Origin of the sequence: Chromobacterium sp. Rain0013 (assembly GCF_015291765.1) — a bacterium.
Classification (GTDB): domain Bacteria; phylum Pseudomonadota; class Gammaproteobacteria; order Burkholderiales; family Chromobacteriaceae; genus Chromobacterium; species Chromobacterium haemolyticum.
In genome coordinates, this window is sequence record NZ_CP031514.1 from 1,069,603 (window position 1) to 1,124,610 (window position 55,008).

Annotated in this window: 55 protein-coding genes (1 of these 55 only partly in view); 21 read left to right on the plus strand and 34 right to left on the minus strand. The window is 65.4% G+C overall.

The genetic code is table 11. The features are described from left to right. Positions 1-203 precede the first annotated feature (203 nt). The 13 genes from DXT74_RS05080 to DXT74_RS05140 form a co-directional block, all read right to left on the minus strand. Positions 204-1,277: a bifunctional transcriptional activator/DNA repair enzyme AdaA gene (locus DXT74_RS05080; RefSeq protein ID WP_194427443.1), complete on the minus strand. Its 1,074-nt coding sequence runs from the start codon at positions 1,275-1,277 to the stop codon at positions 204-206. Next, positions 1,264-2,037, minus strand: a complete 774-nt coding sequence (locus DXT74_RS05085) for an isocitrate lyase/phosphoenolpyruvate mutase family protein (protein ID WP_194427444.1) — start codon at positions 2,035-2,037, stop codon at positions 1,264-1,266. Before DXT74_RS05085 ends, DXT74_RS05080 begins: the two co-directional genes overlap by 14 nt. A gap of 104 nt (positions 2,038-2,141) precedes the next feature. Then, the gene (locus DXT74_RS05090) at positions 2,142-3,023 is read right to left on the minus strand and encodes an oxaloacetate decarboxylase (RefSeq protein WP_194427445.1); all 882 of its coding nucleotides are present in this window, start codon (positions 3,021-3,023) and stop codon (positions 2,142-2,144) included. A 19-nt stretch (positions 3,024-3,042) separates the two neighbouring features. Next, positions 3,043-3,237, minus strand: a complete 195-nt coding sequence (locus tag DXT74_RS05095; protein WP_194427446.1) for a hypothetical protein — start codon at positions 3,235-3,237, stop codon at positions 3,043-3,045. Beyond that, positions 3,234-3,623 carry a tautomerase family protein gene (locus tag DXT74_RS05100; RefSeq protein WP_194427447.1) on the minus strand — a complete coding sequence of 130 codons (390 nt, stop codon included), beginning with the start codon at positions 3,621-3,623 and terminating at the stop codon, positions 3,234-3,236. The genes DXT74_RS05095 and DXT74_RS05100 overlap by 4 nt, the downstream gene beginning before the upstream one ends. Then, positions 3,614-4,690 (minus strand): cell division protein ZapE, encoded by a 1,077-nt coding sequence (zapE, locus tag DXT74_RS05105; protein WP_194427448.1) that lies wholly within the window; start codon positions 4,688-4,690, stop codon positions 3,614-3,616. Before zapE ends, DXT74_RS05100 begins: the two co-directional genes overlap by 10 nt. Beyond that, positions 4,683-5,315: an FMN-binding negative transcriptional regulator gene (locus DXT74_RS05110; protein WP_194427449.1), complete on the minus strand. Its 633-nt coding sequence runs from the start codon at positions 5,313-5,315 to the stop codon at positions 4,683-4,685. The genes zapE and DXT74_RS05110 overlap by 8 nt, the downstream gene beginning before the upstream one ends. Then, positions 5,312-6,613 (minus strand): FAD-binding oxidoreductase, encoded by a 1,302-nt coding sequence (locus DXT74_RS05115; RefSeq protein ID WP_194427450.1) that lies wholly within the window; start codon positions 6,611-6,613, stop codon positions 5,312-5,314. Before DXT74_RS05115 ends, DXT74_RS05110 begins: the two co-directional genes overlap by 4 nt. Continuing rightward, positions 6,594-7,910 carry a lysine N(6)-hydroxylase/L-ornithine N(5)-oxygenase family protein gene (locus DXT74_RS05120; RefSeq protein ID WP_114152437.1) on the minus strand — a complete coding sequence of 439 codons (1,317 nt, stop codon included), beginning with the start codon at positions 7,908-7,910 and terminating at the stop codon, positions 6,594-6,596. Before DXT74_RS05120 ends, DXT74_RS05115 begins: the two co-directional genes overlap by 20 nt. A 15-nt stretch (positions 7,911-7,925) precedes the next feature. Then, positions 7,926-9,299: a diaminobutyrate--2-oxoglutarate transaminase family protein gene (locus tag DXT74_RS05125; RefSeq protein ID WP_194427451.1), complete on the minus strand. Its 1,374-nt coding sequence runs from the start codon at positions 9,297-9,299 to the stop codon at positions 7,926-7,928. 13 nt (positions 9,300-9,312) lie between these two features. Next, entirely contained in the window at positions 9,313-10,359 is a 1,047-nt protein-coding gene (locus DXT74_RS05130) for an aromatic ring-hydroxylating dioxygenase subunit alpha (protein ID WP_194427452.1), read from the minus strand. Between the two features lie 23 nt (positions 10,360-10,382). Further along, the gene (locus DXT74_RS05135; protein WP_196783826.1) at positions 10,383-11,909 is read right to left on the minus strand and encodes a 4-hydroxyphenylacetate 3-hydroxylase family protein; all 1,527 of its coding nucleotides are present in this window, start codon (positions 11,907-11,909) and stop codon (positions 10,383-10,385) included. A 300-nt stretch (positions 11,910-12,209) separates the two neighbouring features. Then, on the minus strand, positions 12,210-12,959 hold the full coding sequence (locus DXT74_RS05140) for a sulfite exporter TauE/SafE family protein (RefSeq protein ID WP_043589632.1): 750 nt from the start codon (positions 12,957-12,959) through the stop codon (positions 12,210-12,212). A 302-nt stretch (positions 12,960-13,261) separates the two neighbouring features. On the opposite strand from DXT74_RS05140, the gene DXT74_RS05145 reads away from it, so the two are divergent. Next, positions 13,262-13,603, plus strand: a complete 342-nt coding sequence (locus tag DXT74_RS05145) for an FKBP-type peptidyl-prolyl cis-trans isomerase (RefSeq protein ID WP_043634959.1) — start codon at positions 13,262-13,264, stop codon at positions 13,601-13,603. A gap of 56 nt (positions 13,604-13,659) precedes the next feature. On the opposite strand, the gene pyrC is transcribed toward DXT74_RS05145, so the two are convergent. Both pyrC and DXT74_RS05155 read right to left on the minus strand, forming a co-directional pair. After that, the gene (gene pyrC, locus DXT74_RS05150; RefSeq protein WP_043634962.1) at positions 13,660-14,697 is read right to left on the minus strand and encodes a dihydroorotase; all 1,038 of its coding nucleotides are present in this window, start codon (positions 14,695-14,697) and stop codon (positions 13,660-13,662) included. 199 nt (positions 14,698-14,896) lie between these two features. Beyond that, entirely contained in the window at positions 14,897-15,127 is a 231-nt protein-coding gene (locus tag DXT74_RS05155) for a sulfurtransferase TusA family protein (RefSeq protein ID WP_043589636.1), read from the minus strand. A gap of 189 nt (positions 15,128-15,316) precedes the next feature. Between DXT74_RS05155 and DXT74_RS05160 the strand changes: the two genes are divergently transcribed. After that, positions 15,317-16,096, plus strand: coding sequence for an NRDE family protein (locus tag DXT74_RS05160; protein ID WP_043634964.1), 780 nt, complete (start codon positions 15,317-15,319; stop codon positions 16,094-16,096). 15 nt (positions 16,097-16,111) lie between these two features. Beyond that, the gene (locus tag DXT74_RS05165; RefSeq protein WP_052370411.1) at positions 16,112-16,609 is read left to right on the plus strand and encodes a CNP1-like family protein; all 498 of its coding nucleotides are present in this window, start codon (positions 16,112-16,114) and stop codon (positions 16,607-16,609) included. A gap of 54 nt (positions 16,610-16,663) precedes the next feature. Here the strand turns inward: DXT74_RS05165 and DXT74_RS05170 are convergent, their stop codons facing one another. Both DXT74_RS05170 and DXT74_RS05175 read right to left on the minus strand, forming a co-directional pair. Continuing rightward, positions 16,664-19,753, minus strand: a complete 3,090-nt coding sequence (locus DXT74_RS05170) for an efflux RND transporter permease subunit (protein WP_231138276.1) — start codon at positions 19,751-19,753, stop codon at positions 16,664-16,666. Next, positions 19,750-20,883: an efflux RND transporter periplasmic adaptor subunit gene (locus DXT74_RS05175; protein WP_194427453.1), complete on the minus strand. Its 1,134-nt coding sequence runs from the start codon at positions 20,881-20,883 to the stop codon at positions 19,750-19,752. The genes DXT74_RS05170 and DXT74_RS05175 overlap by 4 nt, the downstream gene beginning before the upstream one ends. Before the next feature lie 720 nt (positions 20,884-21,603). Between DXT74_RS05175 and DXT74_RS05180 the strand changes: the two genes are divergently transcribed. From DXT74_RS05180 to DXT74_RS05210, 7 genes are all read left to right on the plus strand, one after another. Then, positions 21,604-23,220: a peptide ABC transporter substrate-binding protein gene (locus tag DXT74_RS05180; protein WP_043634975.1), complete on the plus strand. Its 1,617-nt coding sequence runs from the start codon at positions 21,604-21,606 to the stop codon at positions 23,218-23,220. Positions 23,221-23,455: 235 nt separating this feature from the next. Then, positions 23,456-24,376 (plus strand): oligopeptide ABC transporter permease OppB, encoded by a 921-nt coding sequence (oppB, locus tag DXT74_RS05185; protein WP_194427454.1) that lies wholly within the window; start codon positions 23,456-23,458, stop codon positions 24,374-24,376. 25 nt (positions 24,377-24,401) lie between these two features. Then, positions 24,402-25,316 (plus strand): ABC transporter permease subunit, encoded by a 915-nt coding sequence (locus DXT74_RS05190; RefSeq protein WP_043634982.1) that lies wholly within the window; start codon positions 24,402-24,404, stop codon positions 25,314-25,316. Positions 25,317-25,334: 18 nt separating this feature from the next. Continuing rightward, complete coding sequence (locus DXT74_RS05195) at positions 25,335-26,336, plus strand: oligopeptide/dipeptide ABC transporter ATP-binding protein (protein WP_194427455.1); 1,002 nt, start codon at positions 25,335-25,337, stop codon at positions 26,334-26,336. Further along, on the plus strand, positions 26,329-27,321 hold the full coding sequence (oppF, locus tag DXT74_RS05200) for a murein tripeptide/oligopeptide ABC transporter ATP binding protein OppF (protein WP_081554480.1): 993 nt from the start codon (positions 26,329-26,331) through the stop codon (positions 27,319-27,321). The genes DXT74_RS05195 and oppF overlap by 8 nt, the downstream gene beginning before the upstream one ends. A 248-nt stretch (positions 27,322-27,569) precedes the next feature. Beyond that, on the plus strand, positions 27,570-28,352 hold the full coding sequence (locus DXT74_RS05205) for a CDP-diacylglycerol diphosphatase (RefSeq protein WP_043634993.1): 783 nt from the start codon (positions 27,570-27,572) through the stop codon (positions 28,350-28,352). Between the two features lie 252 nt (positions 28,353-28,604). Then, the gene (locus DXT74_RS05210; RefSeq protein WP_081554482.1) at positions 28,605-29,348 is read left to right on the plus strand and encodes a M48 family metallopeptidase; all 744 of its coding nucleotides are present in this window, start codon (positions 28,605-28,607) and stop codon (positions 29,346-29,348) included. A gap of 113 nt (positions 29,349-29,461) precedes the next feature. Here the strand turns inward: DXT74_RS05210 and tcdA are convergent, their stop codons facing one another. Continuing rightward, positions 29,462-30,265 (minus strand): tRNA cyclic N6-threonylcarbamoyladenosine(37) synthase TcdA, encoded by an 804-nt coding sequence (tcdA, locus tag DXT74_RS05215; RefSeq protein ID WP_043634996.1) that lies wholly within the window; start codon positions 30,263-30,265, stop codon positions 29,462-29,464. A 230-nt stretch (positions 30,266-30,495) separates the two neighbouring features. On the opposite strand from tcdA, the gene DXT74_RS05220 reads away from it, so the two are divergent. Then, positions 30,496-30,720 carry a hypothetical protein gene (locus DXT74_RS05220; protein ID WP_194427456.1) on the plus strand — a complete coding sequence of 75 codons (225 nt, stop codon included), beginning with the start codon at positions 30,496-30,498 and terminating at the stop codon, positions 30,718-30,720. Between the two features lie 137 nt (positions 30,721-30,857). Here the strand turns inward: DXT74_RS05220 and DXT74_RS05225 are convergent, their stop codons facing one another. Then, positions 30,858-31,196 (minus strand): darcynin family protein, encoded by a 339-nt coding sequence (locus DXT74_RS05225; protein WP_019101728.1) that lies wholly within the window; start codon positions 31,194-31,196, stop codon positions 30,858-30,860. Positions 31,197-31,346: 150 nt separating this feature from the next. On the opposite strand from DXT74_RS05225, the gene DXT74_RS05230 reads away from it, so the two are divergent. From DXT74_RS05230 to DXT74_RS05245, 4 genes are all read left to right on the plus strand, one after another. Next, positions 31,347-31,961, plus strand: a complete 615-nt coding sequence (locus DXT74_RS05230; protein WP_081554483.1) for a TetR/AcrR family transcriptional regulator — start codon at positions 31,347-31,349, stop codon at positions 31,959-31,961. 14 nt (positions 31,962-31,975) lie between these two features. Continuing rightward, a complete protein-coding gene (gene ltaE / locus DXT74_RS05235) occupies positions 31,976-33,004 on the plus strand; it encodes a low-specificity L-threonine aldolase (protein WP_081554484.1) in 1,029 nt (342 codons plus the stop codon). Between the two features lie 55 nt (positions 33,005-33,059). Continuing rightward, positions 33,060-33,764 (plus strand): ABC transporter substrate-binding protein, encoded by a 705-nt coding sequence (locus DXT74_RS05240; RefSeq protein ID WP_194427457.1) that lies wholly within the window; start codon positions 33,060-33,062, stop codon positions 33,762-33,764. A 70-nt stretch (positions 33,765-33,834) separates the two neighbouring features. After that, positions 33,835-35,874 (plus strand): prolyl oligopeptidase family protein, encoded by a 2,040-nt coding sequence (locus DXT74_RS05245; RefSeq protein ID WP_194427458.1) that lies wholly within the window; start codon positions 33,835-33,837, stop codon positions 35,872-35,874. Here the strand turns inward: DXT74_RS05245 and blaOXA are convergent. Both blaOXA and DXT74_RS05255 read right to left on the minus strand, forming a co-directional pair. Next, entirely contained in the window at positions 35,856-36,689 is an 834-nt protein-coding gene (gene blaOXA, locus DXT74_RS05250; RefSeq protein ID WP_052370413.1) for a class D beta-lactamase, read from the minus strand. The two genes, DXT74_RS05245 and blaOXA, sit on opposite strands and share 19 nt — an antisense overlap. Positions 36,690-36,790: 101 nt before the next feature. Continuing rightward, the gene (locus DXT74_RS05255) at positions 36,791-37,657 is read right to left on the minus strand and encodes an AraC family transcriptional regulator (RefSeq protein WP_196783827.1); all 867 of its coding nucleotides are present in this window, start codon (positions 37,655-37,657) and stop codon (positions 36,791-36,793) included. A 68-nt stretch (positions 37,658-37,725) separates the two neighbouring features. On the opposite strand from DXT74_RS05255, the gene DXT74_RS05260 reads away from it, so the two are divergent. Further along, a complete protein-coding gene (locus tag DXT74_RS05260) occupies positions 37,726-38,259 on the plus strand; it encodes a carboxymuconolactone decarboxylase family protein (RefSeq protein ID WP_194427459.1) in 534 nt (177 codons plus the stop codon). 95 nt (positions 38,260-38,354) lie between these two features. On the opposite strand, the gene DXT74_RS05265 is transcribed toward DXT74_RS05260, so the two are convergent. From DXT74_RS05265 to soxR, 3 genes are all read right to left on the minus strand, one after another. After that, the gene (locus tag DXT74_RS05265; RefSeq protein WP_176219596.1) at positions 38,355-38,789 is read right to left on the minus strand and encodes a CesT family type III secretion system chaperone; all 435 of its coding nucleotides are present in this window, start codon (positions 38,787-38,789) and stop codon (positions 38,355-38,357) included. Between the two features lie 62 nt (positions 38,790-38,851). Beyond that, positions 38,852-39,808 (minus strand): hypothetical protein, encoded by a 957-nt coding sequence (locus DXT74_RS05270; protein WP_194427460.1) that lies wholly within the window; start codon positions 39,806-39,808, stop codon positions 38,852-38,854. A gap of 72 nt (positions 39,809-39,880) precedes the next feature. Further along, positions 39,881-40,375 carry a redox-sensitive transcriptional activator SoxR gene (gene soxR, locus DXT74_RS05275; RefSeq protein WP_194427461.1) on the minus strand — a complete coding sequence of 165 codons (495 nt, stop codon included), beginning with the start codon at positions 40,373-40,375 and terminating at the stop codon, positions 39,881-39,883. Between the two features lie 72 nt (positions 40,376-40,447). Between soxR and DXT74_RS05280 the strand changes: the two genes are divergently transcribed. Next, positions 40,448-41,458, plus strand: coding sequence for a questin oxidase family protein (locus DXT74_RS05280; protein ID WP_043635016.1), 1,011 nt, complete (start codon positions 40,448-40,450; stop codon positions 41,456-41,458). Position 41,459: 1 nt separating this feature from the next. Here the strand turns inward: DXT74_RS05280 and DXT74_RS05285 are convergent, their stop codons facing one another. The 10 genes from DXT74_RS05285 to DXT74_RS05330 all read right to left on the minus strand — a co-directional run bounded on the left by DXT74_RS05285 (position 41,460) and on the right by DXT74_RS05330 (position 48,893). Then, positions 41,460-41,984, minus strand: a complete 525-nt coding sequence (locus DXT74_RS05285) for a hypothetical protein (protein WP_052370416.1) — start codon at positions 41,982-41,984, stop codon at positions 41,460-41,462. After that, a complete protein-coding gene (locus DXT74_RS05290) occupies positions 41,981-42,676 on the minus strand; it encodes an oxygen-regulated invasion protein OrgB (protein WP_162787872.1) in 696 nt (231 codons plus the stop codon). Before DXT74_RS05290 ends, DXT74_RS05285 begins: the two co-directional genes overlap by 4 nt. After that, positions 42,633-43,220, minus strand: coding sequence for a type III secretion apparatus protein OrgA/MxiK (locus DXT74_RS05295; protein WP_043635018.1), 588 nt, complete (start codon positions 43,218-43,220; stop codon positions 42,633-42,635). Before DXT74_RS05295 ends, DXT74_RS05290 begins: the two co-directional genes overlap by 44 nt. After that, positions 43,213-43,968 carry an EscJ/YscJ/HrcJ family type III secretion inner membrane ring protein gene (locus tag DXT74_RS05300; RefSeq protein ID WP_052370417.1) on the minus strand — a complete coding sequence of 252 codons (756 nt, stop codon included), beginning with the start codon at positions 43,966-43,968 and terminating at the stop codon, positions 43,213-43,215. Before DXT74_RS05300 ends, DXT74_RS05295 begins: the two co-directional genes overlap by 8 nt. After that, on the minus strand, positions 43,965-44,270 hold the full coding sequence (sctI, locus tag DXT74_RS05305; protein WP_179140697.1) for a type III secretion system inner rod subunit SctI: 306 nt from the start codon (positions 44,268-44,270) through the stop codon (positions 43,965-43,967). Before sctI ends, DXT74_RS05300 begins: the two co-directional genes overlap by 4 nt. Before the next feature lie 43 nt (positions 44,271-44,313). Then, on the minus strand, positions 44,314-44,565 hold the full coding sequence (locus DXT74_RS05310) for a type III secretion system needle complex protein (protein ID WP_043635026.1): 252 nt from the start codon (positions 44,563-44,565) through the stop codon (positions 44,314-44,316). Positions 44,566-44,584: 19 nt separating this feature from the next. Beyond that, positions 44,585-45,766: a PrgH/EprH family type III secretion inner membrane ring protein gene (locus DXT74_RS05315; RefSeq protein ID WP_194427462.1), complete on the minus strand. Its 1,182-nt coding sequence runs from the start codon at positions 45,764-45,766 to the stop codon at positions 44,585-44,587. Between the two features lie 192 nt (positions 45,767-45,958). After that, the gene (locus tag DXT74_RS05320) at positions 45,959-46,429 is read right to left on the minus strand and encodes a hypothetical protein (RefSeq protein ID WP_194427463.1); all 471 of its coding nucleotides are present in this window, start codon (positions 46,427-46,429) and stop codon (positions 45,959-45,961) included. Between the two features lie 308 nt (positions 46,430-46,737). Then, a complete protein-coding gene (gene iagB / locus DXT74_RS05325) occupies positions 46,738-47,202 on the minus strand; it encodes a type III secretion system invasion protein IagB (protein ID WP_196783828.1) in 465 nt (154 codons plus the stop codon). Beyond that, positions 47,199-48,893 carry a HilA/EilA family virulence transcriptional regulator gene (locus DXT74_RS05330; RefSeq protein ID WP_052370418.1) on the minus strand — a complete coding sequence of 565 codons (1,695 nt, stop codon included), beginning with the start codon at positions 48,891-48,893 and terminating at the stop codon, positions 47,199-47,201. Before DXT74_RS05330 ends, iagB begins: the two co-directional genes overlap by 4 nt. Before the next feature lie 615 nt (positions 48,894-49,508). Between DXT74_RS05330 and DXT74_RS05335 the strand changes: the two genes are divergently transcribed. The 4 genes from DXT74_RS05335 to DXT74_RS05350 form a co-directional block, all read left to right on the plus strand. Beyond that, positions 49,509-49,910 (plus strand): hypothetical protein, encoded by a 402-nt coding sequence (locus DXT74_RS05335; protein WP_194427464.1) that lies wholly within the window; start codon positions 49,509-49,511, stop codon positions 49,908-49,910. Between the two features lie 57 nt (positions 49,911-49,967). After that, a complete protein-coding gene (locus tag DXT74_RS05340; protein WP_194427465.1) occupies positions 49,968-52,571 on the plus strand; it encodes a hypothetical protein in 2,604 nt (867 codons plus the stop codon). 34 nt (positions 52,572-52,605) lie between these two features. Then, positions 52,606-53,445, plus strand: coding sequence for a hypothetical protein (locus DXT74_RS05345; RefSeq protein ID WP_194427466.1), 840 nt, complete (start codon positions 52,606-52,608; stop codon positions 53,443-53,445). A gap of 317 nt (positions 53,446-53,762) precedes the next feature. Beyond that, positions 53,763-55,008, plus strand: the 5' portion of a protein-coding gene (locus tag DXT74_RS05350; RefSeq protein WP_194427467.1) for a hypothetical protein. The gene runs 284 nt beyond the window's last position; only the first 1,246 of its 1,530 coding nucleotides appear in the window; the start codon lies at positions 53,763-53,765; its stop codon lies beyond the right edge, outside the window.

The window sequence follows — 55,008 nt, forward strand, 5'->3', positions numbered from 1 at the left end:
GGCTGCCGGGAAAAAACCAATTAAGGGCCGCTAACAATGCCTTGCCGGAGCTTGGACCAAGGCGAGCCGACGCAGGCAGTTGTTCGACAAGGAGGCTGAGCAGGGTCAGGGGTTTTGTTAAATGCTCATGTACCTCTTGTGTACTCCGTTTCTCTGCTGTTTTAGCTTTGTCTCGCCCGCGCTTTGGAGACTTTGGACAGGCTCTAAGCTTCCAGTCTGGACGTCGAGTTCGCGTCCGGCCCGCGTTCGTGTTCCAGCAGCCATTGCTTGCGCGCCAGGCCGCCGCCATAGCCGGTCAGCGCGCCGTTCTTGCCCAGCACGCGGTGGCAGGGAACGATGATGGCGATGCGGTTGGCTCCATTGGCGGCGGCCACCGCGCGCACCGCGCTGGGGTGGCCTATCCGTTCCGCCAGGCTCTGGTAGCTGTGGGTGCTTCCGTAGTCCAGCACCCTCAGGCTTTGCCAAACTTCTTGCTGGAATTCACTGCCTGGCGTTTCCAGTTCCACGTCGAAGTGTCTGCGACGGCCAGCGAAGTATTCGCCAATTTCCCTCTCGGCCTGCTGGGTGTGCGCGTTCTCCCCGGCGATGATCCGCGCCTTGAGCAGGCGTTGCAGGTCTTTGAATTCGGTTTCCAGCATGCGTCGGTCGGTGAATTCCAGCAGGCACAGGCCGCGCTCCGTCGCGCAGGCCAGCATCGGGCCCAGCGGGGTGGTGAAGCGGTGCAACAGGATGACGCGCGCGCTGTCGCTGGGGGCGCTGCCGGTCAGTTTCTTGTAGGCGTGGGCAAAACCGCTGAGCGAGTCGTAGCCGCTGTCGAGCGCGACCTCGGTGGCGCTGCGGCCGCCCTTGAGTTCGCGCAGCGCGGTATTGATGCGCAGCATGCGTTGGAAGGCGTGGAAGGTGATGCCGTGGTGCTGGAGAAACCAGCGGCGCAGCGCTTCCGGGCTGATGCCGCGCTGTCTGAGCTGGCCATCGCTGAGCCGGTCCTTGGGGCTGGCCCGCAGCCAGGTCATGACCTGGGCCACCGCCGGCGGCGCGGCGTGGGCGTTCTCGGTGGGGCGGCAGATCTTGCAGGGGCGGAAGCCCGCGTCCAGCGCGGATTTGAAGCTGGAGTGAAACTCTACGTTTTCCCGTTTCGGCTTGCGCGCGCGGCAACTGGCGATGCAGAACACGCCGGTGGTGCGGACGGCGACGAAGAAAATGCCGTTGTATGCCTCGGCGCGTTCCAGCAGCGCCCGGTAATAGCCATCGGCCTGTTCGGTGTCAGTGATCAGCATGGGTGAAGACGGCCTGAAAGGATTGTTGGGCGCGAATATTGTGCAGCATGTTCAGCAAGCTGCGCTGCAATTGTTCGTGGACGGCATTGCCCATGGAGAGGCGTTTGACGCCCAGCCGCGCCAGCGCGGCGAAGTCCGGCAAGGCCGGCATGCACATCACATTCAAGGGCAGCGGCACCGCTTCGACGATGGCGCGAATGTCCGTTTCTTGCACAACGCAAGGCACGAACAGGCCGTCGGCGCCGTGGGCGGCGTATAGGCGGCCCCGGGCGATAGTCTGCGCTTGCGCGTCGGATAGGCCCAGCAGGAAGGGATCGGTGCGAACATTGAGGAATAGCGCGTGGCCGGCTTGGCGCAGCGCTGTCCGCACCGCCGTCAACATGGCGGCGAATGCCGCCGCGTCCTGCAGGCTGCGCCGGCCTTGGCGCACCACGCTGTCTTCCAGGTTGACGCCGACGACGCCGAGCGCGGCCAGTTCGCTCAGATTGGCGGCGATGCGCTCGGGGCTGTCGCCGTAGCCGGCTTCCATGTCCACGCTCAAGGGCAGGCGGCTGGCGGTGCGCAGGCGGGCGACAAGCTGGCGCAATTCGGCAAAGCCGAGTTCTTCGCCATCCTCGTGGCCCAGCATGGCGGCCATCGCCGCGCTGGAGGTGCCGATGGCGGCATAGCCGGCCTGTTCGGCGAGGCGGGCGCTGACGGCGTCCCAGACATTGGCGATCAACAGCGGTTCGGCTTGGTGGTGCAGGGCGGCGAAGTCCATGTGTGTGCTCCGGTTGGAATGCGCACAGCTTAGGGGGCGTCCAAGACCGTCACAACCGAAAATCGGACGAGTATTTTGCGGGCGGCTTGCCGCCCGCAAGTGGCTCAGTCCCGCCCGGCCGCGCCGTAGCGCGCGTCTAGTTCGTCGTAGAGCGGCTTGTTGACCAGGCGCTGACGTTCGGTGAACGGGGTCACCAGTTGCGGGTCTTCCTGCAGGATGCCGTCGCGTGCCAGCGTGCCCAGCGCCCGCTGCATGCCCAGCACGGCGCCTTGCAGCGCGGCGTTGGCGTATAGCACCAAGCCGTAGCCCAGTGCCTTCAGATCGGCGGCGCTCAGCGCCGGGGTTTTGCCGCCGATGACGATATTCATTAGCAGGGGTTGGTCGAACAGCGCCGGCAGGCGGCGGATGTCGTCCAGTTCCCGTACCGCTTCGATAAACAGCACATCGGCGCCGGCCTCGGCGTAGCGGCCGGCGCGTTCAATGGCGGCGTCTATGCCGTCCACCGCGCAGGCGTCGGTGCGGGCGATGATCATCAGGTTTTCGTCCTGGCGCGCGTCCGCCGCCGCCTGCAGTTTGCCGCACATCTCGGCGGCGTTGATCAGGTTTTGGCCGGTGAAATGGCCGCATTTCTTGGGGAGTACCTGATCTTCCAACTGGATGGCGTCGGCGCCGGCGCGTTCCAGCACGCGCACGGTGCGGCGCACATTGAGCGCGTTGCCAAAGCCGGTGTCGGCATCGACGATGAGGGGAATCGACACCGCGTCGCGGATGGCGGAAACCTGGTCCGCCACTTCTTTCAGGCCGACGAAGCCCAGGTCGGGGAGGCCCAGCTGCATATTGGTCAGGCCGGCGCCGGTCAGGTAAAGCGCGCCGAAGCCGAGGTCTTCGACGATGCGAGCGCTCAGCGCGTTGTAGGCGCCGGGCACCAGCAGGCCGGAGCGGCTTGCTATCAGGCTGCGCAGGACGTGTTTGCTGTTTTGCGTCATGTTTGCGGTTCCAGAGTGGCTAGGGGATGGGTTGGATGGTACTGGCCGTGTCGATCAGCGGCGCGCCGTGGCGTTCCTGCGTGAACGGTGCGCGCTTGCGCGCGTTTTCGCCTTGTCTCGCATTTGCTTGAGGCTCTAGTCCCGAGGCGTCGGCGACGCCGGTGGCGAAGCTGCCCAGCTTTTGGCGCAGGGCCTGCGGGCGCTGGCTCATCATACGGAGATGGCGTAGCCGAAATCGATTTCGCTGGCGGGCAGGCCGCCGCGCATGCCCCAGTTGTCCGCGGCTTCCTCGCGCAGCAGAATCAGCACCGAGGCGGGCGAGATGTCCAGCAGCGCGGCCAGGTCGGCGGCCAGCTTGGCGTAGAGTTTTTTCTTGGTCTCCGGCTTGCGGCCGGCGAAGACGGTGATCTCGATGTGCAGGTAGTCCGGGTCTCCGCCCGGCGGCAGCAGGTCTTCCTGCGCGAAGCGCTGGTAGCGCGCCTGCAGCTCTTCGTCGCTGACGCCGAACGCGGCGCGCAGCGCGTCGTAGACGCAGTGAACGATGGCTTGGCGTTGGGTCGGCGTGCGAGCGGCGGCGTCTTCGATTCTGACTATTGGCATAGCGGGCTCATTTCGATGGCGGTGGCGGCGGCGAAGGAGGCGGATTGCATTTCGGCGAGCCGGCTCAGCGTGCGATGGGTATCCGCCGACAGCGTGGCGTCGCGCAGCATGGTTTCGATTGGGCGTTCGGAAATCAGCAATAAACACTGGCGGCGGTCGTAGAGCACGTCCACCAGCCAGATGAAGCGGCGCAGGCCGTCGGCCTTGTTCAACTGCGTTTGGGCGATGTCGGAGACGACGACGGTGTGCCAGCGTTCCGACATCTCCAGGTAATCCAGGTGCGAGCGCGGGCCCAGGCAGATGGTTTCGAAGTCGAACCAGACGCAGTCCGGGCTTTGCGCCCGCGCGGACAGCGGCCGGCCGGACAGCGAGACGGCGGCGGCGGGGCCGATGGTTCGGCCCTGTTCTTGCAGCAGCCGGCGCAGGGCTTGCTCGGCTTCCGCGCCGCAAGGGTGCAGATAGTGTTCGCCGGCGGCGGCTTCGCGATAGCGGTAGTCGCGCTCGCCGTCCAGGTGCAGCACCTGCATGTGGCGCTGGATCAGCGCGATGACGCGCAGCGCGTAGCGGTGCAGTTGCGGGTCCGGCAGCAGTTGTTCCGGCGCGTAATTGGAGGTCAGGATCACCAGCACCCGTTCTTCCAACAGCACGGTCAGGAAGCGCTCCATCAGGATGGCGTCGGCGATGTCGTGCAGATGGAATTCGTCCAGGCAGAACAAGCGGCTTTGCGCGGCCACGCGCCGCGCCAGCGCGGGCAGGTAGTTGGCTTGCTCGCCGCCGGACTGGGCCAGGCCGCGGTGCAGGTCGCGCAGGAACTGGTGGTAATGGATGCGTTGCGCCGGCGCGGTGGACAAGGCGAACAGTCCGTCCATCAGCATGGTCTTGCCGCGGCCGGGCTCGCCCCACAGATAGGCGCCGGTTTGCGGCGACGGCCGGCGCAGCGGCCAGGCGGGGGCGGTCCGCGTTTGGAGGCGCAGCGCGTCCAGCGCGTCGGCGGCGCGGCGCTGGCCGGGGTCCAGCGTGACGCCTTGATCGATGAAGCGCCGGGCCAGCTCGGAGGGGTCAGCCATGTGCGTGCTCCGCGGTTGCGGCAAATTGCAGCAGCTCCTCCAGCAGCGCGCACTCCCCGGCCTCGTCGCGGCGCAGCAGATGATCCAGCGCCGCTTGCTGGTCCTCCGGCTTTTTGTCCTGCGAGAGTTTAAAGCGGCCTTCCTCGCGCAGCACATGAACGCGCAGGCCGAGGATGTGCGGCGCGTTGGCGATGACTCGGGGATCGGCGGCCTCGTACTGGAACGGCGCCTGGGGCGGCTGCAGCCGCTCGCAAGTGTCGCGCAGCGCGCGGCGGGCCGATTCCAGGTCGTCGAGGATTTCGATCTCGGCGTCCATGTGCACCGCAATGTAATTCCAGGTGGGCAGCAAGCGGCTGCGGTAGGCCTCCGGCGGGATATAGCTTTGCGGGCCCATGAAAACCAAGCGCGCGGGAAAGCGGCCGCGGCCCTGGAATTGGGGGTTGCGGCGGTCTACGTGGCCGAACAGGCTGCGGTCGGCGACGCGGAACAGCGGGATATGGCTGGCGTGCTGACGGCCCTGGTATTCACTGCTGATCAGCGCCAGCGGGTAGCGGGCGATCATCCGGTCGATCAGCTCGGGGCGGGTACAGCAGTATTCCTGATAATGGAAAGCGCATGAACTCACGTGGTAGCTTCCTTTGGCGAGCGAGGTTCTGCCGGCGTGAGCCGGGCGCGCCGGCGCCGGTCGTGGGCGATGACCGCTTCGGTCATCCACTTTAGCAGCGCGCGGCCGCGCAGCGGACGCGGATTGAACGGCAATAGGGCCGGGCCGGCGCCGATCAGTTGGCGCGCCAGGGTTCGGCCCAGCATGAAGGACAGCGCCAGGCCGCGGCCGTTGCAGCCGGTCCAGGCCAGGACGCCGTCGCCGACGCGTTGCAAGCTGGGCAGGCCGGACGGAGTAAGGCCGACTTGTCCGGCCCATAGCCGTGGAGCGGCGTCGAGCTCCATGCCGAAGACGGTGCGGACGCGCTGGCGCAAGGCGGCGGCGTATTGCTCCGTTTCGGCGTCTGGCCTCAGCGCGAACAGGCCGGTCAGCAATTGGCCTTCCGGCATTTTGCGGAAAAACCACATATCGCGGCGATTGTCGGAGAAGGGGATGTCGGCGGGCAGCACCCGCGCCTGTTGTTCCGCGCTCAGTTCGAATTGCCCGAGCGCCAGCGTCAGCGGCACGCTGTGTCGGGCGACCGCGGCTATGCCGTCGCGGCTGTAGGCGTTGCCGGCCATGAGCACGCGGCCCGCGCGCAGGCTGCCGCGCGGGGTGCGGATCACGTGCATGCCGTCCCGGCTTTCCCGTTCCACCAGCTTGGCCGGACAGCGTTCCAGCAGGATCACGCCGCGTTGGCGGCAGCGTTCGGCCAGGCCGCGCGCCAGCGCCAGCGGGTCGATCTGGCCGCCGTCCTCGAACAGCAGGCCGCCGTGGTAGCCGGCGGCGGCGGTCAGGGTTTGCGCCTGTTCGGCGTCCAGCGCGCGGGCGCGCACGCCCAGCCGGCGCCAGGCCAGGGCGGAGGCCTGCGCGGAGCCGGGGGCGGAGAACAATTGCATCCAGCCTTTGCGGACCGGGCTGGCTTCCGGCAGCGCCAGCAGTTCGGCCGCGGCTTCGCTTAGGCCGGCCAGATAGCCCTCGGCCTGCGGGCCCAGCCAGGCGCGCAGCTCCGGCGGGCCGCAGCGCGCCGGCACCGGCACCACGAAACCGGAGTTGCGGCCGGTGGCGCCGCCGCCGACGGCGTCGGCCTCCAGCACCACCACCGAGCAGCCGGCTTCGGCGGCGGTCAGCGCCGCCGACAGTCCGGTGAGGCCGGCGCCTATCACCGCCAGTTCGCAACTGACCGGCAGCGCGTCGGCCTTGGCCGCCAGCAGCCGCGGAGCGCGCGCCTGCCAGCCGGTGGCGGCGCTCAGCAGAGCGTCAAGCGCGGATGCCGTCATGTCGCGATCCTTGTTCCAGCCGCGCCGCCAGGGATTGCACGATGGCTTGAGAACGCAGCGCCAGCAGGCTGAAGGAGCCGGCATCGCCCATGCCGTGAGAGGATTCGCACAGGCCGTTCAGGTACAGCGGCGCGCCGCGGTCGGCCGCGCCTTGCAGCCGCACGCGGTAGTCCAGCGTGATGTCCACGGTGTCGCGCTCGGCGCACAGCTGCGGCGACAGCGTTTCCAGCACGCGAGGCCAGGGCTCGCGCTTGGGGCCGCGGCCCAGGTCTAGGAAGCCGGTGGCCAGCACCACCAAGTCCACGGTTTCGCTGACCGCGTCGCCGCCCAGGAAGTGGCGCAGCCGCAGGGTGACACCGTCGGCGCCGGGTTCGCAGGCCTCGGTTTCCATGCAGGTGAGCAGGGCCAGGCTGTCCTTGTCCTGTAACCGGTTGGCGTATTGTTTGACGTAGAGCTGGTTGAGCACGTCGATGTCGGCGGCCGAATAATTGGTGAATACCAGCTCCTGACGCAGCCTGTCCTTGTGTTCCGGGCTGGCGGCGAAGAAGGCGTCGACGAAGGCGGGGAAATAGACCTCGTCGGAGAAGGGGCTGGTGTCTTTCTGGCGGTAGCCGAAGTTGCGGGTAACGCCGACCACGCGCGTCAGCGCCGGCTCGGAACTGGCGTGCAGCAGGATTTCCACCGCGCTCTGGCTGCCGCCTATCACCGCCACCCTGCCGCCGCCTTTGGCTTTCAATTGTTCCAGCGCCGGCAGGTAGTGGTTGAGGTGGACCACGCGCGGGTCCGGCGCGCGCTGGAACGGTTCCGGGATGTTGGGGGTGCGGCCCGGCGCCAGCACCACGCTGAGCGCCAGGTACTCGCGGCCGTCGGCGCACAGCACGCGGTAATGGCTGAGCTCGCCGTCGCTGTCGTTGACCGGCAGGATGTCGATGACTTCACGCTGGTATTCCACTTGGTGCTGGAAGCAGCCGGCGACCCAACCGACGTATTGCGCGTACTCCAGCCGCAGCGGGTAGTGCAGCGGCAGGTTCAGGTGCTGATAGAGCCGGTTGTGCTCGTGCAGGAAGTTGGTGAAGGTGTAGCGGCTGCGCGGGTTGCGCGGAGTGACCAGGTCGCGCAGCGGGTGGTTTTGGATGTCCGAGCCTTCCAGCAGCATGCCCGGCTGCCAGACGGCGGAGGGCCGCCGTTCCAGGAAGCGCACGGACAGCTGCGGCGCCAGTTCTTCCAGCGCGATGGCCAGTGCGATGTTGGCGGGGCCGAAGCCGATGCCGATGATGTCGTGTACGGTGTGCGTCATGCTGTCGCTCCAGGTTCAGAAGGCCATGGCGGCCGGTGCGTGCGCGGCGGCCGGGGCGGCGGGCCACAGGCGGGTCAGCGCGGTTTCAAAACGACGGACGATTTCTTCTGCGTCGTCGGCGCTGATGATCAGCGGCGGCAGCAGGCGCATCACCGCGCCGTGACGGCCGCCGCTCTCCAGGATCAGGCCGTGTTCCAGGCAGGCGCGCTTGAGCGCCTTGGCCAGCAAGCCGTTGGCCGGCGGGTGGCCCAGCGCGTCCGGCGCGCCGTTGGGGTCTATCAGCTCCACGCCCAGCATCAGGCCGCGGCCGCGCACGTCGCCAATGCAGGAAAAGCGCGTTTGCAGCGCTTGCAGCTTCTGGCGCAGGAGTTGGCCCACCTCCCGCACTTGCTCCAGCACGCCGGGTTGGCGCAGGTATTCCAGCGTGGCCGCGCCGCTGACCAGGGCTATCTGGTTGCCGCGGAAGGTGCCGGCGTGGGCGCCGGGCGCCCAGCGGTCGTATTTTTGGTGGTAGGCCACCAGGGCTAGCGGGTAACCGCCGCCCACCGCCTTGGACAGGATGACGGCGTCCGGCACGATGTCGGCCCATTCATGGGCGAACATATCGCCGCTGCGGCCGAAGCCGGTTTGCACCTCGTCCATTACCAGCGGCACGTCGTGGCGCGCGGTGATTTCGCGCAAGCCGCGCAGCCAGCCGGCGCTGGCCGGGATACAGCCGCCTTCGCCCTGGATGGGTTCCACCAGTAGCATGGCCGGTTTGCCGACGCCGCTTTCCGGATCGGACAGCAGGTTTTCCAAATAGGCCAGGGACAGCCGCTCGGTCTCGGCGGCGTCTGCGCCGAAGGGGCTGCGGTAGGCGTAGGGAAACGGCAGGAACTGGATTTCCGCCGGGTAGCCGCTGACCGCCTGTTTCGGCCCCAGATTGCCCATCATGCCCAGCGCGCCCATGGTCATGCCGTGGTAAGCGCCCTGGAAGGCCAGCACCGGGCGGCGGCCGGTGGCTGTCTTGAACAGCTTGAGCGCGGCTTCCACCGCGTCGGAGCCGGACGGGCCGCAGAACTGCACCTTGGCGTGTTCGGCGAAGCCGGCGGGCAGCGCCTGATATAGCTGTTCGACAAAGGCGAGCTTGGCCGGGGTGGCGATGTCCAGCGCCTGCTGCAGCTGGCCGGATTGCAGAAAAGCAGCCACCCGCTGTTGGACGAAGGGATGGTTGTGGCCCAGCGGCAGCGCGCCGGCGCAGGCCAGGCAGTCCAGGTATTCGCGGCCTTCGCTGTCGTAGACTCGGGCCAGTTCGCCGCGGCTGATCACGCGGTCTATGCCGCGCGCGTAGGTGCGCGCGTTCGATTCGCGCTCGGCCAGCTGGAGGCGGCGGGGTTCAAATGCATCCATCGCTTGCTCCCTGTCAGTTCAGCAAGGCCGCGGCGCGCGGCTCGGCGTGGTTTGGCGCGTCGGCGCGCAGGCCCAGTTCCTTGATCCAGCGCCGGTATTCGATGCCCAGCCGGTCGCTGCGAACGTGCATTTCCTGCTGGATGTCCAGCGGCAGCCGCGCCGGTCGCTGCGATTCCACGATCAGCCGGTCCTGTTCGAACACCATGTCCTGGCGGTAGAGGATTTTTTCTTCGCTCAAGTCGGCGCCGAAGTTGATGGCCACGATCAGCCAGATCACGCACTCGGCCTCGTCCACCGGGGTGGCGTTGAGGAAAGTGCAGAAGCGCTCGGTATCGCCGGTCTTCTTGACGAAGTAGGCGGTGGTGGGGTTGAACACCGAGTAGGTGTAGCGCGCGGTGACCGGGATGCCGCGGTGGTCGCCGTAGGGTTGGAACACCGATATTTCCGAGGTGTGCAGCCCGTGTTCGTCCTTGAACACCTGGTAGTCCGGCAGCGGCTCCGGCGCGTCCGGGTCGCCGTTGAGATTGGCGTGGACGAAGGGGAAATGCGAGGCGTCGAGAAAGTTTTCCACCGAGCGCAAAGCGTTGCCCATATAGCGGTAGGGGCCGGCGAACACTTTACGGAAACTGCCATCCTCCCATTCCGGGAACACCGGCAGCGGCCGCTGCGGCGCGTCCAGGCTGGCCCAGATCAGACCGTAGCGTTCGGCCGCGTGGTGACGGAAGATCAAGCGCGCCGACGAGGGCGTGGCCTGGTCCGGGTGGGCGGGCACCCGCGTGCACTGACCGCCGGCGTCGAAGCGCCAGCCGTGGTATGGGCATTCGATCTCCCCCTTCTTGACGCAACCCAGCGACAGTTTGGCGCCGCGATGGCCGCAATAGTCCTTCCAGGCGTGGATCTGGCCGGCACCGTCGCGCCACAGCACCAGTTCTTCGCCCAGCAGCCGCACCGCCTTGGGGCGTTCGGCGCTGACTTCTTCGGCGCGCGCCACCACGTGCCATTGGTTCTTCAAGGCTTGGTAATCCAGACCGGCGCGGTCCCATTTGCCTGCGTACAGCATGCTTGCCTCCTTTCCGGTCCGGTTCAAACGCGGTCGCGGCAAGCGCCGTCGAACTGCCAGCCCGGACGCGCCCAGCCGTCCGGCGTGTAGTCGGCCATACAGTCGTCCACCAAGGCGCGGCATTGCTCCAGCACGCCGCTGCTCTCGCAGTGGCGCAGCATGTCCAGCCGCACTTGCTCGTTGTTGCCGGCGTAATTGTGCTCGTACAACTCGTGGCGTCCGCCGAACTCGCTGCCCAGCGCGTCCCACAGCAGCTTGATCAGCTTGAGACGATCCACCGCCTCCTGATCCGTGCCCTGGAAGTAGCAGCCGATCAGCTCCTTGAGCTCCGGGTTGGTCAGGTCCAGCCAGCTGGACACCTGCATGATGGGCGAGCCGCCGAGTATGGTGTTGAACACCGGTTTGAGCTGGGACATCATCTGGGTGCCGAAATAGCGCACCGTGGAGGCGGCTTCCAGCCGCGGCACCACCGATCCGTCGCGGCGCGGTTCCGGGTTGTGGCACAGCGATTCGGTCAGCGACCACATCAGGTTGCGCAGCGCCACGATGTCCGCCAACCGGGTGCGCACGCCGCGGAAGCCGTCACTGCCGTTGGACTCCAGCACCTTGGCCAGCAGGCCGCAGATGAAGTCCATCTTCACCGCCAGCCGGGTGCCGGATTGCAGCGGGTAGCGGTTGAGGAAGCCGGAGGCGGAATAGAAGCTGCGCGCGCGCTCGATGTCGCGGTAGATCAGCACGTTTTCCCAGGGCACGAACACGCCGTCGAAGATCAGCACTGAGTCGTTTTCGTCGAAGCGGCTGGACAGCGGATTGTCGAATGGGCTGAGCGCCGAGGCCTCGTAGGAGCGGCGGCAGATGATTTTGAGGTTGGGCGCGTTCATCGGCAGGATGAAGCACAGCGCGAAGTCCTCCTCGCCGCCTGGCTGGTATTGAGCGGCGCTGTTCTGGGCAACGAAGGTGGCGTTGGAGATGGCGGCGCTGGTGGCCACCATCTTGGCGCCGCGCACGATGATGCCGGCGTCGGTTTCCTTCTCCACGTGCAGGTAAAGATCGCGCATCTCCGAGGCGGCGCGGGCGCGGCCCGCCGGCGGGTTCACCAGCACATGGTTGAGGAACAGCACCTTGCGCGCGCTCTGGCGATACCAGTTCAGCGCGTTGTCGTGGAAGGGCGCGTACAGATGGGGGTCGGATTTCAGCGTGGCGGTGAAACCGGCCTTGTAGTCCGGGGTGCGGCCCATGAAGCCGTAAGTCAGCCGCGACCAGTGGGCAATGGCGTCGCGGGCCTTGAGCAAGTCCTCACAGGAGCGGCTGGGCATGAAATAGCGGTGGGTGCGATAGCCCTCCGGGTCGATGTCGGTCATCAACTCCTGGCTGTCCGGGTGGTGCAGCGCCTCGTACAGCCGCGACATCGAGTAGGCGCTGTTGCGGAAAGCCGGGTGCCGGCTGACGTCCGCCACCTTCTGGCCGTAGATGTAAACTTCGCGGCCGTCGTTGAGGCTGGCCAGATACTCTTCCGGCGTCATCATTTCGTTCAATGCAGCATGATTCACTTGGCACTCCTCATCATTGTAAGAGCAGCAAACACACTCCCGGACTGCGGGCGACAGCGGGCCCTCCCGTCAGGGATGAGAGAATCGGCGCCATGAGCGCGGCCGCGCGTGGTCGCGACCGGGGGATGGCTACAGCGGTATTGCGTAGTGGGGGCCGCTCAGCATCTGTTTACGATCGCTGCGCATTGGCGATACGGCGTTGAAAACCCCTTCGAAATGCTTGTGTACCATCTGTACATTCCGCTTTCTCAGCGGTTTTCACCTGATCTCGCCTTGGCTTGCGAGAGCGTAAACACATTCTCAGTGGCTGAAGTAACGGCCTAGCAGGACGATGCCGGAAAACAGGACGACGGTATTGATCACCCGGATGAATTGTTCACGTGTCAGCCGCAGGGTGATGTGGCGGCCGGCGAATACCCCACACAGCATGGCCGGCGCCAGAATCAGCGCCAGCAGCAGCAGGGAGGCATCCATATAGACGCCGGCCAGCGCGAACAGCACGACCCGGGTCAGGGTGCTCAGGCCGATCAGCGTGGTTTGGGTGATGCGCAAGTGTTCTTTTTGTTCGATGCGGCCGGATAGGTAAATGGCGTAGATGAAGCCGCCGCTGCCGAACAGCGCGCTGAACACGCCGCCCACCAAGCCGAAGGGGACCGCCGCGCGTGGCTGGAATTGCCGCTTGGGACTGAGGCCGCTGAGCGAATAAAGAGAATAAGCCACCACAAACACGCCCAAAGCCAGCAGCAGCGCGTCCGGCCGTGTTTTCAGCAAGATGGCGGCGCCGATCAGGCTGCCGGCCACCATGAGCGGAATCAGGCGTTTCAGTTCGCCCAGGTCCGCCTTGCGGCCGTCGCGCAGGATATTGCTGAAGGCGGCGAACATGTCCATCAGCGCCAGCAACGGCACGATCTTGGATACCGGGATGAAAATGGCCAGCACCGGGCTGGCGACCAGGGCGGTGCCAAAACCGGCCACGCCGAAAATCACGTAAGCAATGGTGACCGCCGCAAAGATGGCGCTCAGGTCTTGCCATGGCAAATCCAGCAACATAGGGGTTTCTCCTGGCCCGCCGGTCACGCGCACCCATGGGGGGTGAACCGACGGCTCCTGCTATTTCTCCGACGGCTATTTTGTATTGGATCAGCCGTTCTCAAGTGTTTGCATCCTACTGATTTGCCATGATGTATGTCAAATGGGAATGTTTGTTGTTGTAGTATTTGAATTGCATTTAATAATTAATATATTTGTAGAAAAAGTTTTACGCGCGACAACGGCGCTAGTCGGCGAGCCGGACTCGCCGCGACGGGGAGAGTCCGCTATCATCCGCGGCGGATGAAAGGCGAGGAAGCAAGATGAGCGATGAACTGCAAATCACCGATTTGGTGGAAGGCGCAGGCAAGGAGGTGGTCAAGGGCGCCTTGATCACCACGCAGTACACCGGTTGGCTGGAAGACGGCACCGAGTTCGATTCGTCCCACGCGAAAGGAAGGCCGTTCCAGTGCGTGATCGGCACGGGCCGCGTGATCAAAGGCTGGGACCAAGGGTTGATGGGCATGAAGGTGGGCGGCAAGCGCCGGCTGTACGTGCCGGCGCGCCTGGCTTACGGCGAGCGTCAGATCGGCGCTCACATCAAGCCCAATTCCAATCTCTTGTTCGAGATCGAGCTGCTGGAAGTGCTGACCCGCGATGATTGAGGCGGCATGGCGAACAACACACCGGCGCTGGGGCCAGGTGTTGTTCGCCATGGTTCTTAGTCCAGCAGTTTCCAGGCCATGCTTTCCCCGGCGCGCAGCGGCACCAGCGCGTCGCCGTCGTAAGGCAACGTGTCCGGCACCGTCCATGCTTGCTTGGCCAGGGTCACGCGCTCTTTGTTGGCCGGCAGACGGTAGAAGGCCGGGCCGTTGAGGCTGGCGAAGGCTTCCAGCTTGTCCAGCGCGCCCGCTGCTTCGAAGGCCTCGGCGTACAGCTCGATGGCGGCGTTGGCGGTGTACATGCCGGCGCAGCCGCAGCTGCTCTCCTTGGCGTGGCGCGCGTGCGGCGCGCTGTCGGTGCCGAGGAAGAACTTGGCGGAGCCGCTGGTGGCGGCCTTGAGCAGCGCCTGGCGGTGCAGCTCGCGCTTGAGTACCGGCAGGCAATAATGATGCGGGCGGATGCCGCCGACGAACAGCGCATTGCGGTTCATCAGCAGGTGGTGGGCGGTGATGGTGGCGGCGACGTTGTCCGGCGCGGCGGCCACGTATTCGGCGGCGTCGCGGGTGGTGATGTGCTCGAACACCACGCGCAGCGAGGGCAGTTTGGCCAGCAAGGGTTGGAACACCTGCTCGATGAAGGCCGCCTCGCGGTCGAACACGTCGATGGCCGGGTCGGTGACTTCGCCGTGAACCAGCAGCGGCAGGCCGGTTTCGGCCATGGTTTCCAGCGCCGGCATGGCTTTGTTGACGTCGGACACGCCGAAGTCCGAATTCGTGGTGGCGCCGGCCGGGTAGAGCTTGACCGCGTGGACGAAGCCGCTGGCCTTGGCCTTGCGGATTTCCGCCGGCGAGGTGTTGTCGGTCAGGTACAGCGTCATCAGCGGCTCGAAGCGGCTGCCGGCCGGGCGCGCGGCCAGGATGCGCTCGCGGTAGGCGGCCGCGGCGTCCACGGTGGTCACCGGCGGCTTGAGATTTGGCATGATGATGGCGCGGCCCATCTGGCGACAGGTGTCGGGTAATACGGCGGCCAGCGCCGCGCCGTCGCGCAGGTGAAGATGCCAGTCATCGGGGCGGATCAGGGTCAGGGTTTGCGTCATGGTCTTGCCTGCGGGTAGCGATGAAAAAGGCGGCGGCCAAAAAGAACCGGTTTACAAGCTGCTGCGTGTCGTGAAACGAGGCACGGTGAGCAGGTCTTCAGAATGCTCATGTACCGTGTGTACATTCCGCTTCTTCAGCCGCTTGCGCGCTGTCTCGCCTTTGCTTGCGAGCTTGTAAACAGGCTCTGAGCCATCAGGGTTATTTCCGTTTCAGCACCATGCGGAATTTGCCTTCCGCCGTGGTGTCCGAGGTTAACAGCGCGTTGCCGGTCTGACGGCAGAAGGCTTCGAAGTCCTTGGGCGCGCCGGGGTCCGTGGCGATCACCTCCAGCACCGCGCCGCTGTCCATTTCCGCCAGCGCCTTCTTGGCGCGCAGGATGGGCAGCGGGCAGTTGAGGCCGGAGAGGTCTATGGTTTTGTCGAAATTCATGGTCCGGCTTCCTCAGCCTTATCAGTTACAATGGAGAGAAGCCCGGCCGCTTGAAATCCGTTCGAGGCCGCATCGCCAACGCGCGGCGGACATTGAGCGGAATACAGGCCTGGTCGGAACTGTCCGCGGCTGCTCCCTAAACCCTAAGTTTACGCGAGTCGCCAAGCCATCCTCAAATCGGTCTTCATCATGTGCGTGATCGCTTTTGCCTATAAGACCCCCGGACTGGGCCAGCTGGTGTTGCTGGCCAACCGGGACGAATACTATGCGCGTCCGACCGAACCGCTGGATTGGTGGCCGCAATATCAGAATACGCTGGGCGGCCGCGACGCCGAGTCCGGCGGCAGCTGGCTGATGGTAGATGGCCGAGGGCGCATTGCCGCGGTGACCAATATCCGCGACGGCCATCCGGTCAAGGCGGAACGCTCGCGCGGGGAGCTGGTGGAGCGTTTCGTCGCCGGCGACGAGGATCCGTTCGCCTTCGCCGATTGGCTGCGCGCCGAGCAAGGCCGCTACGCGCCGTTTAACCTGCTGTTCGGCTATACCTCGGACCTGTTTCATTTCCACAGCCGCGGCGGCCAGATCGCCCGGGTGACGCCGGGCATCCACACCTTGTCCAACGCCACGCTGGACACGCCGTGGTTCAAGAGCGAGCGGCTGGCGGAATATTTGCGCGAGTTTCAGCGCGTGCCCACCGAGGATCAGGCTTTCGTCGCGCTGTCCGACGGCACCCCGGCGCCGCTGGGGCAGTTGCCCAATACGCGCATCGGCTCCGCGCTGGAGCGGGTGCTGTCGCCCATCTTCATAAAAGGCCGCGACTACGGCACCCGCGCGTCCATGCTGCTGACGGTGTCGGCGCGCGGCGACATGCAGTTTTCGGAATTAAGTTGGGGCCTGGCCGGCAGGGAAACCGGCCGCCGCCGTTTCACCTTGCGTCCGGGCCAGCCAAGCGCGGCTCCGGCGCGCTGAACGAGGAGTAGTGATTTGAAGACCTTTGCCGCCATCATCGTGCTGGCCCTGTGCGCCGCGCAGCCGGCGTTGGCCGACAACAAGATCAAGAAGAACATCGATTTCGCGCCGGAAGTGCCGTGGCAGGAGGCCGACTACCAGTTGCCGCCGTATCCGGCGCAGCCGGATTGGATCGCCGTGAGCACTGATAATCTGCAGACCAACCAGTATTTCGTCGACGCCAAGACGCTGAGCGCGGGCGAAGACGGCGTGGTGCGGATGATCGTGCGGGTGAAGAGCCCGGCCGGCGCGGAGAATTTGAGCTTCGAGGGCCTGCTGTGCAATGAGGGCAGCTATCGCGCCTACGCCTTCGGCAACAGCATCGATAAAAACTGGATCCGCTCCAACAAGGCGGTGTGGCGCAAGATTGATCATGACGACAAGCTGCGCCGTTCGCTGCGCGATCTGGCCTGCCCGGACAAGCGCGCGCCGCGCGACGCCGAGGAGGCGATCAAGCGTTTGCGTCAGGGCTGAGGCCGCTGAAAATACAAAGGCCCGCGCCGGATGTCCGGCGCGGGCCTTTTCGCGTCAGGCGCGCAGCGCGCGCCGCCTTTCCCGCCAGGCCGCGTGGCGTTGCGCCAGCGCGTCGAAGTACAGATAGAGCACCGGGGTGATGTAGAGCGTGACCACCTGGGAGAACACCAGGCCGCCCACCACCGCCAGGCCCAGGGGCTGGCGCAGCTCGGCGCCGGCGCCCAGGCCCAGCGCAATGGGCAAAGCGCCCATCAAGGCCGCCAGCGTGGTCATCATGATGGGCCGGAAACGCAGCAGACAGGCGGCGTGGATGGCCTGCTCCGGCGACATGCCCTGCTTACGCTGCGCTTCCAGCGCGAAGTCGATCATCATGATGGCGTTCTTTTTGACGATGCCGATCAACATCAAGATGCCGATGCTGGCGATCACGGTCAGTTCCTGGCCAAACAGCATCAGCGTGCCCAGCGCGCCGATGGCGGCGGAGGGCAGACCGGACAGAATGGTCAGCGGGTGGATATAGCTTTCGTACAGCACCCCCAACAGCACGTAGATCACCGCCACCGCGATGCCCAGCAGCAGGATTTGGCTGCCCTGGGTTTCCTCGAAGGCGGCGGCGTCCCCGCTGTAGCTGGTGGCGATGGACGCGGGCAGGGCGATGCGCTCTTTGAGCTGGCGCAGGTGTTGGTCGGCCTGGCTCAGCGGGATGCCGGGCGCCAGGTTGAAGGACAGCGTCACCGCCTGCAACTGGCCCTGGTGGTTGACCGAGATCGGGCCGACGGTGCGTTCCACCGAGGCGATGCTGGACAGCGGCACCAGTTGGCCGTCGGCGGCGCGAACCCGCAGTCGCGAGAAGTCGAACTCGTTGACCTTGAACGGGTCGTCCGCCTGCAAGATCACCTGATAGTTGTCGCTGGCGGTATAGATGGTGGAAATCTGCCGCTCGCCGAAGGCGCTGTACAGCGCGCTGCGTATGCTCTGGATGTCTACGCCCAGCAGGTTGGCCTTGTCGCGGTCTATGTTCAGCTTGGCTTGCAGGCCCTTGAGCTGGGAGTCGCTGGTGACGTCGCGGAAGATGGGATCGGCCTGCATCCGTTGCAAGAGTTTGTCGGACCAAGTGTTCAGGCTTTCCGCCTGTATGCCCTGCAGAGTGTACTGATAGCGGCTTTTGCTCTGGCGGCCGCCCAGGCGCAGGTTCTGCGTGGGGTTCAGGTAGACACTGAGCCCCGGCACCGCGCGCAGGTCGCGGCGCAGGCTTTCCATGGTCGGCTCCAGTTTGGCGCGTTCGCCGCGCGGTTTGAGCTGGATGAACATGCGGCCGGTGTTGCCGCCGGACAGCGAGGAGGTGGCGAAGGCGACGTTGGGGTTGGCCTGGGTGATGGCGGCGGCGCGTTGCTGCAGTTTGAGCATGGCGTCGTAGGAGATGTCTTGCGCCGCCTCGGTGCTGGCCATGATCTGGCCGGTGTCTTCTGTGGGGAAGAAGCCCTTGGGAATGGTGTTGAACATCAAGGCGGTCAGGACAAAGGTGGACAGCGCGCCGGCCAGGGTCAGGCGGCGATGCTTGAGCGCCAGGTCCAACGTGCGGCGATAGCCGGCCAACACCGCGTCGAAGCCGTTCTCCAGCGCGGCGGCCAGCCGGCCGCGCTGGGCTTGGTGTCCAATCGAGTCGGCGCTGAGAAAGCGCGAGGACAGCAAGGGGATCAGGGTTAGCGACACCGCCGCCGATACCAGCACCGCCAGAGACACCACCACGGCGAATTCGTGGAACAGCAGGCCGATCACGCCCTGCATGAAGAAGATGGGGATGAAGATGGCCACCAGCGACAGCGAAATCGACACGATGGTGAAGGCGATTTCACGCGAGCCCCTCAGCGCCGCCTCCATCGGCGACAAGCCCTCTTCGATGTAACGGACGATGTTTTCCAACATCACGATGGCGTCGTCCACCACCAGGCCCACCGCCAGCGTGATGCCCAGCAGCGAGATATTGTCCAGGCTGTAGCCCAGCCAATACATCAGCCCTATGGTGCCGATCAGCGAGATCGGCAGCGACAGCGCCGGAATCACCGTGGCCGCCATGCGCTGCAGGAACATGAAGATCACCATGATCACCAGCGCGATGGTGAGCAGCAGGGTCAGCTTGACGTCGTGGATGGCTTCGCGGATGGACTGCGAGCGGTCGTTGAGCAGGTTCAGCCGCACCGAGCCGGGCAGCTGCGCCTGAAGTTTCGGCAGCTCCTTGCGGATGGCGTCCACTACCGCCACGGTGTTGGCGTCGCTTTGACGCATCACCGCCAGCACGATGGAGCGCTCGCCGTTGACCCAGCTGCCGGTCTTGAGGTTTTCCACGCTGTCTTCCACCACGGCCACGTCGGACAGTCTTACCGGCAGGCCGTTGCGGCTGGCGATCACCAGCTTGGCGAACTGGGCGGCGTTTTGCAGCTGGCGGTTGGCTTCCACCGTCATCAGTTGCGATTTGCCCTCCAGCGTGCCCACAGGGGTGTTGACGTTGGCCGCGCGGATGCTGGCGGCCACATCGTCCAGCGTCAGATTGCGCGAGGCCAGTTTGCCCGGATCGGCCTTGATCCGCACCGCGTAGCGCTTCTGGCCGAAGATGTTGACCTGGGCCACGCCCTTGAGGGTGGCGATATTGGGCGAGATCCAGTTCTCGGCGTAGTCGTTGAGGTCGGACAGCGACATGGACGGCGAATTGAGCGCCAGCAACAGCACCGGCGAATCCGCCGGGTTGACCTTGCGGTAGGACGGGGTCGAGGTCATTTCCGTCGGCAGCGAACGCTGCGCGCGCAGCAGCGCCGCCTGCACGTCCACCGCCGCGAGGTCGATATTGCGGTCGTTGTCGAACTCCAGCGTGATGGAGGTGCTGCCCAGGGAGCTGGACGAGCTGATCACCGAAATGCCGGGAATGGTGGAAAACTGCTTTTCCAGAGGCGCGGCCACCGAGGAGGCCATGCTGTCCGGGCTGGCGCCGGGCAGGCTGGCGGAGACGTTGATGGTGGGCGTATCGAAGCTGGGCAGCGCGGCGATCGGCAGTTTCTGATAGGCGATCAGGCCGGCCACCACCAGGGACAGGCAAAGCAGCACCGTCATCACCGGACGGCGGATGCAGAGCTCGGAGATTTGCATCATTGGCCTCCGCTGGCCGGGCCGGCCGCGGCCGCGCGCACCTTGTCGCCTGGGCGCAGATTGAGGCCGCCGTTGGACACCACGGCATCGCCGACGCGCAGGCCTTTGACAACGGCTCTTTCCTTATGAATGGCCAGCAGTTCCACCGGTACGTGCTTGACGCTGCCGTCGGCCTGCACCGCGTAGCTGAATTTGCCTTCCGGCCCGGTGAGCAACGCCGCCACCGGAATGGTGGTGGCCTGCTGGTAGCGGCCGGCGCCCAGCGAGACGGTGACGAACTGGCCAGGCCACAGCTTGCCGTCCTGGTTGGAGAACTCCGCTTTCAGCGTGAGCGTACCGTTGGCGCTGTCCACCGCGCTGTCGATGAAGACCAGCTTGCCGTCCACGCTGTCCCCGCTGTCCGGCAGCGTGGCGCGCACTTGCAGCTTGCCGGCGGCCTGGGCCGCGCGCACCGCGCCCAGCTCGCGCTCAGGCAAGGTGAAGGTGGCGTTGATTGGATGAATGCGAGTGATGGTCAGCATCGCCGCGGCCATGCCCGGTTGCGCCAAGGTGCCCGGATAGACGTTGATCACGCCGATGCGTCCGCCGATGGAGGCCCGCAGCGTTTTATAGTCCAGCGCCGCCCGCGCCGCTTCCACTTGGGCGCGGTCGGCGGCGACGGTGGCGCTGAGCGCGTCTGCCTTGGATTGATTGGCGTCCACCACGCTTTGCGAGACGAAGTTCTTCGCCAGCAGGTCGCGGCTGCGCGCCAGGTCGCGTTCGGCGTTTTTCAGCTGCGCCTGGTCACTGAGCGTCTGCGCCTGGGCTTTTTTCAACTGGGCGATTTCCGCCGCCGCGTCCAGCGTGAACAGCAATTGGCCCGGCGCCACGTTTTGGCCTTCCTTGACATGGACTTTGGCCACCACGCCGGAGACCTGAGGCTTGACCTCCACTTTTTCAATGGCGGTGACATTGCCGGTGGCGTTCAGCTCGATCGGCAGATCCTCCGCCGTCACTTTGGCGATGCCAACGGCAATCGGCGGTCGCGCCGCGGTTTTTGCTGCGGCCGCGGTCGTTCTGAAGCCATACCAGCCGGCTAGGCCGGCCGCAGCCAGAGCAAGCGCGGCAGCGCTTGCAACGACTCTTTTATTCATCTTTTATTCTCGCTCTTGGGGCGGGCGCCTAACCCGCCGTGTGGATGCCAGGCGTCGTCCCATCGATACCTGTCGGCGCATGCCGGCATTGCCGCTTGCCGTGGACATGAGTCTGGAGGCGAGCCGCGTTTCCAGGGCGTCCCTCCGCCGCTGGACGCGCGGCCCGGAAGACCGGGCCGGACTCCGTCCGCTCATTGGAATGATAGGGCTGAATAAGCCTTGCGGATCAGGAAGATGCGTTGGCGGCGCGACCTGGGTGCCAGAGGGCTGCGGCCGGAAAGCCGGCGCGGCGCGCGGCATGCGTCCGGTCGAGCTTACTCAAGCCCTTACGTTTTCGCCAAGCGCAAAAGCGTTAATGATTTTGGAAAAAGCCGTTAATTTAAAAATTAGACTGTACTGATATGTCTATGGATTAATTGTATAGGCTGATTTGGCCGGGTCATGAGTAATGCGTATGAGAGCTAATAATTTTTAGAATGCCATGACGGGTAAAGTGAAAAACCACCGCAAAATCAGAAGGCTGTGGCAGCTAATGCGGGAAAGGATAGTCAATTTGCGACTAAAACGTTAAATCGCTTGCCGCAGCGTCGTGCTTAGCACTTGAAGTATTCAAAATCCTCAGCGCATAATGGCCGCCAACCACTCTGGATACAATCGAGTGAAGATTCTGATCGTCCCGCGATATCGACGGGGTCGACAATACTTAGGAGAGTAGGCGAGATGGCTGATAAGAAATCGCTACAGACAATCGCGGCCGCCGTGGCGCTGGCCCTGACTTCCGGCGCGGCCCTGGCCGCCATCGTGCCGCCGGGCACCAAGCTGGCCGCCAAGCAGGAATTGGTGCGCTCCAACGGCTCCGAACCGGAGTCGCTGGACCCGATGGTGGTGGAGGGCGTGCCCGCCAACATCATCACGCATGACCTGTTCGAAGGCCTGACCGCTACCGACAACGAAGGCAAACTGCAGCCCGGCGTGGCCGAATCCTGGAAACAGACCGGGCCCACCACCTGGGTGTTCAAGCTGCGCAAGAACGCCAAATGGTCCGATGGCAGCGGCGTCACCGCCGACGACTTCGTCTACGGCATCCGCCGGCTGGTGGATCCCAAGCTGGCGGCTCCTTATGCAGGTACCTTCGGCATCTTCTTCCAAAACGGCGAGGCGATTGTGGCCGGCAAGAAGCCGGTGACCGCCATTGGCGTCAAGGCTCTGGACAAATACACCGTACAAGTGGATACCGCTTTCCCGGTGTCCTACCTGCCGGAACTGATGTCCAACGCCCAACTGGGCCCCGCGCCCAAGGCGGTGATCGACAAGTTCGGCAAAGACTGGGTCAAGCCGGGCAAGATGGTCAGCAACGGCCCCTTCGTGCTGAAAGACTGGCAAGTCAACAGCAAGGTGGTGATCGAGAAAAACCCGCAGTACTGGAACGCCAAGAACGTGCAGCTGACCCGCGTCAGCTTCCTGCCGATCGAAGACCAGAACGCGGATCAGAAGCTGTATCAGTCCGGTCAGACCGACATGACCTATGAGATCCCGCCGGGCAGCTTCGACAAGCTCAAGAGCACCATGCCCAAGGATCTGAAAACCTCCACCATCCTGGGCCTGCGCTATTACAGCCTGAACAATAAGGATCCGCTGCTGAAGGATGTGCGCGTGCGCAAGGCGCTGTCCATGGTGGTGGACCGCGACCTGATGGCCAAGAAAATCACCGGCGACGGCCAACTGCCGTCCTACAGCGTGATGGTCAAGGGCGTGCACGGCGGCCAGCCCACCAGCTACGACTGGGCGCAATGGCCGATGGCCAAGCGCGTGGACGAGGCCAAGAAGCTGCTGGCCCAAGCCGGCGTCAAGCCGGGCACCACGCTCAAGCTGTCCTACAATACCAGCGACTACCACAAGAAGATGGCCATCTTCGTGGCCTCCGAGTGGAAGAGCAAGCTGGGCTTCAATACCTCCATGGAAAACATGGAGTTCAAAGTCTTCCTGAAGAAACGCCACGACGGCGACTACCAGGTGGCGCGCAACGGCTGGCTGGCCGACTATAACGACGCCACCACCTTCCTGGCGCTGGTTCAGTGCGGCAATACCCAGAACGACAACTTCAACTGCAACAAGAAAGCGGAAGAGTTGATCAAGCAGGGCAATGAAAGCACGGATCAAGCCAAGCGCACCCAACTGCTGACGCAGGCCACCAAACTGGTGATGGACGACTACCCGATGATCCCGGTGCTGCAGTACACGCTGCCGCGCCTGGTGAAACCGTATGTGGGCGGCTACTCGCTGAAGAATCCGGTGGATCGTTACCGCAGCAAGGATCTCTACATCATCCAGCATTGATCGGCCGGCCTCGCGCCGACGCCTGAACGCCTCCAGTCCCTAGCGGGACCGGAGGCGCGCTGGCGGACGCGCGTTAGGCTCTGATCTGAAAACGGGGGCAACCCCGGTGTGTTGAGCGGGCTGCCGTGGCAAACGGGGCCCGCCCGTGACTGTCGGTGTCAATCGCCGTTGGTCCGTCCGCTGCCCGCGCATCGCGCCGGCGCGCGTCGGGCGCGGCGAGTCGGAGTAATTTGCAATGTGGTCCTACACTTTACGACGCGTGCTGTTGACGATTCCCACCGTGTTGGCCGTCATCACCGTCTGTTATCTGCTGCTGCACATGACCCCTGGCGGCCCCTTTGACGGGGAGCGCAAAGTTTCCGAGGCGGTATTGGCCAATTTGCAGGCCAAATACCATCTCAACCTGCCCTTGTGGCAGCAATATCTGTACTACCTGAAGAGCCTGCTGCAAGGCGATCTGGGCGCATCCTTCCGTTATTCGGACTGGAGCGTCAACGACCTGGTGGCCAAGGCGCTGCCGGTGTCGGCGGCCATTGGCGGCAGCGCCATCCTGATCTCGCTGGTGATCGGCGTGGTCCTGGGCATCGTCGCCGCGTTGCGTCAGAACAGCGTGGTGGATTATCTGGTGATGCTGATCAGCAATATGGGCAGCGCCTTTCCGTCCTTCATCATCGGGCCGGTGCTGGTGCTGGTCTTCGCCGTCTCCCTGCAATGGCTGCCGTCCGGCGGCTGGAACGACTTTGATCCCCGCTACATGATTCTGCCGGTGGCGCTGCTGACCTTCATCAACGTGGCCACCATAGGCCGGGTGATGCGCGGCAGCCTGATCGAGGTGCTGGGCAGCAACTTCATCCGCACCGCGCGCGCCAAGGGCCTGCCGATGCGCACCATCATCGTTCGCCACGCATTGAAGCCGGCCTTGATGCCGGTGGTGACCTTGCTGGGGCCGCTGACCATTTCCTCGATCACCTCCGCCGTGGTCACCGAGTCCATCTTCTCCTTGCCCGGCCTGGGCAAGCTCATCGTCAACGGCGCGGCCAACCGCGACTACACGCTGGTGCTGGGCCTGGTGGTGCTGGTGACTGTGATTGCCGTGTTGCTCAATCTGCTGGTCGACCTGGCTTACGCCTTCCTCGATCCCAAGATTCGCTATTGACGCGCGTGACCGCGAAGGATTTCCCATGTTGAGAAGCAAACAGAAGCAAGCGGCGATCGCGCTGGAGACCCGTCTGGACGATGCCGCCGTTGAAGGCCGCAGCCCGTGGCGCGATGCGCGCATCCGCTTTTTCCGCAATCGCGCGGCCGTGGTCAGTCTGATCATCCTGTCGCTGATCGTGCTGGCCTGTATCTTTGGGCCGATGTTCCTGCCCCATACCTATGACGACACGGACTGGGACGCCATCAGCCTGGCGCCCACCTGGCAGGGCATGCACTGGTTCGGCACCGACGACTTGGGCCGGGACCTCCTGGTGCGCACCCTGATAGGCGGCCGCATCTCGCTGATGGTGGGCGCGCTGGCTACCGTCGCCGCGGTGATCATAGGCGTGTTGTGGGGCGCCAGCGCCGGCTTCCTCGGAGGCAAGATAGATAACCTGATGATGCGCATCGTGGACATGATGTACGCGGTCCCCTATCTGCTGATCGCCATTCTGATGGTGACCCTGTTGGGCCGCGAGTTTTATCTGGTGGTGCTGACCATCACCATCCTGGCCTGGATGGACATGGCCCGGGTGGTGCGCGGCCAGACGCTGTCGATCAAGTCCAAGGAATATGTGGAGGCCGCGCGCGCCATCGGCGTGTCAACCGCCAACATCATCGCCCGTCACATCGTGCCCAATTTGCTGGGCATTGTGGTGATCTACACTACGGTAACGGTGCCGGGGGTGATTCTGACCGAATCGGTGCTGTCCTTCCTGGGCCTGGGCGTGCAAGAGCCGATGACCAGCTGGGGCGTTTTGATCGGCGACGGCACCAAAACCATGGAAACCCAGCCCTGGCAGCTATTGTTCCCCGCCGGCATGTTGTCGCTGACGCTGTACTGCGCCAACTATATCGGCGACGGCCTGCGCGACGCGCTGGACCCGAAAGATCGATGAGCCCGAGGTAGAACCACTATGAGCATTTTGAAAGTCAGCAATCTCGGGGTCCAGTTCCAGACCAACGACGGCATGGTCAACGCCGTCAACGGCGTCAGCTTCGAACTGGACAAGGGCCAGACCCTGGGCATCGTCGGCGAGTCCGGCTCAGGCAAGAGCCAGACTGTGTTGTCCATCATGGGCCTGTTGGCACGCAACGGTTCCACCACCGGTGAAGTGCTGTTTCACGGCAAAGACCTGCTGACCATGGGCGCGCCGGAACTGAACGCCATTCGCGGCGACCGCGTGTCCATGATCTTCCAGGACCCGATGACCTCGCTCAACCCCTACCTGACGGTGGAGCGGCAGATGACCGAGGTGTTGGAACTGCACAAGGGCATGAGCCGGCGCGCGGCCAAGAAGCGCGCGATCGAGCTGTTGGAAGCGGTGCGCATTCCGGAAGCGGCGCGCCGCGTGGACATGTACCCGCATGAATTTTCCGGCGGCATGCGCCAGCGGGTGATGATAGCGATGGCGCTGCTGTGCGAGCCGGAAGTGCTGATCGCCGACGAACCCACCACCGCGCTGGACGTGACGGTGCAGGCGCAAATCCTGACCCTGCTGAAGGATCTGCAGCGCGATTTCGGCACCTCCATCATCATGATCACCCACGATTTGGGCGTGGTGGCGGGCCTGTGCGAAAAAGTGATGGTGATGTACGGCGGCCGAGTGATGGAATACGGCGACGCCGACAGCATCTTCTACCACCCCAGCCATCCTTACACCATCGGCCTGCTGGGCGCGCTGCCGCGGCTGGACCACGACGGCAGCGAGCTGGTCAGCATCCCCGGTAATCCGCCCAATATGGCGCGCATGCCCAAGGGCTGCCCGTTCTCCGAGCGTTGTCAGCACAGCACCGAGCGTTGCGCCGACGAACTGCCGCTGCTGCAGGCCAGCAGCCACAATCCGCAGGTGATCCGCGCCTGTCACAAGCCAGCCGCGGAGCTGGTGCAAGCAGCCCAGGAGGTGGCCCATGTCTGAACAAGCCAAACAGGCCATTCTTTCGGTGCGCGACGTCAAAGTGCACTTCCAGGTCAAGGGCAACGATAGTTGGCCGTGGAGCCCCAAGAAAACGCTGAAGGCGGTGGACGGCGTCAGCTTCGACCTCTACGCCGGGGAAACCCTGGGCGTGGTGGGCGAATCCGGCTGCGGCAAATCCACGCTCAGTCGCGCCATCCTGAACCTGATTCCCGCCACCGACGGTGAAATCGTCTGGATGGGCAAGGATCTGCGCAAGGGCAGCGACAAGGATTGGCTGGCGGTGCGCAAGGACATCCAGATGATCTTCCAGGATCCGCTGGCCTCGCTCAATCCGCGGATGACGGTGGCTCACATCATCGGCGAGCCGCTGCGCGTGCACAAGCCGGAGTTGGGGCCGGAGGAAGTGATGCGCCGGGTCAAGGCGATGATGGCCAAGGTGGGCCTGCGCGAGCAGATGATCAACCGCTATCCGCACGAGTTCTCCGGCGGCCAGTGTCAGCGCATCGGCATTGCCCGCGCGCTGATCCTGGAGCCCAAGCTCATCATCTGCGACGAGCCGGTATCGGCGCTGGATGTGTCCATCCAGGCGCAGATCATCAACCTGCTCAAGGAGTTGCAGCGCGAAATGGGCTTGGCGCTGATTTTCATCGCCCATGATCTGGCCGTGGTCAAACACATCTCCGACCGCATCCTGGTGATGTATCTGGGCCGCGAAATGGAGCTGGCGGAAAAATCCGCGCTGTACGACGCGCCTTCGCACCCGTACACCCGCGCCTTGCTGTCGGCGATTCCCATCCCGGATCCGAAGCTGGAAAAGACCAAGGTGATCCAGATCCTGCAAGGCGACTTGCCCAGCCCGATCAACCCGCCTTCCGGCTGCGTGTTCCGCACCCGTTGTCCGCAGGCGGAGGCGCGTTGCGCTCAGCAGGCCACGCCGCTGCGCCGCGTCAGCGAGCAGAGCCAGTCCTCTTGCCTGTTGGCCTGAGCCGGACTTTTCCCTGCGACAAACCGCCCTTAGGGGCGGTTTTTTCGTCTCAGAACTGTTCACGATCTGCTGCGCGTCGTGAGACGTGGCACGGTGAGTACCGCTTCGAAATGCTCATGTACCACTCGACCATTCCGCTTTCTCAGCGGTTTTCGCCTTGTCTTGCTCTTGCTCGCGAGATCGTAAACACGTTCTCAAGAGCCCGGCCTTCGCTATAGTGGCGAGGTGGCATCAAGTAAAATCCAAACATGAAAACCACGTTCAAAATCGCCACCGGCCTGCTGGCCGCGTTGGCCTTGGGGTACTCGGCGCTGCTCTGGGCCGATTCCGACGCCTTATGGAACATCGTCAACCGGCAGTGCCTGCCCAACCAGCAAGCGACCGGCCAGCCGGCGCCCTGCGCCGACGTGAACTTGAGCGGCGGCGAGGCCGGCGGTCACGCGGTGTTGAAAGACCGCAACGGTTGGCTGCAATACTTGCTGATTCCCACTGCCCGTCTCAGCGGCATCGAAAGCCCGGAGCTATTGAGTGAGCGAGCGCCGGATTACTGGGGGGCGGCCTGGCGCGCGCGCAGCTTTCTGGAGCAGCGCTACGGGCGGCCGATTCCGCGCGAACTGCTGTCGCTGACGATCAACTCCCAGTACGGGCGCACGCAAAACCAGTTGCACATCCATATTTCCTGCACCGACGCCACCGTGCGCCAGCAGCTGGACGATCTGAAGGACAGCCTGAACGAAGAGTGGCGGGAACTGCCGGTGGAATTGCAAGGCCACGCCTACTGGGCGCGCACATTGGCCGCCAAGGCCGACGGCGGCCCGGAAGTGGATCCGTTCAAGGCGCTGGCGGCAGGCCTGCCGGAAGCCGGCCTGGCAATGGGCCGTTACGGCTTGGCCTTGGTGGCGACGCGGCTGGCAGACGGGCGCGACGGCTTCATACTGCTAAGCAGCCGCGCCAGCCTGATCGGGGCCAACCGCGCTTCGGTAGAGGAATTGCAGGATCACGCGTGTCCGGCGCTGCGCGCCGGCAAGTGAGTCGTGTCCGCTAGTGGTTCGTATGCGTTGCGTCTCCGCGACAACCCTTCGCATCCCGCTTCTCCGCCAGCTTAGCTCGGTTTCGGAAAAACCTTTGCGCTGGCAAGGGCTTGCCGGTTTAAGCGGGCAGGGGGCCGTGAATCGGAAATGGCGGGTAGTTATGCCAATCGCTTTTCAAGCGGCGGCAAAGCGGATAGCATCCGTCTGCTTTATTTGTACATTGAATTTATTGATTAAATGAGATTAAACAATATGAAAAAATTCGCTCTGACAGTTCTGGCTGCTGCTTGCTTCTCCGCTCCGGCGCACGCTTTCGATCTGGGCTCCATGATCAGCGCCGGTTCCGACCTGGTGAAATCCGCCACCCTCAGCGACGCCGACGTCAAAGCCATGGCGGCCGAATCCAGCGTGATGATGGACAAGAAAAACAAAGTGGCTCCGGCTTCCAACGCCTACTCCAAGCGCTTGGCCAAGATGGTCAAAGGCCTGGACAGCGAAGACGGCACCAAGCTGAATTTCAAGGTTTATCTGACCAAGGAAGTCAACGCCTTCGCCATGGCCGATGGCACCGTGCGCGTGTACAGCGGCCTGATGGACAAGATGAACGACGATGAAGTGCGCTTCGTCATCGGCCATGAAATCGGCCACGTGAAACTGGGTCACACCAAGAAAGCCATGCAACTGGCCTACGCTACCTCCGCTGCGCGCAAAGGCGCGGCAGGCAGCGGCAACGCCGTGGCCGCCAACCTGTCCGAATCCGAGCTCGGCGGCTTTGCCGAGGCGGTGGTGAACGCGCAGTTCTCCCAATCTCAGGAAAGCGATGCCGATGCTTACTCGGTGGGCTTCCTCAAGCGCCACAACTACAATGTTCAAGGCGGTCCGGCCGCCTTGCGCAAGCTGGCGGACCTGTACGGCAACGACAGCAGCCTGCTGTCCAGCCACCCAGCGCCGGGCGACCGCGCAGTAAAACTGGAAAAGCAGATCCAGAGCCTGTAAGCGGCATTTCCTCGCAAGCAAAAAGCACCGCCCAGGCGGTGCTTTTTTCATGACAGGCTTCAACGCCTCTTTCTATCCACTCCGCCACAGCGCAGCAGATCGTAAACAGACTCTTAGCCTCGCTTGACCTTGGGCGGCTTGGCCAGCTGCTTCAGCGCCTGCGCCACCGCCACCAGGCCGAAGCTGGCGGTGACCGTCATCGCCGCGCCGAAGCCGGCGCAGGACAGGCCCTGCGGGCCGCGCGCCGCTGTCGCGTCGCAAGCTTGTTGTTCCGGTGTGTCCGGGTAAACCAGCTGTTCGGTGGAGAACACGCAGGGAACGTGCAGCTTCTTGCCGGGTTCGCGGCTGAACTGATGGTGACGGCGCAGGTTGTAGCGCAGCTTGGACAGCAGCGGGTCGTAAGTGACCTCGCCCAGGTCCGCCACCCGGATCAGCGTGGGATCGGTCTGGCCGCCCGCGCCGCCGGATACGATGAAAGGCTGGCGACGGCGCACGCACCAGGCGGCCATCGCGGTCTTGATGCGCAGACTGTCGATGCAGTCGATGATGAAGTCGTAACCCTGGCCCAGCAGCTGCTCCAGATTATCCTCGGTGACGAAGTCCTCGATCTCTATCACCTGGCAGGCGGGGTTGATCGCGCGCGCGCGATCGGCCAGCGCGGTGACCTTGGCCATGCCGTAGTTGGGGTCCAGCGCGGGCAACTGGCGGTTGGTGTTGGACTCGGCGACATTGTCCAGATCTATCAGAGTCAGCTTGCCGATGGCGCTGCGCGCCAGCGCTTCCACCGCCCAGGAGCCGACGCCGCCGACGCCGACCACGCAAACGTGGGCGGCCTGGAAGCGGGCCAGCGCCTCCTGCCCGTAAAGACGGGCGATGCCGCCGAAGCGGCGTTCCAGATCTGCGTTGTGGGTGTCCATGCTTGCAATTGTCAACAATCAAATCGGCGAAGGATACTGCAAGCCCCGGCAACTGACCAGTGCGTCGGCCATGGACGCGGGGCTTGCCCGCGGTCAAAAAAACCACAGTTAAGTGGCTGATTGCTGGGAACCTTTCGTCGGCGGGGCTATCCTTCATTTCAGGTCGGCCATGAAGCGCTTCCTGCTCTTCCTCTGGCCGGCCGGCCTTTGTCACAGCAAGGGAGATTCCCATGAAGCAGCAAAGATTCGATATTGATCTGGACAAGCATTACAACGCCACCGTCGTGGTCGCCTGCGAGGAATGCGGCCATGAAATCCGTCATCATCTCAAGTCCCTGCACCCCGACAGCGTGTTGCGCTGCCGTTGCGGCGCTCATGTGAGCATGAGTCCGCTGACCGTTCAACAGGTCGAGCGCCGCGTAAGCGAGATCAAGCAATCGTATCGAATCCATTAAGCCACTGCTGACAATCTGAGAGTGTTTTCACCGGCCGTTCCGGGCCGGATTCGCCGGGCATAACCCGGCCTCCCGCAGCAGCGACACGGCGACCGCAAGGTCGCCGTTTGTATTGGCCGGCCTGGCGGAGCGGGCGGTCAGCCCGCGGACAGCTGCGCGTCGTAGTCGCGGAAGCCGTCTTCCACCGCCGGCAGAATGTCGACGAACTCGAAATAAGGCTCGGTGACGAGTTTGCTGTCGCGCAGCGCGTCGATCAGGTAATAGAAGTCCTTGATCGATTCCGTTTCAAACAGCGCGATATCGCTGCAGCGGGTGGTGAAGGCTTCGGCGTCGAACCAGCGCATGCGCACCGCCGGATAGCGCGCGTAGATCGGACGCAGGGTTTCCGCTTCGAATTGCCGGCGTTCGGGCCGGCTCAAGCGCAGCCAGTTGGGATGGACGCGCAGCAGCGCGAAGAAGGCGTAGCTTTGGCTCATGGTTTCGCTTTCAGGGTGGGTTGGAGTCGCTTTCAATGTATCCGCCCTTGTCAGCCGGCAAAACTCGTGTTCTGCTAAGCCTTTGTCGCCGTCTTCTCGCCGCAGGCCCCGTTGCCGCGGCGCAGGCCTCCCGCCCTTACGGACCGCCGCATGCCCATGATTCCGCAAGCCCGAAAACAACCCGGCCAAGCACGCTCCCGCCACGTGGTGGCGGCGATTCTGGAGGCGGCTGCTCGCATTCTGGAGCACGACGGCTATGCAGGGCTGACCACTAATAAGGCGGCGGAGCTGGCCGGTGTGAGCATCGGCTCTTTGTACCAGTACTTTCCCAATAAACAGGCGCTGGTGGCGGCGTTGCACGGCCGTCACGGCGAAGAGACCCTGGCCACGGCGCGGGAGGCTTTGCGCCTGAGCGACGGCCTGCCGTGGCAGGCGCAACTGGCGTGTCTGGTGTCCGCGTGCCTGCGTTTGCATCTGGCCGCGCCCGGGCTGCACCGGGTGCTGGAGCGGGAGTGGCCGCAGTTTGATTTGCCGCCGGCGGACAATCCGCAGGACGCCGCGTTGCTGGACTGCGTGGCGGAGTGGCTGGCCGGCTGCGGTTTGCCCGCCGAGCGCGCGCCGCGCCTGCTGCGGATGGCGGACAGCCTGATTCACGGCTTGGCGCTGGAGGACGCGCCGGACGAGGCGGAATTGACACGCTGCGTCGCTGCCGCCTTGGCCGCCTACCTGACCTTGCCGCGGCAAGGGCCCGAGATTTCCACTTAGCGAAGGAGCTAATCATGCAATGGATTGATGTACGCAGCGACACCGTGACCCAACCGACGCCGGCAATGCGGGAAGCGATGTTCAACGCCGAGGTGGGCGACGACGTCTACGGCGACGATCCCACGGTGCAAGCGCTGGAACAACTTGCCGCGGAGAAGCTGGGCAAGGAAGCTGCGCTGTTCGTGCCCACGGGCAACTTCGGCAACCAACTGGCCATCTTCACTCATTGCCAGCGCGGCGACGAGGTGATTCTGGAAGAAGGCTGTCACATCGTCTGGCACGAAACCGGCGGCGCGGCGGTGATAGGCGGCGTGCAGCTGCGCACCATCGCCGGCGTGGACGGCGTGATGTCGCCCGAGGCGATTGAACAGCGCATCCGCGTTGGCGAGGATATCCACTGGCCGCGCACCGGCTTGATCTGTCTGGAAAACGCGCACTGCAACGGCCGCGTGATTCCTTTGGAAGCGATGGCCGCCAGCGCTGAGGTGGCGCGTCGCCACCATGTGCCGGTGCATCTGGACGGCGCGCGTATTTTCAACGCCGCGGCCCATTTGGGCTGCGATGCGCGAGACATCGCCCAATACGCCGACACGGTGATGTTTTGCCTGTCCAAGGGCCTGGCCGCGCCGGTGGGCTCCATCCTGGCCGGCAGCGCGGATTTCATCGCCCGCGCGCGCCGCAACCGCAAGCTGTTGGGCGGCGGCATGCGCCAGGCGGGGGTCATCGCCGCGCCCGGCATCGTGGCGCTGAACGAGATGGTGGACCGGCTCAAGGACGACCACGCCAACGCCCGCTACCTGGCCGAGCGGCTGGCCGCGCTGCCCTGCGTCGAGGTGAAGCTGGAAGACGTGCACATCAATATGGTCTGGTTCCGCTTTACCGCCGACATCGACGTGGCCGAGTTGATGGCCGCGTTGCGCCAGGCCGGCGTCAAGGCCAATCCGCCCGAGGGCGGCCTGATGCGCATCGTCACCCACTGGCAGGTGCGGCGAGAGGATCTGGATAGGCTGGTGGAGGCGTTGCAACGGGTGTTGTCCGACTGAACGGAGATCCGACGGCTATAAATTAAGCAGCTGCGGCGTGTGAAAAGGAGGCGGGATGAAACGATGGTTGAGCGCCTGCTGCGCCGCGCTGGCTTGCGGCGGCGCTCTGGCGGGTTCTCTGGACGAGGTGAGGCTGTTCAGCAGCGGCGATCCTCCCTATGTGGAAGTGGGGCCGGACGGCCGGATCAGCGGCGGGCTGGCGGTGGCGCCCGTGTTGGCCATTCTGGACCATCTCGGCCTGCCGCCGTCGCGCATCGAGACGGCGCCGTGGGCGAGGGCCTACGAGGAGGCCAAGACCCGGCCGGGCGCGGCGATCTTTCCGATCGCCAAAACCCGGGAGCGGCTCAAGCACCTGAACTTCGCCGTCAAGCTGCTGGATTCCGACGTGTATTTCTATCAGTTGGCGACGCGCCGGGATATCCAGGCTCCGACGCTGGCGGCGGCCAAGCGCTATTCGGTGTGCGTGGTGTTGGGAGATTACCGGCAAGAGTATCTGAAGACGGAGGGCTTTCCGAGACTGGATCCGACTTCCGATGCCAGCATCAACGTCAAGAAGCTGGTGTCCGGCCGCTGCGACCTGCTGCCCGCCACCGAGATAGGCATGCGCCGCAAGCTCAAGTCTCTAGGGCTGGACGCGGCGTTGGTGCGGCGCGGCATGAAGCTGTCCCAGCTGGACAGCGCCCTGTACGCCGCCTTCAATCGCGGCACCGCGCCGGAGGTCATCGCCCGTTTCAAAGCCGCCGCGCGGAGCGTGGATTAGCGCCGGGTTTGGCGTCGGCGGCGCGGAGTGCTAACCTCGCGGCCATTGATCCGCAACCGTGATGACGCCGATGTCCGACTATAACGCTCCCGATCCCCACGCCTGGCTGGAAAACCTGGACGACCCCGCCGCCGCCGAATGGGTGGCCGAGCAGAACGCGCGCGCCCAGGCGCGGCTGGACGCGGACCCGCGTTTCGCCGGCCTGCGCGACGAGATCCTCGCGCACCTGCGCGACACCCGCCAGATCCCGTTCTGCGCCGAGCACGACGGCTGGCTGTACAACTTCCACCAGGACGAAGCCCATCCGCGCGGCATTTACCGCCGCACCACGCTGGCGGCCTACCGCGCCGTCGAGCAGGACTGGCAGATCGTGCTGGACATCGACGCGCTGGCCGAAGCCGCCGACGAGGACTGGTATCTGGACGGCGTGTCTCACTGCACGCTGGCGCCCTTGCAGGCCATGGTGCATTTGACCGCCGGCGGCGGCGACGCGGGCATTGCGCGCGAATACGATCTGGCCGCCGGAGCATGGCGGGCGGACGGTTTCAGCTTTCCGGAAGGCAAGAGCCATGTGGCTTGGCGGGATCCGGACAGCGCCTGGGTTTGCCCCGGCTGGCCGGGCGCGCCGCTGACCCGTTCCGGCTATCCGCGCGAAGTGTGGCTGGTGGAGCGCGGCGAGGAAGGCCGGCATGCGTGGAGCCAGGTGTTCGCCGCCGGCGAGGACGCGATGATGGTGGCCGCCTGGCGCTTCCTCGACGCCGACGGCGCGACGCTGGACCTGATCGAGTGCTCGGACAGCTTCTACAGCAAAACCTACCATCTGATCGACGAAGCGCTGGACGTCCATGCGCTGTCGCTGCCGGCCAAGGCCGAGCTGGAAGCCTATCTGCATGGCGACCTGATCGTTAAGCTGGCCGAAGACTGGGACGCCGCCGGAGCCCGCTATCCGGCGGGCGCCTTGCTGGCGGTGGCGCTGGCGCCGCTGCGGCAGGGGCGGATCGCCGCGCAATTGCTGGTGGCGCCGCAGCCGCGCTTGGCGGTGGAGTCCGTGGAGACCACGCGCGCCAGCGTGGTGGTGAATCTGTTGGACCAGGTTAAAAGCCGGCTGCTGGCCTTCGACAAGATCGATGGCCTCTGGCGCGAGCGCGCCCTGCCCACGCCCAGCGGCGGGGTGATCGAGTTCGCCGACCAGCCCTGGGACAGCGATATTCTGTGCTACAGCTTCAGCGACTTCCTCACCCCCACCGGTCTGTACCGGCTGGACGTGGCCAGCGGCGCGCAGGAATGCCTGCGTCGTCAGCCGGAGGCTTTCGATCCGGCTGATTTCATCGCCGAGCAATGGCAGGCGCGCGCGCCGGACGGCGAAAGCATTCCCTATTTCGTGGTGCGTCGGCGCGACGCGCCGCTGGACGGCTCCACGCCCACCTTGCTGTACGGCTACGGTGGTTTCGAAGTGCCGATGATGCCTTACTACGTGGAGAACTTTGGCCCGCACTGGTTGCAGCGCGGCGGGGCCTTCGCGCTGGCCTGCATCCGCGGCGGCGGCGAATTCGGCCCTGGCTGGCATCAAGCGGCGCAGGGGGTGAACCGCCAAGTGAGCTTCGATGACTTTATCGCGGTGGCGGAAGACATGGTGGCGCGTGGCCTGACCGCGCCGGCCAGGCTGGGCATTGAGGGCGGCAGCAACGGCGGCCTGCTGGTGGGCGCCTGCATGACGCAGCGGCCGGAGTTGTTCGGCGCGGTGGTATGCGAAGTGCCGCTGCTGGACATGCTGCGCTATACCGAGCTGCTGGCCGGCGCCAGCTGGATAGACGAATACGGCGACCCGGACGATCCGGCGCAACGGCCGGCGCTGGTGGCGTACTCGCCCTACCACCGGCTGCGCGGCGATCTGGCCTATCCGCTGGCGCTGTTCACCACCAGCGCCAAGGACGACCGCGTGCATCCGGCGCACGCGCGCAAGATGGTGGCGCGGATGCGGGAGTTGGGCCACGACGCGCTGCTATTGGAAACCGAGGCCGGCGGCCACAGCGGCAACGCCGGCCAGGAACAGACCGCGCAGGAACTGGCGCGGGTGCTGGTGTATTTGTATCAGCGGCTGATGGATTGAGCGGTGGAGGGGGCTGCGGCAAGCGCCGGCAGCTCCTCCAGGAAAGCCGCGCGCGAGCGCACGCCGGCGGTGCCCGGCTCTTTCTTGTCGTCCTGGATCAGGCGCACGAAGACCAGCGAGCGCTCGCCCTTATTGGCCCAGCCCACATACCAGCCGTAAGGGTGTTCTTCGTCGAACTCGCCGTCCGCCTTGCGCGGATAAGCCATGCCGGTTTTGCCGTGAGCCTGCCAGCCGTCCGCCGCGGCGCTGGTTTCCACGATCTTCATTGTCAGTTCCTGCGCGCGCTTGGACACCGGCAGTTCAAGGTTGACCAGTTTGCGCACAAAGGCCAGCTGTTCCAGCGGCGACACTTTCAGCGAAGAAGCGATCCAGGCGCGCTCCAGGCCGTTGTGCTTGCCCGGGTCGCCGCTGAAGTCGGCGTTGCCGTAGCCGAAGGCGTCGGCGTAACGGCTTAGCCGCTCTTCGCCCAAGGCCTGGGCGATCTGCTGCGAATACCACACCACGGAGTATTTCAGCCAGCGCACCGGATCGGTGGGCTGTTTCCAGTTATCGCCGCCCCAGTCCACATAGCCGTCCCGATAAGGCAGCGCCGGCTGGTGTTCGCTCTGAAGGAAGCCGGAGTCGAAGCCCATCACGCTGAGCGGAATCTTGAAGGTGGAGGCCGGCGTGTAGCGCTGTTCGCAGTTGCCCTGCTGCAGCAGGATGTCGCCGCTTTTGGCGTCGGCCAGCAGGGTGCACAGCGTGGCGGCGTGAGCCGGCAGGCTGAACAAGCCGGCGCAGATCAGGCCGGCGGCGGCGAGGCGTGGTGCATTCATGATGTTTCCCTATGGTGGATTCGGCGCGGCGCGTCCATTGGATCGCCGCGGTCTGGAGTCAGATGGGGGGGCGGATTCCAAAGTTCCACGCGTGGCGCTGTTCAAATTGCCGCCTGTTGTTTCAACCAATCGCTGGGCGGCAGCCCAAGTCGTTGGGCAAACACCCGGCTGAGCGCTGCGGGGCTGGCGTAGCCCACTTGGGCGGCGATGCGCTTGATCGCGTGTCCCTGGCGCAACTGGTGGCGGACGACGGCCAGCCGCCAGTCGGTCAGATAATCCAGCGGGGAGAGGCCGACTTGTTCGCGGAAGCGGGCGGCGAAGCGCGCGCGCGACATGCCAGCCTGTTCCGCCAGCAGTTCCACGGTCCAGCTGCGCTCCGGGCGCGCATGGATGGCGTTGACGGCGCGCGCCAGTTTGGGGTCGGTCATGGCGGCGAAAATGCCGCTGTGGATTTGGCCGCTGTCTATCACCGCGCGTATCGCTTGAATCAGAAAGTATTCCATTAGCCGGTCCAGCGCCGCTTGACGGGCGAAGCGCTCGGAGAAGGCTTCGTCGAACAGCAGTTGCAGCGTGGGCAGCAGGTTGGGGGCGTCGTCCAGGTAAAGCACCAGGCATTCCGGCAGCGCCATCGCCAGCGGGCCGCCGGTCTTGAAGCCCAGGTCCAGCGTGGCGCAGACCAGGTCGGCGCCGCGTTCGCCCACCGGCAGCAGGGTGTGGGCGCTGGGGCGCGGAAACAGCAGCGCGCAAGGGCGGTCGGTATCCAGTACCAGGGTGTCGCGCAGCGTGCAACTCAGGCGGCCGCCTTTGAACAAATGCAGATGACCGGCCATTGCGCCAGGGTCGAAGTCCGCCAGATGGCATAGATTGCCATGATGGAACACGCGCGCGGAAAACGCGCTTTGCTGCAACAGGGGCGTCAACAGGTCCATTTCGATACGATCTGCAAAGTTTTCGAGACGATATGACATCGATTGTATTGCAATATGGCTTCCGTGCAGTCCCTATCGTTGTTCAACTTGAATGTCAGGAGCCCATCATGCCCCGCATCCCCACCGTAGACCGCCATCAAGCCAGCCCGGAACTGAGCGCCACCCTGGACGCCGTCAAGGCCAAGCTGGGCAAGGTGCCCAATCTGTTCGCCACCTTCGCCCAGTCTCCGGCGGTGTTGAACGCTTATCTGGGCTTCTCCGAAGCCCTGGCCAAGGGCAAGCTCAGCGCGCGCCAGCGCGAAGTGATCGCCTTGGCGGTCGCTCAGGCCAACGCCTGCCAGTACTGCCTGTCCGCCCATACCCTGATGAGCAAGGGCGCGGGCCTGAGCGAGGCCGACATCCAGGCGGCGCGGGCCGGCCAGGCCGCCGACGCGCAGACCGCCGCGATCGCCAGGCTGACCGCGCAAATCGTCAGCCAGCGCGGCGTGTTGTCCGATCAGGAGCTGGCCGCAGCGCGCGCCGCCGGCGTCGACGACGGCCTGCTGGTGGAGGTGATCGCCGCGGTGGCGCTGAACACGCTGACCAATTACGCCAATCTGATCGCCGGCACCGAGATCGATTTCCCGGTGGTGGACTTGTAGGCGGCGCTTGCCGTTGATTGAGCGCGGCCGAGGCTTGACCGGCGTACTGGGGTATGCCGGCGGCCTCGGCCGTTTTCGTGCGGGTTTTGTCCTGCTCAGCAATGCAGCCGGGCGTGGCGCTGACGCAGCGCCTGCGGCGCGAAGGTCGACGCCGCCGGTTCCGGCGCGCGGCAGCACTGTTCGGCGCAATCGCTGATGCGCTCCAACTGCCGCTGCAGCGCGGCGGCGTCGCAATCGGCCAGCGGCTGGCGGTTCCACAGCACCCAGTCCTGGCTGTGCTCGGATTGGCCGATCACCGGCTTGAGCGGATCGTCGCTGAACAGGTTCTGCCGCGGCGGCGGCGCGTCCGCTTGCGCCTGTTGCGGCGACAGGCAGCAGAACATCAGCAGTTGATGCGCCGGCTGTTCGCTCAGATGCAGCGCGTGTTCGCCCACTTGTAGGGTGAACAGCGCGTTGTCGATCTGTTCCGGCGGCTGCAGCGACAGGGATTGGCAAAGTTCGGCGACGGCGTGTTGGAAAGGCGTGGACATGTTTTTTTCTTCTTGGACGGGTGAATGGAAGCCGGCCGCGCGTGGCGGCCGGGGCATGGCGCTTATTCCGAGCGCTGTGGGCGCTGGGCGAGCAGTTGCTGCATGACCGTGGCGTACTGAGCACGCCACGGTTCCGCCGCGACGGGTTTATCCGCCGGCGAGGAAGGCTGCCCGGCTGACGGGTCCGCAGGGGCTGCGGGCTCATCCAGCCAGCCTTGCAGCAGCGCTCCGCCAATCGCGGGCATGGTTTTGGCCAGTTGGAGATCGGTCATCTGCCACAGCGGCGCGGAAATCTCGATGGAGGTTTTACTGAACGCGCTGCCGGTGCCGGCATCGGCATGGCGATGGCTCAAGGCCAGGGTGCGCATCGCCTCGCTTCCGCACTGCTTGAGCGGCCCTTCCGGCAATTGCGACAACATCTCGCGGTGCAGGCGGGTGACGTCTGCGCCGCTGGCGTGCAGCGCGTGCAGGTCTTGATCGCTGGGCAGCGGCAATTGCTTCAGGGTGTCCTTGATCAGCGCGGCAATCTCGATGTGGCTGAGCGAGTCCGGCGCAATCTCTCCATTCGCCATCTGTTGTTTCACGTTCTGCAATTTCTCGTGCGATGCCGGCACGCGGAAGGCGCCGTCCATATTGCGCTTATCCGCCAGGCTGGCCTGGAACGTATCGCACAGGCGGCAGAAATTGGCGGCGAACGACGCGGTGAGATGGGACTCGGGCGCTTGCTGAGCGCTGGCCGCGGCCGGCTTGGCCTGGCCGGCCAGCGTGCGCACCCAGTCCGGAATCGCGCCGAAGAAGCGGGCGACCCGGCCGCACAGCGGCTGGAAGAAACGGCGCACGTCGGACAGGCACTCGCTCAAGACCGCGTGGGCCTTGCCGCGGCTTTCGGCGCTGTCGTCGATGCGCACCGGCTTGCCGTTGAGGCTGCCGACTTGAGCGGCTGGGGCCTCGGGGGCCTGGGCCGGGGCGGGGGCTTGGCCGGCATTGGGCCGGATGGAGGTAAAGCCGAGAAATACCATGGTGGCGCTCCAGTGGCGTTGAAATGGGCGCCATTACACCGCGCCGTTGCGACAGCGGCTTTCAGGAAGCGCTCAGCCGTCGTTCTGGTCCGCTATCTCCGCCGGCGGCTCGCCTATCAGATAACGCGCTCCATCGCCCAGGCTGGCCGCGCAGTCGCCGGGGTTGTACAGCGCGCACTGGCTCAGCGACAGGCAGCCGCAGCCAATGCAGTTGCCCAGCCGGTCGCGCAGCCGGGTCAGTTCATCTATGCGCTGTTGCAGGCGCGGCAGCCAGTCCGCGGACAGCGCCTCCCAGTCGCGAGGCGTCGGCGTGCGCTGGCTGGGCAAGGCGGCCAGCGAGCCGCGGATGTCGTCCAGGCTGATGCCGACGATCTGGGCCGCGCGGATGAAGGCGACGCGTCGCAGCGCGTCGCGCGGGTATTGGCGCTGGCCGCCGGCGGAACGGGCGCTGTGCAGCAGGCCTTGGCTTTCGTAGTAGCGCAGGGCGCTGGCGGCCACGCCGGAACGGCGCGCCAGCTCGCCTATGCTGAGCCAGGGGAAGGGTTTAGCAGTGGGAACGGCGGGCATGCGCGGACTCGCTTGACTTAAAGTTGACTTTAACTTTTATCGTAAGGTCATGATTTTTTCAAGGAGGACGCCATGAACGCGCCAAGCCGCCACACCGAACTGCATGCCTTGCTGGACGCCAACCATGAGTTTTCGCTGATGCACAGCGACACCACCAACCATTGCCCGATGGCGCTGACCGCCTTGGCGGAAATGGGGGCGGAGCCGCACCAGTTGCGCGCATTTTTCGATTTTTGGGAAAGCGAGCGCGCAGAGCCTGCGGAAGCGACGCGCTACGATATCGGCTGGGGACGGTGGGACACGGCCGTGGGGCGGTTGGACGCTTTCCCGGCGCTGCTCAGGGTGATGGAGGAGAGAGTGGCGGCGCGCGGCGTGGAAGAAACCGTGCGCGAGGTGCTGGGCAGCCTGCCGTTTTCGCCCGGCGGCGGCGCTTTCCACCCCTTGATCCGGCTGGCTTTCGCCCTGCGCGCCGGTCACGACGGAGAGGCGGCGGCGGGTCTTGCCTATTATCTGAGCAGCTATCTGCGCCTGCCCGCCGGTTTGAATGCGAATGCGCCGGCGGCTTCGGTGGAGGATGGGCTGGCGAGCTTGTCGCGGGCGATGGGCGGCTGGAACAGCGCGGATGACTGGATACACGAGCGTTTCGACGCGGTGTTGGCCGATCCGCGTTTCGCCGCCGCGCTGCCCGGCGCGCCGAAAACGGCGAACTGGCTGGACGCGCTGGCGCGGACGGCGCTGCGGGTGTATTGGCAGACCGACAATTTCACTGCGCTGCACATGGTGACGGCGACGCTGGCGCTGCGCGACGTGCTGGAGCATCTGCCCGGCTTGCCGGCGGAGGCGTGGCGCCCTGCCTTGTGGCAGACTTTCTGCGTCGCCTATGTGTCCATCGGCGCGCCGGCGCTGGAGGCGGAGGAACTGCCGGAGGCGCAGCCGGCTTGGCCCTTATTGCTGCAGCGCGTGCTGAACGTGCGCAACGAACATGTGATCAAGCTGGTGTACGCCTGCCAGCGGGAGTTCCAGCGCAGCGGCGACGTTTTCTATCACGCGGCGGCGGCGCGGGCCTTGTGGGACGCGGTGTGAATCACCAGTCCTCCATCTCCTTGGGCACGCCGCCGGACAGAATCGCGTCCTGCATCCATTGAGTCATCATGCTCTCAATACCGATATTGCTCACCAGCGAGGTCATCAGCGCGGTGTGCAGCGGTGAGGCGGCGTCAAGCTGTTCCAGCGTGCGCTGGATCATGTCGTTTTGCTCTTGCAGTGTTCGGAAGGCTAGTTCGCCGGAGGCTGGGTCCTTGAAGTCGCGCAGCAGCCTGCCGACGGCATCGGCGTAGCGCTGTTTGTCCTCTTGCGAGTCGGACGCAGGCGGCGGCAGCTCGCGTAGCGCCGCGAGGAAGGCTATCGCTACTGGATCGGACTGGAAATCCGGCCATTTGTGCGGCGGCGGCTCCACCGGCTTGGCGTCGTCGGTCTCCGGCGTTTCGGCCGGCGGCGCGGCGCCGTCGACGTCTTGCGCCGCGGCCAGCAGCCGCTGTTGCAACGGGATGAGGTCGTCGCCGGGCGCGGCGGCGCGGCCCATGGCGTAAGGGGTCAGCGAGGGGATCATTCCGGGCTCCTGTCTGCGGCGGCTAAGGCCGCCAGGTCTTGTTCCAGTTGCGCGATCAAGCCGCGCAGCGCCTGTTCCGACAAACGGCGGCAGTCCTGGGGCAAGGGCTCCAGGCATTGCAGCAACTGGCGGCTGGCTGGTTCCACGTACTGTTCCGGCGAGAACTCCGCCGCCTGGTCCGCGCAGCGCATCATGAAGCGCGCGTCGGCGTGGTAGTCGATCTGGATGGCGCCGGGCCAGTTTTCCGCCAGCAGCGTCATCAACTGAGGCTGCAGCGCACGGGCGCGCTTGGGCAGCTGGAGATAGAGGGTGGCGTCCGGCTGATCCAGGCCGCGCAGCCATTCGTCCAGCAGGAGCAGCAGCGTGTCCGGATGGTCCACCGCGGCGGCCAGCATGGCGCGGGCCTCTTGCTCCAGCCGCTCGCGCCAGTTCCAGGCCATGGCCTGGCTGGCGGCCAGATGGGCGGCCGCGTGTTTCAGCGCGGCGAGCATGCCTTGCTGGTAGCCCTGCTGGCTGGCTTGCCGGCGCAAGGATTCGGCCTGGCGCTCGGCTTCGCGCAGCACGCGCTGCGCCTGTTGCCGCGCGTCGCGCTCCAGTTGATCGGCGCGGGCGGCGCGGCGCAGCTGGCCGCGGCGCACCAGCACGCCTTCAGCGGCGGTCGGCGGGCGGGGTGTGGGGATGTCTCTGGGCATGTTGTAGGGCCAAGGTCAAAATCAGGGCGTCGGCCGCCGGTTGCGGCGGCGCGGCGTCGGCCTCCGGCGGGAACAGCAGCGGCAAGCGTTGCGCCAAGGGGCGCGGCAGCCGCTCGCGCCAAGCTTGCAGGCGGCCGTAGCCGGTGAGCAGCAGCGCGCCGTGGCTGAGCGCCGGCCGTTGCGCGGCGGCGGCGTCCGGCGGCAGCGCCACGGCGGCGAATTCCTGAGCCCAGTCCGGCAGCCGCAGCAGACCGGCCTGCCAGCCCAGGCCGGCGCGCAAGGCGTGGCAGCCCAGCAGATAGGCGGTTTGCGGCAGCCGCCGCCAGTGGCGCAGCCATTGCCGCGCCAGCGGGTCCAACTGGGCGTCGGCGCAGTCGCTGTCCAGCCGATAGGCGGAAATCACCAGTTCATTGGCCGCGGCGCGCGCGGCGGCGGAGGCGGTCAGCGCCGATGGCAGGACCAGCCTCCGCGGGTGGAGATAGGCCAGCGGGTCGTACAGCAGCGCTTGCAGCGCCGGGGAACGGGCGGCGGGCGGCTTACTCATGTCCGGTCTGCGGCTCGGAGGCGGGGGGCTCGGCGGCGGGTTTGGGCGCCCGGCGCTGCCACAGCCAGCCGGCGGCCGCGCCCAAGAGCGCGATCAGCGCCACGCCGGCCATCAGCCAACTCAGGCCCGAGCCGCGCTCTTCCGCCGGGGCGGTGGGCGCCTGCTGCTGCGCTTCGCTGCGCCGCGACAGCACCACCGAGATATTGTCGTAATCGATGTCGGCGAAGCTGTTCTTCAGGAAGCGCTTGATGTCGTTGACCATCTGCTCCGGGTCCACGTCGCGGTCGTACACCGCCAGCGCGGACAAATGGATGGGCTTGGCGGCGCGGCCGCCCTCGCCGGAATCCAGGTCGTAGCTGACGTGCACGCGCGCGGACAGCACGCCGTCCATGGTTTGCAGCGACTGTTCCAGCCGCTGCTCGATGGCGGAATACAGCCGCGCCTTCTCCGCGCGCGGCGAGGACACCAGGGAATCCGCCGGGAACATCTGCGCCACTTCCACCCGCGGCCGCGACGGCAGGTTGTAGGCCTTCAGCCAGTCCACGGCGGCGGCGAAGTCCGGCTGCGCCACGGCGATGCTGAAACCGGCCTTGCCGCGGTCGGTCTTGTCGGCTTCGATATTGTGGCGTTGCAAGACGGCAATCACTTCATTGGCCTGCTGCTGGTCCAGGCCCTTGAGCAGGTCTTTCTGCTGGCAGCCGGTCAGCAGCAATGCCAGCAATACGGCTTTGAAACCATGGCGGATCATGAGCGCAGCAGGCTTTCTACCGCGCCCACGGTCTTGCGGGTGAGGGTGCTGATCATGGACACCTCCAGGTTGTAATTGGAAGTGCGCTGCTGCAGTTCCATCAGCACGGCGGGGTTGCTCAACAGGCCAGGCTGTTCCAGCCGTTGCAGAATAGCGTCCTTCTCCATGCCTACATTGACGGCGTTTTGAGAGAAGGCCTGGATCAGGCGGTCGTCCAGCGACACGAGATTGTGTTCGGAGCGGGTGATATCGCTGACCTGCGCGGTCAGCGCGTCTAGAGATTGGGCGGCGATGGGGGTCATGGGGCGGACTCCTGAAGCGCCGGCGCGTGGCCGGCGTCGAGGTTTAGCGGAAGTTCTGGATAATGGCCGCGTCGATATCCTTGAACACCTTGACGGTGTTGGATTGCGCATTGCGGTACAGGTTGTATTCGGACAGCTTGCTCTGGTAGTCGGCCAGGATCTTGGGGTTGGACGGGTTCTTGTTCAGGTCGTCCAGCGCGGTTTTCAACTCCTCTTGCAGTTGCGCTACGCCGTTGTCGAACTCGCCGGACATATCGCTGAGTGTCCAGTCTTTGTTAGGGAGATCGATTGCCATGGTGAATTACCTTGTGGTTCTAGAGTGGTTTGGGGAAATACCAGTGGCCGGTCGCCATCTTGACGTAACCCTGGTTGCCGTACTTGAAGGACTTGCCCTTGAGCCAGTCGTCCTTCAATTCAATGGCGAATTGCACGTAGCGGCCGCCCCATTGGCGGTAGTAGTCGTCGACGAAGCGACGCGCGCGCAACAGTTCGCCGTCGTCCAGCGAGCCCTGGATCACGAAGGTGACGCCGTTGGGCTGCTCGCTGCGGGTGAAGGGCAGCGCCTGGCGCGACAGGCCGGTTTCGGCCTGACTCGCGGCGGCGGCGTCGTCCACCGGCACAATGTCCACCGCGTCGGCGTAGGGCATCTGCTCGGCCAGCCGCTGCGACAGCGCCTGACTGGCCGGTCCGCCCAGCGCGGCGCGCTGTTGGCTGACCCAAAGCTGGGGCCGGCGCGGGTTGTCCAGCTGCAAGCGGTAATAGGGCAGGTGCGGATAGTGATCCGCCAGCCAGCGGCCGACGCGTTCGTTTTCCTGCTGCGGGCTGAGCACCCGCGCCGGGCGGTTGTAATCGCCGCGCGCCAGTACTTGCCGCGCCCAGGCGCTATCCCGCTCATTGGCGGCGGCGACGTAGAACACGCCGTCGCGGCCGGGCAGCACCTGGAAGCGTTGGCTGTCGCGTCCCAGCAGCGCGTTCAATTCCGAGGCCTGGCGTTGAGGGGTGTTCCACAGCCAATAGCCGCCGCCTGCCAGCAACAGGATGGCGAGCACCGCCAGCGCCACCGCGGCGGCGGCGTGGCGACGCGCCGGTTTTTGCTCCGGCTGGGGCGCGTCCTGGCCGTGACCCAGCACCTCCGGCGACCAGGACAGGTGCTCCGGCCGCAGCGCCAGTTCCAGTGCGCCGATGCGCAGCGGGCGGTTGAATTCGGCCGGACGCTCGTCCACGCCGGCGTCGCCCAGTTCGCGCAAAGTCACTCGGTCTGGCTCGGCGCGATCAATCAGCACTTCGAAATTGACGCCCCCCTGTTCCAGGGGAATGAACAGAGCGTCGGCCGGCAATTCCGGCAACTGGCCGGCTTCGGTCAGGGCGGCGGCCGGGCCCACCAGAAACAAGGTCTTGCCCGGTTGCAAAAGGAATTCGCAGCCGCGCAGCGGACTGTTGAGCAGGCGGACCACGATGGGCGCCGGCGCGGAGAGAGTAATGTCTTCAGCTGCCATGGTGTCTGTCGGTGAGTGCGCAAGGTTCTGCGATATTGGCATTCACTTTACGGACAAGACGGAACGGATTCCTGATGGAAAACCGATGAAATCTCGGGTGGGGAATCAGATTCGGGGAGGAGGGAAAAAGCATGGCGGCGTGCCGTGGAAGCGGCGGCCGCCATGTAAAGGGGGATCGGGGACGGCGCGGGTTTAGCGCTCTTGGGCGTCAGCGGCCCGCGCCGCCATTCTTTGTTCTCTAAGGGCCTGCCGCTCTTTCAATTCCTTGATGAGCTCATTTCCAGCCGGCGAGGCGGCCGAGGGTTTAGAACCCGGCTCCTTGCGCAGTTTTTGGCTTTGCTCGTCGCGTAATTGCTGTATATCCGTTGCGCTGGCCGCCGCGATCTTGTTCCAGACGCGCGCCGGGCCGGCAGCCGGGGCTGCCGCGTTGACGGGCGGCGGTGGGGGTGGAGGCGGCGGCGGAATCTGCCCGGGCTGCGTTGGCCGCGGCGCGGCGGCCAGGACTGGAGACGCGGGAGCGGCCATTACGGCAGGCGCGGCTTGAGCGACGGCGACCGATTGCTGCTGCGTCTTGACCGGGGCGCGCTTGCCGGCGGTGTCAGCCAGTTTTTGCTCAAAATCCTTGAGCGCCTCGGGCGTCATGCGTTGGCGCAGCAGCGCCATCGGGTCGCGCCTGGGCGTCGGAGCGGCATTGGCGCGGGTTGAGGCGCTGTCCGCCAGGGGCATGGGTAGCCGCAGTTTGCCGGCGGGGCGAGCCAATGTTTTCGCGGGCGGCTGGGACGCCGCTTGTTGGAAAGCTTGCCGCAGTTGGCTGACCGAGCGGCTGGGCTGAGCCGTGCGCGGCGCTGGCTGAGGCGAGGCCGCCTGGCTGACGCCGCGCAGCTGGGCGGTCCAGGCCGGCTGCGGACAGGTTCTTGGGGCGGCGACCGGGGCCGCCACGGGCTGCGGGCGCGGCGGGGGAAGCGAGCGAATCATGAGAGCTCCTTGCTTGGGGGTGGGGCGGCTTGACGCAGTTTCTGATAGCGCCGCCACACTTGCTCGGCGTAACGCATGCGCAAGGCGCGGCGGCTGGGCGCGGTGCCGGCGTTGTAAGCGCCCACCGCCTCCCAGGAGTAACCGTAGCGTTTCATCATCTCGGCCAGGATGGAGGCGCCGACGATCACGGACAGGCAAGCGTCGCCCATCAACTGCGGTTCGGTGACGCCCAACTGACGCAGCCGCGGCAGATGAGCGCTGTTGATCTGCATCAGGCCCAGGTCCCGGCTGCCGTCGCGGTTGCGTCCCACCGCGTCCGGCTTGAGCCCGGACTCCTGCTGGGCGATGGCGTAGAGCAAGTCCGGCGCGATGTTGAACATGCGGCCGGCGCGATCCCAGCAGTCCGCCTGCGCCCCGCCTGCGCACAACAAGAGAGCGGACAACAGGCCGACGCGGATCACGCGGCCTCCGGCTGGCAAGGCTGGGCCTGTTCCGCCAGTTCGCTCAGACGCGGATCGTGGCGCCAGGCCTTGATCCACAGATAGCCTTCGGCCTGCAATTGGCGCCAATGCTGGACTGCGGCCTCCGGGCCTTGCGCGGCCAGAATCAGCGGCAGCAGGCTGGACCGCACCTGGCGGCTGTCCACCTTGGCGAGGAAGGCCCGCAGCGCGGGCACCGCCGCGTCGCCGTGTCGGCAGTAGTCGACATAGCAGTGATTGAGGGCGAGCAGGCCCGCTTCCTCGCCGGAGTCCCGCACCGCCTGCACCAGCTCGTCGGCTTGCGCGTACTGGCCTTGCAGCCCCAGCAACAGCGCCAGCACGCTTTGCAGCACCGGATGGTTCTGGCCGTATTGGCAGAGCTGGCGCTTGCCCAGCGACACCGCGTCTTCGATGCGGCGCTCGTAATAGGTCAGCCACAGTTTGAGAATGCTGGCGGAGATGCGCGAAGGATCGCGCTCCAGGCAGGCGTCCAGCGCTTGTTGCGCCTGGGCCAGCTTGCCGGACAGGAATAAATGCCAGGCGTGGTAGTAATGGATGTCGACGGCATCCGGCGCCAGCAGCCGCGCCTGTTCGAACAGGGCCTCGGCCACCGCCTGCTGAGAGCGCATGCTGCTGAGCAGGGCCAGCAAGCCCAGCGCCTGCGGGTTGGCCGCGTCCAGCTCCACCGCCTTGTTCACCGCCTGCTGGGCCTGGCTCAGCGCCTGGGCCTGGTCGAACAGTCCCAGCTGGGCCAAGGTCAGATAGCACTCGGCCAAGCTGCAGTAAGGCAGCGCGTGGCTGGGGCCGGCGTTGACGCACTGACGCAGCAGCATCAGCGCGCGGCGCAGGCTGGAGGGGGTGTGTTGTTGCAGTTCGTGGCGGCCGTTCAGATAGGTGATGGCCATGTCCAGCGAGCCCAGTTCATTGTTTTGCCCCTGATTCCAGCGCAGGCCGGGAATGCGTTGCGGCAGCAGGCTGGCCAGCCGGGTCTGCAGCGCGGTGATCGGCTGTTCCGGGCTTAGCTCTATGCTTTCATGGTGAATCAGTTGATGGCCGGCGGCGCGCACCAATTCCACCCGCAGCTTCCAGACGCCGCCTTGTTGCAGAGTCTGGCCGGCCAGGTAGTAGTCCGGGCGAAGCTGGTCGATCATCGCCACGATGTCGGTGACGTCGCGGCAGTTCTGGGTGATGGTGGCCGGCAGCACGATCAGGCCGAACGGCGAGTAGCGCGACAGACATTGCACCAGAGCGTTGTGCAGGCTGACCGCGTCCAGTTGAGGGTGGGTGCGGAAAGGCAGCACCGCCACCGAGCATTGAGCCGCGAGCGGCGTGGGTTTGGACACCATGGCCACCGGACGGCTGAAGCGATAGCCCTTGCCGTAAACGGTGTCGATGTAGCGGCAGTCCTTGGTTTCCAGCAGGATGCGCCGCAGCGCGTAGATGCAGCGGGTCAGCGATTCCTCGTTGACTTCGCCGTCCGGCCAGACGCGGTCCAAAAGCGCGTCCTTGCTGACCAGCTCTCCCGCCGCTTCCAGCAGAGCGGTCAGCACCGCCAGTTCCTTGGGCGGAATGCTGATTTGCTGCTCGCGATGCAGCAGCATGCCGTCGAAGTGCAAGACGAAGTCGCCAAAAACAAATTGCCTGTTCATGAAGCCATCTTTATGTAACGCCATCTTCTAGTTCCTCTTGCGCGCACGGCGCAATAGCGCACGGCGGACCATGCGGATCGAGTCGACCAATGCCGCGACTTGTGTGCTATTCCCCGTAGCATCGCTGCATGTCGGCGTGTTTTTTGTTCGGTGGATCTGTTGGGTGATTTGCGCTGGTTCTTGGGGCCGGCTGCGGATTCGCATCGCGCGACGTGTATCCGCCGCTTCCCGCCCGCTATCGCCTGGAATTGCCAGTGTCGTCAACTGACGCTCAAAGCCTTTATCCGGTCATAAAAACAGAGAGAGTGGATGGTACTTTTGCCGACGAGGGCCAGCTTGCAAAAAATGTTCAGCGAATGACATGGTCTTGTTCATCCTGTTCTTATGCCATGGGGTTGATAAATAGGGTTTTGATTTCCTTCGCATAAATTTGGGGTGTGTAGGAATACTACGTGAGGGAGTGCTTGCTACAAATGGGAAAACTCTCAAAAACGAGGGGGGCGGCGGGGGCTGGGCCGCGGCCGATTTATGCAAGTTCGGACAGGCGTGTTGGGGTAGTTTGACGCTGTCGCCGGGCATGCGCCGGCGGCCTCTCATCACCGTCGTTCTGGCCTCGCCGCCAAATCAGGAGCGTTTGAAATGCCTTTTAATGTTTCGTCGAAGCCGATCGCCAATCCCTCCGGTTTGGGGGGGCTGTCCGAGCCGCAGCCAAGCGTGGCGTCCGCGCGGCCGCAAAGCCTGCTCGCGGCCGCGCTGAGCGGCGGCGGCATGACGGCGCAGACACCGGCTGTCGAACAGAAGCCGGGAACCTGCGACGCCGACGCCTGGCAGGCAGTGCAAGCCGGGCTGGCTCGGGACTGTGCCAAATATTGCGATTTGGCGGCCCAAGGCGCGGCAGACAAGACAATCAGCGCTGAGACGCGCGGGCAATTGCAAGAGCTGCTGCCGAGCTTGACGGAGCTGAAGCAGCGGCTGCAGTCGGAAAGGCTGTCGCCGCTGGCGATGGCCGCGAACTTGAAGGCCGGCAACGGCGAAAACTAGACAGGCGCGCGGGCTCGGCCCGGCGTTTGAGCCGCGATGCGGCGCGAGGAGGCATCCATGTTGGACACAGTTGCAAGCGGGGCGGGTACGGTGCGGTTGCAGGGCTTCCGCCGTTTATCGGAATCTTCGGCCTCACGGCCGGCACAAGGCCTGGCCGCGGCGTTCAACGGCGCGCGGGGCGCGGCGGAACGCAGCGTGGAAGACGCGCCGCCGGCGCGGGGCAGCCAGGTGGTGCTCAGCGACGACAAGCTGCGTTTGCGGCGCGAGGATCTGGGCCAGACCTTGCTGGCGATGAAACGCGAAGCGTATCGCCAGGCGGAGCCGGAGCGCTCGCGCTGGCCGCGCTGGGTGCAGGCGCTGAACATCCTTCCGCGCAGCCACGCAGTGACGCCCAAGACGGTGGCCATCGTGGAAAGCTTGCGGCGGACGCTGGCGGCCGGCGATGCGCGGACGCCGCTGGACATCAAGGAATGCGCGCGGCTGTCGCTGGACATGGAGGCGTTGGCGCGCACGGCGACGCCGGGCAGTCCGCTGGCGGAGCTGAGCCAGCGGCTGGCCCTGTTGGGCCAGGCGGCTTGGGCGCAATTGGCGCGGACGGAGGCGGAAGCGCAGCTGCTGCCGCAATTCCAGCGCTTTGATCAGCCGGGCGCCAGCCAAGAGCGCAGCGTCGGCGGTGCGGTCGGCGTCGGCCTGGGGCTGGGAGAAGCCGGCGCCGGAGCCAAGGCCACTCTCAGTGTGGGCCTGGCCTGGAGCCGCGGAATGGACAACGACGACGAAGGCTTCGTGTTCCAGAACCAAGGCAGGGCGGTGTCCGCGCGCGCCGGGGTTCAGGGCGGCGTCGGCGTCGCCTCCTTGTCCGGCGCGGTGGAAGGCCGCCGCCAACGCACCGTGGCGACCGAATACGCCAGCGCCACCGCCTTCGTCAAACTGAAGGCGGACCAGTTGGCTCACGGCTCGCGCCGCGACACCTTGGGCCTCAGCGCCCGCACCGCGGTGGGGGCGCTGATCCGCCTGTTCCGCCCCAGCCACGGCAATGAATTGCGTCAGTACCAGCAACTGCAACAGCAGGCTGCGGATCAACAACAACGGCTGGGCGTGTTGCTGGGCTGGCTGGGGCAGCGCGACAGCGCGGCGTCCCTGCCCGGCGCGCAGGTGCCCTATCTGCCGCCCAGCAAGGTGGACAGCGTCAAGGGCAGCGCTTCCGCCCGCGCCGAAGCGGTCGGCGTCGGGGCCGGCGTTGGCGCGGCGGTGGAGCGCATCGACATTCAGGCCGACGCGCTGACGCCGATCTGGCAAGGCCTGCGCCAGGAGCAGGGCGCGGCGCGCAACGCGACGATCGCCCAGCAACGGCTGGCCGGCATTGAACAAAAAGCCGCCGCGCTGATGGGCGCGGACGCGCGCAATCATCCGCTAAGCGGACTTAGCGGCGCGCAGAACATGGCGGCGCTGCGCGAACTGGCGCCGGAGAAGCTGCGCGACGCGGCGGACGGTTTGCGCGCCGAATTTGAACATTTCTGCGCCGTTGCCCAGCAACTGGACGCCGGCATCGGCAAGCGCCAGGGCGGCGCGGCGGTGGAGCGCTCGATTCAGGCCGCCTGGCGCGCGGGAAGCCGCGAGGAAACGCTGGCCAATATGGCGCTGGCCCACGCCGCGTTGACGCTGACCGCGGCGGGCAAGGGCGACGAGAGCCTGTTGCAAAGCCTGGACCAATTGGCGCCGCGTTTGTACGCGCCGCCCATCCGACACGACGCGGCGGCGCTGGCCAAGCGCACCAGCTTTCACGACGTGCTGCGCCTGCAAATCCGCGACCGCAGCATCGCCTTGGACCTGGGCGGCGCGCTTGGCCCGCTGGGCCTGAAAGCGGAAGCCTCGCTGACCGAGCGCACCCGGGTGCATCACAACCCGGTGAGAGCGGGGGATTACAAGGACGTGAGACTGAGCCTGTCCGGCAATCTGAGCGGCTCTTGGCCGCTGGACGCCTTGCGCGACGCGCTGAGCGCGCAGCTTGCGCCTCACGGCCTGGCCGCCGAAGTGCCGGCTGCGCTGGCCGGCCTGCAAAGTTCTGTGGGCTTGCAAGGCGGCGGCGCGCTGACCCTGCTGCTGCGTTTTTACCGGCCGCAATACCAGACCCAGGCGGATTTCCCGGCGGAGGCCGCCGGCTTCCGGCTCCAATTGAGCCGGGTTAGCGCCAGCGGCAACCTGGGTGTGTCCGCCTCCGGCGGCGTGCCGCTGCAGCCGGGGGTGTCGCTGGAACTTGGCCTTAACGCCGGCTCTTCCGCCACCGCGGTGCTGGGCGAGCGTTGGGGCGACAACAGCCTGAGCGCGCCGCTGATGCACTATTTGCACCTGAAGGCGGTGGATGAGAGCGAGCGCTGGCCGGCCATGAGAGAGGCGCAACGGCCGGCGCTGGAAGCTCTATGCCGCAAGCTGGCCGAACCGGACTCCGCGGTGCGGCAAGAGGCCGGCTACTACCTGAAGCGCCAGGGCGTGGACGGCGCGGATTTCTTCGCCACGATGGAGCGCTTCGCGGCCAGCGACTCCAGGCGCGCCGGGGACGCCGCGCTGGACGCTCTGGACGCGATGATGGAGCGCCAACTCCCCTTATGGCAGGCGGACAAGCAGAGTTTCGCCGGTTGGGAAGAACTGCCGCTGGCGCGCTAGCGGGCATGGATAACGAACAAGAGGACACATTCTGATGAGAATCACGGCAAGTGGCGCGGCCACGTCGCCGCCGCGCCCGGAAGCGCCGCCGGCGGCGTCCAGCCGGCTGGCGCAAGCGGTCAAGGGCGTCGACAGTGTTTGCGAACCCGCGCCGCGCCCCTTGGAGCGTTTCCGCGACGCCGCCCGCTTCGTCGCCGCCCTGATGCCCAGAGAAGGCGAAACCGGACTGGTGGACGAAGAACTGCGTGAAGCGCGCGACCCGCGACATCGCTACCGGGAGTACGCGCAGCCGGCGCACCGGCAATGGGTGGCCAGCGGCGATAATGCCAGGGAAAACTTCTTCGCCTGGATGGATGCCCGCCCTCAGCTGGAAATCAATCTGGCGAGGCCCGGTCAGCCGCCGCGCATGGCGCGCCTGGGCGACGCGCCGCAAGTCAGCTATCTGAGCGACGCCGCCGCGCTCAAGCCCTATTTGGCCGAAGTGGTCGATGGCGTATGGCGGCGGCCGGACGGCGCGCTCATCGACACCGCCGGATCCAACGGCAAGCTGGGCATGCCTGGCTACGCCATCCTGGTGCTGGACCGAAACGACAGGCTGTTCGTCCACGACGCGGTGCTGGGGCGCTTGCACCACACCAGCACCAGCGCCGGCAAGCCGGTGCGGGCGGCGGCGATGATAGAGCTGCGCGACGGCAAGGCCCGGTCGCTGGTGCTGTCGTCCGGCCACTATATGAGCGATCTGGACGATCTGGAACGGCTGCTGGTCTTCCTGGACGGCAAAATGGATCTGTCCAAGCTGGCGGTGCTGGCTCCGCATGAAGACAGGGCGGAACTGGCGGAGGTGATGGCGCCTTACCGCCAGGCCGGGCGCTGAAGACGGAATGTTCTCAGAGCTTGTTCAATGTCTGCTGCGCTTCGTGAAGCGTTGCAGGGTGAGTACAAACTCAACATGCTCATGTACCGCTAGACCATTCCGTTTTTTCGCTCGTTTTCGCCTTGCCTCGTCCTTGCCCGCGAGACTTTGAACAGGCTCTCACACGCAAGCGGCGCGCCAAATCGGCGCGCCGCTTTATTTTGACGGTGTTCAGCTTAGTCGTTGGCCTTCTTGTTACTGTGGTCTTTTTCTGAAAGTTTGGATTGGCGCTTGGTGGGAGATTGGCGGCTGAATTCAACTTTGAAAGGAAGCTCGCCATGTTTGTATCCAGATCAGGCGGTACGTTGAACGCGATATTCGGCATGGACGCCCAAGGCAAGCCGGAGGCGACAGCCAAAAGCGGGCCGCAGGGCGTGGCCTTGTCGGCCGCCCAGCAGCAGGCGGTCAGCAACAGCAAGTTTTTTGAAGCGGGCGCCAGCATGTCCTTGCTGGACCGGCCGGGCAAGATGGGCGATGTGTTCGACCAGCACGCACGGCAATTGGCGGGCTTGCTGCGCCACATGCTGGAGGGGCAGGGAGAAGCCGCTGGCCGCACCGTGTATTTCCAGGGTCGCGAACAGACGCTGGGCGCGGTGTTGCAAGCGGCGATCAAGCCGCTGTCGGCGGAGTCGGACCAGATTGGCCGACAGATGAATGGCGGGCAGGACTTCCAGCCTTGGCTACTGGAGACGCTGAGCACCCCGCTGCAAGGCCGCGCCGATGGTTCCGGCAAGCAGGGGCACGCCGAACTGCTGACCAAGATCCGTACCTTGAGCGCGTTCGGCACCACGGTGTGGCAACTGATGAACCCGGTGGAAAACCAGGCCAAGCCGGAACTGTTCTCCCAGCACAAACAGGCCAACGCCGACGCCTGCTGCGCCTTGTTGCGCGAGGCGGGCCTGTCCGCGCAGGCGGATGACTTCGCCGCCCGCTTCAAGGAATTCGCCGGCAAGACCCGTACGCCGGGTTTCGATAATCCATTGAGCCGCGCGCGCAGCGAGCGCATGCCTATGGTGGCGACGGAAGAAGGCGGCGCGCGCGCGGTGAACGGGGTGTACGAGGATGCCGCCAAATATGGCCTGGGCTTTGGCCAAGTGGTGCAGCGCACCGTCGATGGGGCGGACGACGCGGCTTTGCGCCAGGCCTTGGGCGACCGCAACCAGAATATCAATGCGATTCCGCGCGAAGGCGCGCCTATCGCCGATCTGAGCCGCCCGTTCACCATGTCGGAGGCGGACATGGGCGCGGTGCCAGAGGCTTATGCACAGCTAGGCATCGGCAAGATGCTGGAACAGCATGCCATGACGCACGGCACCGGTATCAACCGTTGGCAGCCCTTCGGCGCGTTTGCGATGGAGAGCAATACGCAAGGCCTGCCTTCCGCAGGCGCTCAATCCGGTGGTACCTGCGATATTTTGCTGGCGCTCAATACGCTGGGCGAGGAACGGATTTACGGCAAGCCTGAGCTGGCGTTGGCGGCTGGCCTGGGGATCGCCGCCTTCATGAATTTTGGTGGCTATCACA

Coding starts and splice junctions, on each gene's coding strand:
- DXT74_RS05345 (WP_194427466.1), top strand. CDS start 52,606: ATGAGAATCACGGCAAGTGGCGCGGCCACGTCGCCGCCGCGCCCGGAA.
- DXT74_RS05225 (WP_019101728.1), bottom strand. CDS start 31,196: ATGAGCCAAAGCTACGCCTTCTTCGCGCTGCTGCGCGTCCATCCCAAC.
- DXT74_RS05155 (WP_043589636.1), bottom strand. CDS start 15,127: ATGAATTTCGACAAAACCATAGACCTCTCCGGCCTCAACTGCCCGCTG.
- DXT74_RS05315 (WP_194427462.1), bottom strand. CDS start 45,766: ATGGCAGCTGAAGACATTACTCTCTCCGCGCCGGCGCCCATCGTGGTC.
- DXT74_RS05230 (WP_081554483.1), top strand. CDS start 31,347: ATGCCCATGATTCCGCAAGCCCGAAAACAACCCGGCCAAGCACGCTCC.
- DXT74_RS05240 (WP_194427457.1), top strand. CDS start 33,060: ATGAAACGATGGTTGAGCGCCTGCTGCGCCGCGCTGGCTTGCGGCGGC.
- DXT74_RS05265 (WP_176219596.1), bottom strand. CDS start 38,789: ATGTCCACGCCTTTCCAACACGCCGTCGCCGAACTTTGCCAATCCCTG.
- DXT74_RS05340 (WP_194427465.1), top strand. CDS start 49,968: ATGTTGGACACAGTTGCAAGCGGGGCGGGTACGGTGCGGTTGCAGGGC.
- DXT74_RS05300 (WP_052370417.1), bottom strand. CDS start 43,968: ATGATCCGCCATGGTTTCAAAGCCGTATTGCTGGCATTGCTGCTGACC.
- DXT74_RS05180 (WP_043634975.1), top strand. CDS start 21,604: ATGGCTGATAAGAAATCGCTACAGACAATCGCGGCCGCCGTGGCGCTG.
- tcdA (WP_043634996.1), bottom strand. CDS start 30,265: ATGGACACCCACAACGCAGATCTGGAACGCCGCTTCGGCGGCATCGCC.
- DXT74_RS05270 (WP_194427460.1), bottom strand. CDS start 39,808: ATGGTATTTCTCGGCTTTACCTCCATCCGGCCCAATGCCGGCCAAGCC.
- DXT74_RS05205 (WP_043634993.1), top strand. CDS start 27,570: ATGAAAACCACGTTCAAAATCGCCACCGGCCTGCTGGCCGCGTTGGCC.
- DXT74_RS05285 (WP_052370416.1), bottom strand. CDS start 41,984: ATGATCCCCTCGCTGACCCCTTACGCCATGGGCCGCGCCGCCGCGCCC.
- DXT74_RS05320 (WP_194427463.1), bottom strand. CDS start 46,429: ATGGCGCTGCTGCGCCAACGCATGACGCCCGAGGCGCTCAAGGATTTT.
- soxR (WP_194427461.1), bottom strand. CDS start 40,375: ATGCCCGCCGTTCCCACTGCTAAACCCTTCCCCTGGCTCAGCATAGGC.
- DXT74_RS05210 (WP_081554482.1), top strand. CDS start 28,605: ATGAAAAAATTCGCTCTGACAGTTCTGGCTGCTGCTTGCTTCTCCGCT.
- DXT74_RS05295 (WP_043635018.1), bottom strand. CDS start 43,220: ATGAGTAAGCCGCCCGCCGCCCGTTCCCCGGCGCTGCAAGCGCTGCTG.
- DXT74_RS05290 (WP_162787872.1), bottom strand. CDS start 42,676: ATGCCCAGAGACATCCCCACACCCCGCCCGCCGACCGCCGCTGAAGGC.
- DXT74_RS05170 (WP_231138276.1), bottom strand. CDS start 19,753: ATGATGCAAATCTCCGAGCTCTGCATCCGCCGTCCGGTGATGACGGTG.
- DXT74_RS05095 (WP_194427446.1), bottom strand. CDS start 3,237: ATGATGAGCCAGCGCCCGCAGGCCCTGCGCCAAAAGCTGGGCAGCTTC.
- DXT74_RS05255 (WP_196783827.1), bottom strand. CDS start 37,657: ATGTCATATCGTCTCGAAAACTTTGCAGATCGTATCGAAATGGACCTG.
- DXT74_RS05330 (WP_052370418.1), bottom strand. CDS start 48,893: ATGGCGTTACATAAAGATGGCTTCATGAACAGGCAATTTGTTTTTGGC.
- DXT74_RS05115 (WP_194427450.1), bottom strand. CDS start 6,613: ATGACGGCATCCGCGCTTGACGCTCTGCTGAGCGCCGCCACCGGCTGG.
- DXT74_RS05160 (WP_043634964.1), top strand. CDS start 15,317: ATGTGCGTGATCGCTTTTGCCTATAAGACCCCCGGACTGGGCCAGCTG.
- DXT74_RS05100 (WP_194427447.1), bottom strand. CDS start 3,623: ATGCCAATAGTCAGAATCGAAGACGCCGCCGCTCGCACGCCGACCCAA.
- DXT74_RS05090 (WP_194427445.1), bottom strand. CDS start 3,023: ATGACGCAAAACAGCAAACACGTCCTGCGCAGCCTGATAGCAAGCCGC.
- blaOXA (WP_052370413.1), bottom strand. CDS start 36,689: ATGAATGCACCACGCCTCGCCGCCGCCGGCCTGATCTGCGCCGGCTTG.
- DXT74_RS05335 (WP_194427464.1), top strand. CDS start 49,509: ATGCCTTTTAATGTTTCGTCGAAGCCGATCGCCAATCCCTCCGGTTTG.
- DXT74_RS05260 (WP_194427459.1), top strand. CDS start 37,726: ATGCCCCGCATCCCCACCGTAGACCGCCATCAAGCCAGCCCGGAACTG.
- sctI (WP_179140697.1), bottom strand. CDS start 44,270: ATGACCCCCATCGCCGCCCAATCTCTAGACGCGCTGACCGCGCAGGTC.
- DXT74_RS05175 (WP_194427453.1), bottom strand. CDS start 20,883: ATGAATAAAAGAGTCGTTGCAAGCGCTGCCGCGCTTGCTCTGGCTGCG.
- DXT74_RS05190 (WP_043634982.1), top strand. CDS start 24,402: ATGTTGAGAAGCAAACAGAAGCAAGCGGCGATCGCGCTGGAGACCCGT.
- ltaE (WP_081554484.1), top strand. CDS start 31,976: ATGCAATGGATTGATGTACGCAGCGACACCGTGACCCAACCGACGCCG.
- DXT74_RS05310 (WP_043635026.1), bottom strand. CDS start 44,565: ATGGCAATCGATCTCCCTAACAAAGACTGGACACTCAGCGATATGTCC.
- DXT74_RS05085 (WP_194427444.1), bottom strand. CDS start 2,037: ATGGACTTCGCCGCCCTGCACCACCAAGCCGAACCGCTGTTGATCGCC.
- DXT74_RS05125 (WP_194427451.1), bottom strand. CDS start 9,299: ATGGATGCATTTGAACCCCGCCGCCTCCAGCTGGCCGAGCGCGAATCG.
- DXT74_RS05140 (WP_043589632.1), bottom strand. CDS start 12,959: ATGTTGCTGGATTTGCCATGGCAAGACCTGAGCGCCATCTTTGCGGCG.
- DXT74_RS05245 (WP_194427458.1), top strand. CDS start 33,835: ATGTCCGACTATAACGCTCCCGATCCCCACGCCTGGCTGGAAAACCTG.
- DXT74_RS05120 (WP_114152437.1), bottom strand. CDS start 7,910: ATGACGCACACCGTACACGACATCATCGGCATCGGCTTCGGCCCCGCC.
- DXT74_RS05280 (WP_043635016.1), top strand. CDS start 40,448: ATGAACGCGCCAAGCCGCCACACCGAACTGCATGCCTTGCTGGACGCC.
- oppF (WP_081554480.1), top strand. CDS start 26,329: ATGTCTGAACAAGCCAAACAGGCCATTCTTTCGGTGCGCGACGTCAAA.
- DXT74_RS05220 (WP_194427456.1), top strand. CDS start 30,496: ATGAAGCAGCAAAGATTCGATATTGATCTGGACAAGCATTACAACGCC.
- pyrC (WP_043634962.1), bottom strand. CDS start 14,697: ATGACGCAAACCCTGACCCTGATCCGCCCCGATGACTGGCATCTTCAC.
- oppB (WP_194427454.1), top strand. CDS start 23,456: ATGTGGTCCTACACTTTACGACGCGTGCTGTTGACGATTCCCACCGTG.
- DXT74_RS05145 (WP_043634959.1), top strand. CDS start 13,262: ATGAGCGATGAACTGCAAATCACCGATTTGGTGGAAGGCGCAGGCAAG.
- DXT74_RS05080 (WP_194427443.1), bottom strand. CDS start 1,277: ATGCTGATCACTGACACCGAACAGGCCGATGGCTATTACCGGGCGCTG.
- zapE (WP_194427448.1), bottom strand. CDS start 4,690: ATGGCTGACCCCTCCGAGCTGGCCCGGCGCTTCATCGATCAAGGCGTC.
- DXT74_RS05130 (WP_194427452.1), bottom strand. CDS start 10,359: ATGCTGTACGCAGGCAAATGGGACCGCGCCGGTCTGGATTACCAAGCC.
- DXT74_RS05195 (WP_194427455.1), top strand. CDS start 25,335: ATGAGCATTTTGAAAGTCAGCAATCTCGGGGTCCAGTTCCAGACCAAC.